Source organism: Streptomyces sp. NPDC031210 (assembly GCF_055570395.1).
This window is the reverse complement of the sequence record NZ_JBVIHH010000001.1, coordinates 622,759-678,272: the sequence shown is the minus strand read 5'-3', so window position 1 is coordinate 678,272 and position 55,514 is coordinate 622,759. Positions and strand designations below refer to the sequence as shown.

Sequence of the window (55,514 nt, the reverse complement as noted above, 5' to 3'; positions counted from 1 at the left end):
CGAGACGGCGCTCACCGTGCTCGCCCTGGAGCATCAGCTAGTGCCGCCGACCGCCAATCTCGACGTGCCGGATCCGCGGATCCCGATCGAGATCGTGCGGGAGGAGGCCCGGCCGGCGACGTTCGACTGCGCGGTCAAAACGTCGCTCGGCTTCGGGGGTCACAACGCCGCACTGGTCCTCACCCGCGGCTGACCGTCCCCCGCTCGCTGCCCGTCGCGCCGGTTTCGTTCCAGCCGTCCCACCGGATCCCGCGCGCAACCCCGCCGGCGAGGGTGACGGCCGGGGCCGGGCCCACCCCTCCGGCACAGCCCGTCCCCGCCGGTCTCCCCCGAGGAGCCGGTCTCCCGAGAAGGAAAACAGCCATGCCCGAGGAAACGATCCGCTCCTTGTCGGTGAGCGGGGTGCCCTATTCCTACCGGTTGCTGCGGCAGCGGGACCGGAGCACCGAACCCGTCATGATCCTTGGAGGCGCCCTGCAAGGAATGTACGGCTGGCCGCAGATGGAAGATCATGTGGGGCTGGTGGCGGACGTGGTGACCGCCGACCTGCCCGGCATGGGCAGCGCCGCCCCCCTGCCGCCCGGGCCGAGCATGGACGTCCTGTGCGGGGCCATCGCGGGCATCATCGACGATCTCGGTGTGGCAAGGATCAACCTCTTCGGCTTCTCCTACGGGGCGGGACTGGCCTACACCTTCGCCCGGCGCTTCCCCCGGCGCATCGCGCGCCTCGTGCTCGGCGGCGTCCCGGCGCACATCAGCGACAGGCAGTGGGAGTACTGGCGGCGGGCCGCCAACCGTCTGGCGCACGGTGACATGGAGACCTTCGCCACCCTCGTCGCCCAGGGCCTGATGTGCCTCGACGAGACCCGGCACGTCACGCGCCGCAAGCTGGCGTACCGCTACGTCAGGCGCTCGATGCTGCACGCGGCCCTGAATTCGCCGCACGCGGTGGACTCGTTGAGCCGCGCCATGTCGGACCGCCCGGACTTCTCCGGCGGTCTGAGCGGCGTACCGACCCTCGTCTTCAGCGGTGAGCACGACACCGTGACGTCACCGGCCCGGCAGCGCGACTTCGCGGCCGGCATCGGCGACAGCCGGTTCCTGACGATTCCCGACGCCGACCACTGGGTGGTGCTCGAACGCCCCGAGGCGGTCGCCGACCTCGCGGCCCGCTTCTTCACCGACGGGCCGCTGGGCTCGGCGCCCGGCCTCTGCCCCGTCGCCCGCGAGGAGGCGTCGGTCATCGGGCCGGCTCTTGTGTGAGGCCGAGGCGACGCAACCGAACACGCATATCCGCCCTCTATAGGGGCAGCCGCACGACAGCGAGGAATCAGCCTCTCCCCGGCGTGAGCCAGACCACTTCTCAGGCCCCGGGGAGGGGCTTCGCCGTGCCCGCGAGGTGATGCCGGGCACAGGACGTACGTCACGTACGAAGCCGCTTAGTGGAGGGCACTCGGGGCCCACACGCGAAACAAGCGTCTTATACCGGTCATTTCGCCCCATCTCACGAAGAGGGGTAGTACAGGGCACCTTTGCCTGCATCCAGGGCGCCCGTTAACCATGTTCCGGGTAGCACCGAGAACGAGCCTGCGACCTCAGCCAGAGAGGCGAGCGCGGCAATGACCCTCGGTTCACACGCGCCACCGAAGGCCGCCTCCCCGCCACGCCACCACCCTGGAAGAGGTCACTCCGCATGCCCAGCTTCACCCTGCTCCGCTCCGCCCGCTCCGCCCGCGTCACCCGCACGCACAAGATCTCCGCGGCGATGGTGGCCGCCGCGAGCTGCACGGCCGCCCTGGCCCTGACCGCCGCGCCGAGTGACGCCCCCACCACCGCGGCGCACGCGCCGTCGGCCGTCAAGCCCGTCAGCGCCAATGGCCTGCCCGTCACCGCGAAGGCCGCGCCCGAGGATGCGAAGACCGGCACGAGCGACAAGGTGACCGCGTCCGTCGCCGACCGCCTGAAGGTCACCGCCGTCGCCGAGCAGGGGCACACCGCCCAGCAGGCCGCCAACCGCTCCGTGGAGCGCAAGGCCCTCGCCGCCCCGAAGGCCGCGCCCAAGGCCGCTCAGCAGGCCGCTCCGAAGGCGGCGCCCAAGGCCGCCCCCAAGGCCCCGCGCTACGCGAACAACCTGGACGGCTGGATCCGCCAGTCCCTGGACATCATGAAGGCCAAGGGCATACCCGGCAGCTACGAGGGCCTCCACCGCAACATCATGCGCGAGTCCAGCGGCAACCCCAACGCCGTCAACGACTGGGACATCAACGCCATCAACGGCATCCCCTCCAAGGGCCTCCTCCAGGTGATCCAGCCCACCTTCGACACCTACCACGTCGCCGGCACCGCCGATAACCTCGTCGACCCCGTCGCCAACATCACCGCCGCCGCCAACTACGCGGCCCACCGCTACGGCTCCATCGACAACGTCAACTCCGCCTACTGACACCGACAGACGGAGAAATGCCGAGAGCCGCGGTGAATTCGCCCCGGTGACGCCGATGGCCCTGCCCGCATTCGCGGGCAGGGCCATCGGCGTTGGCGTGGGACGTCGCCGACCGGGCGTCAGGCGCCGCGGGTGAACACCAATCCGCCGAGGACTTCGTGAAGCACCTCGCCGGCGACGCGCAGCCCCGCCTTGTCCTTCGCGGTGAGCTTATCCGGGCTGTCGGCGGGCGCCGCGGCGGCGGCACCGGCGCCAAGGAATCCGGCGACGAGAAGGCCGGTGACAAGGACGGCGATACGACGGAACATGTGCGCTTCCTTACGGTGAGGGTTGACGGTTTGCGGTCCTCACACTCCGCGACGCGTCGGCGCGCGGCCATGCGACAGCCCCGATGCTGCTGCGAACGGGGCAGCGGCACCGCCGAATTGCGTAACGCGGACCACACCGGACCGCCTTCGCGCGTACGCGATCCGCGTTTCGATCCGGGTGTGAGCCAGGCAACTTGAGCGCGCCGCCGACGGGGGGTCGAAGCCGTCGCCGGGTGATGCCGCGCACAGGACGTACGTCACCTACGAGGCCGCTTAGTGGGCGCGCCGCGGGGGCCGACCCATGACAGAGCGGTCAACTCGGACATCTCGGGTCATTGCACGAAGAGCGGTAGTACAAGGGGTCTTTGCCACGAACCGGAACCACCGCTAACCATGGTCCAGGTAGCACCGAGCACGAGCCGGCGACCTCAGCCCAGACGGGCGAGCGCGGCCAGACCCTCGGTCCCCCCGCGCCGCCGAAGGCCGCTCCCCTCCCCCGCACCTGGAAGAGGTCACCCTGCATGCCCAGCTTCACCCTGCTCCGCTCCGCCCGCGTCACCCGCACCCACAAGGTCGCGACGGCCGTTCTGGCCGCCGCGGGCGCCACCACCGCCCTGGGCCTGACCGCGGGGCCCGCTGAGGCCCAGGCCGTCTCGGCGCACGCGCCGGCCGCGGTGCAGCCCGTCAGCGCCAATGGCCTGCCCGCGAAGGCCGTGGCCGAGGGTGCGCAGACCGGCACGAGCGACAAGGTGACCGCGTCCGTCGCCGACCGCCTGAAGGTCACCGCCGTCGCGAAGCAGGGCCACACCGCCCAGCAGGCCGCCAACCGCTCCACGGAGCGCGGGGCCCTCGCCCCCAAGGCCGTCACGGCCAAGAAGTACGCGAACAACCTGGACGGCTGGATCCGCCAGTCCCTGGACATCATGAAGGCCAAGGGCATACCCGGCAGCTACGAGGGCCTCCACCGCAACATCATGCGCGAGTCCAGCGGCAACCCCAACGCCGTCAACGACTGGGACATCAACGCCATCAACGGCATCCCCTCCAAGGGCCTCCTCCAGGTGATCCAGCCCACCTTCGACACCTACCACGTCGCCGGCACCGCCGATAACCTCGTCGACCCCGTCGCCAACATCACCGCCGCCGCCAACTACGCGGCCCACCGCTACGGCTCCATCGACAACGTCAACTCCGCCTACTGACACCGACAGACGGAGTGGCGCGCAGGCGCCGGCAGGAGCGCAGCGGCGCGTTCGCCGCGACGTGAGGAGAGCGGGTCCCGGAATGCCGGGGCCCGCTTTCGCGTGCGCGCGGGCCACTTGGGTGAGATGCCCCCGCCGGACGGAGGACTGACCGCCCACTGCCTATTGAAGCCAGGCATCTGAGCGTATAAGTCTCCTTATCGGCAGGATTCTGCTCAAAAGCTGCCGAATCTGACCCAACCGAGTCCTTCGGAGGCACGCGATGCCCTTGCGCAGATCCGGTCCGGCCCGCCGCACCCCTTCTCTTGCGGCCGGAACTCTCGTTTCTCTTCTCTCCGTGCTCGCACTGCCCCTCGGGCTGCCCGGAAGCGCTGGGGCGGCCGACGCGGGAAGGGGACCGGCCCACCCCGAACGGGACTGGATGGGTTCCACCATCGCCGCCCATGAAGGTGTCGACCGTGCCGCCGGTTCCGAGCCTCGGGCGACGTCGAAGACCGTGGCCGGGGTCGATGTCTCCAGCCACAACGGTCATGTCGAGTGGCCGTCCCTGCGCAAGAGCGGCGTCCGTTTCGCGTACGTGAAGGCCACGGAGGGCACCAACTACAAGAACCCGCACTTCTCCCGCCAGTACCGGGGGGCCTACGACGCCGGCATGATCCACGGCGCTTACCATTTCGCGCTGCCCGACCACTCCAGCGGGGCCGCGCAGGCCAGGTATTTCGCCGGCCACGGCGGCGGCTGGTCCAAGGACGGCAGGACGCTGCCCGGCGCGCTCGACATGGAGTACAACCCTTACGGCGCGACCTGCTACGGCAAGAGCCACGCGGCGATGGTCCGCTGGATCGCGGACTTCTTCCGGGCCTACCGGGCGGAGACCGGCCGGAACGCGGTCATCTACACGTCCGCCAACTGGTGGAAGCAGTGCACCGGCAACTCGGGCAGGTTCGGCCGGACGCACCCGCTGTGGATTCCGCGCTACGCCTCTTCCGTCGGCCCGCTGCCGGCCGGCTGGCGCTTCCACAGCATCTGGCAGCACACGTCCTCGGGCACGCCGGTCGGTGACCGCAACCGCTTCAACGGCCCGTACAGCCGGCTCAAGGCCCTCGCCCGGGGCTGACCCCCGGTCCACCCGCCACGGCCGGTCCCGGCGCCAGGAGCAGGCGCGGGACCGGCCGTTTTCCCGTGCCGCCGCCGCGCCCGGGGAATTCGTCCTGACGTGGGACAACTCCCTTTACGGGGGCCTTCTTCGCCAGGAAATCCGGTCGGGCGTCCGGGGGGTGGCACGGAAATTCCCCGGCTCGCGTACAACCATCCCCGGACCGCCCGTGTCTAACGCTTCGAAATGACCACGCGGCGCAGACCACCCAACGGGGGTATTCCCATGAAGCGTTCACGTGCCATCGTAGGATCCGCAGTGCTGGCCGTGGCCGGAATCGCCACAATGGCAACGGCCACGACCGCCTCGGCCGCTCCGTCGAGCGCCACCGCCACCTACAACGGGGCGTGCGGAAAAGGCTACAGCGTAGTGAATTCCGTGCCGGTCACCGGAAAAGGGACCGTGTATCTCACGTACAGCGCCACGACCGGAAAGAACTGTGTGGTGACGGTGCGGAACACTGTCGGTTCGCCGGTATACATGCACACCTATCTCGCGCCGACCGACGGAAGTTCCGACGCCGTTTGGGACAGCGGTCTTTACACCTCCTACGCCGGCCCGGTCTATCTGGCGGCGAAGGGAGTGTGCGTGGACTGGGGCGGCACCATCGGCACCGTCGGCGTCAGCGTCACCGGCTCCAACTGCGGCCGGATGGCGGCCGGAGTCGTCACGCACCACTGACACCGGCGGTGACGGCGCAACGGCGGGTCCCGGCAGCACGCCCGGGGCCCGCCGTTCGTCATGGCGACACCGCCCCCCACGCGCGGTCCACCCCCGCCCGACGCGAACACGCGAGCGAGAATCCGTCCCTCGCCGGCCGTAACGCACCCGCACGGGCGTCGTTTCCCCGAGCATCCGTCCGAGTGGGCGGGGCGAGGAGGACACATGGGCACGCGAACCGACACCGGTGCGGGGGACGACGCGGAGAGTGGAGCGGGTGACGGGCGGCCGGCTTCGGAGTCCGAGCGGTTACTGTTCGGCGGCCGGTTACGCGAGGACTTCGCCTGGTCACGGCACGCGGCGACGGTCGGCCAGGACTACTTCCGCTGGCCGTTCACGGCGCGTGCCGACATCGCCGTCGGACGGGCCGACGCACCGCTGACGGAGGCGCGGCTGGACGGCGCGGTGCGGTACGCCGATGCCCAGGACGTCGTCCGGGAGATGCCGCACGGCCTGGACACCCTGCTCGCCCGTGGCTACAAGGGCAGCCACAATCTCTCCGGCGGCCAGTGGCAGAAGCTGGCCATCGCCCGCGCCCGCTACCGGGCCGGGGAGATCTTGGTGGTCGACGAGCCGACGGCGGCGCTGGACGCGGAGGCCGAGCAGGAGGTGTTCACCAAGATCCGCGATCTGGCCGCCGAAGGGCAGACGATCGTTCTGATCACCCACCGCCTCCATTCGGTGCGCCACGCCGACCTGATCTACCTCCTGGAGCGCGGGCGCATCGCCGAACACGGCACGTTCGAGGGGCTGATGGCCCCTGCCGCGCCGGGCGGTTTCCGTGCGAGGTACGAACTTCAGCGCGGGCAGTTCCAGCCGGCGGAGGGTTCGCCGCCGGTCCCGCGCCAGAAGGGCGGCGCGGGACGGAGCGGCGGTTCCCGGTGGGAGCCGCCGCCCGGCGGGAGGGCGGGGAAGGAGCGGGAGGTCAGCCGTGGGCGGTGGACGGCTCCCGGCGGGCCGACTCCCGGCGGGCCGACTCGGGGGTTCCGTAGGGCTGCGTGATGAGTTCCATGGCATGGCCGGACGGGTCGAGGAAATACACGCCGCGGCCGCCGTGGTGATAGTTGATCTCGCCCGCCCGCTGCTGCCGCGGGTCGGCCCAGAACTCGATCCCGGCGTCCTTGATCTTGGTGAACGCCGCGTCGAATTCTTCCTCGGACACCAGGAAGGCGTAATGCTGCCGCGTGATGGAGGCCGGGTCGACGGTGGCGAAGTCCAGGGTGACGCCATTGCTCGTGGCGACCGGAATGAAGGGTCCCCATTCCTCGCCGACCGGCAAATCCAGGAGGTTCGCCAGAAACTCGGCGGAGGCCCGGTTGTCCCGGGCGGAAATGATGGTGTGGTTCAACTCTACTGACACTGTGGAATGCCTCCAACGGGCACCTCACGGGCACCTCCACGCTTCACCCGACCGGTGACCGACGCGCGATGCCGTGCCCTCATCGTAGGCATGATCCGCCGCGGCTGTCACGGCTTCGCCCGCCGGGCGCCCGCCCGCTCGGGCCGCGGCGCGGCGGTGCTCTCCCGCGCCTCCAGGTGCGGGAGTTCGCCCTGGACGGTGCGCGGCGGGCCGCCGTCGAGTACGGCGAGGAGTTCCTCGGCGGCGAGCCGGCCGAAGCCCGGGGTGTCGCGGACCAGGGCGGTCAGCCGGGGGTGGGTGACGCGGCAGAGCGGCGAGTCGTCCCAGGCGACGATCGACAGGGCGCCCGGTACGTCGATGCCCCGGCCGGCCGCCACCGAGGCGCCGGCCACGGCCATCACGTCGTTGTCGTAGATGATCGCCGTCGGCGGCCGGGGCGCGTCCAGGAGGCGGCGGGTGGCCTCCGCGCCCTCGGCGTCGGAGTAGTCGGTGGTCACCGAGCGGACCTGCCGCGCATCGAGGCCGCGCCGGTCCGCTTCGGTGCGCAGGGAGCGGATCCGGCGTTCGGTGTGGGCGAGTCCGGGCATTCCGGCGACGTGCGCGATCCGGCGGTGGCCGAGGCCGTGGAGGTGGTCGAGGACCCGGGCCATGGCTTTGGAGTCGTCGGCCCAGACGGTGGAGAGCGGGGGCTGCGCCGCGTCCGGGCCGGGGGTGGCGAGTCCGCCGATGGCGACGGCGGGCAGGCCGAGGGAGGCGAGGAGGGCGGGCCGGGGGTCCTCGGTGCGGGGGTCGACCACGAGGACGCCGTCGACCCGTCGTTCGGCCCACCAGCGGCGGTAGAGCGCGCACTCGGTGTCGAGGTCTTCGACCACCTGGAAGAGGAGCGCGACCTTCCGCGCGGAGAACACTTCCTGGATGCCGGAGACGAGTTGGAGGAAGAAGGACTCCACGCCCAGTGTCCGGGCGGGTCGGGCGAGCACCAGGCCGGCGCAGCCGGCGCGTTCGCCGGACAGGGCGCGGGCGGCGCTGTTGGCCTGCCAGCCGAGTTCCTCGGCGACGCCGCGTACCCGGGCACGGGTGTCGGCGGAGACGCCGGGCCGGTCGTTGAGCGCGAAGGAGACGGCACTTTCGGACACTCCGGCCCGGCGGGCGATGTCCTTGATCGTGGGCCGGCGCGCCGGCTTGCGGCGGGCGGCCTCACCGGGCGGTGTCATCGGCGGGGCTCTCCTCGGGGGTGGGGCGGGCGCGGGGGGGGCGCGGGGTGCGGGCGGAGTGCGAGGTGGGGGGCGCGGCACTCCCGGGGACCGTTGACTAAACCGCATTAGTGCGGCCAGTTTGATCAGCGTCCCGGCGCCTGTCAAACGGCCTTCGGGCGGTGTGCGGATCGTGTGCGGATGGCGCGCTGCGGCGGATTTTCGATGCCCGCTCCGGTACGAGGTGTTGACACTCACTAAAACGCATTAGTAGCGTCTGCAAAACCTCGCCACCAAGCGTTTTCGCCATGTTTCTGGTCCGAGCGAAGGAGCCTGCCAGTCATGCGTATATCCCGCCGAGCGGCAGCCGCCACCGCGGCCTTGGTCACGTCGGCACTCTCGCTCACCGCGTGCGGGGCCTCGGGTGGCTCCGGTGGTTCCGACAGCGCCTCGGGGAAGGTGGAGGGCGAGGTCAGATTCCAGACGTGGAACCTCAAGGCGAATTTCAAGGACTATTTCGAGGGCGTCATCGCGGACTTCGAGAAGAAGTATCCGGATGCCGAGGTCACATGGGTGGATCAGCCGGCTGAGGGCTATCCGGAAAAGCTCAGCGCCGATGCCGCGGGCGGCACCCTGCCCGATGTCGTCAACGTCTCCCCCGATCTCGCCTACCCGCTGGCGAAGGCCGGCATGGCACTTGACCTGGAAAAGGCGGCCGGCCAATACCGCGGCGAGTATCTGGACGGCGCCTGGAAGAGTCACCGGATGCCGGGAATGCGGGGCGTCTACGCCTTCCCCTGGTATCTGAACACCGGGCCGATGTTCTACAACAAGGCACTCTTCAGGAAGGCCGGGCTCGATCCGGAGAAACCGCCGAAGACGTACGACCAGCTCTTCGCGGACGCCGTGTCGATGGCGAAGAAGAGCGGCCGGAAGATAGCGATGCTGGCGAGCACGCCGTCGATCGAGGACTTCGGGCGTTATGGCGTGCGGCTGATGAACGCGCGGGGCACCGCGTTCACGTTCAACGAGCCGAAGGGCGTCGAACTTCTCCGGCACTACAAGGAGCTGTACGCGGCGGGCGCGCTGGACTCGCAGGCGCTGACGGCGAAGGCGGAGTCGGCCGGGCGCAAGTTCCAGCAGCAGTCGGTGGCCATGAACCCCGGCAGCGCCCTCGACCTGGAGAACTTCAAGAAGGAATCGCCGGGCCTGTACCGGAACATCGGCATCACGGACACGGTCAACAACACCGGCAAGGCCAACATGTACGTCCAGGGCCTGATGGTGAACGCCCGGAGCGCGGTCAAGCCGGCGGCCGTGGCGTTCGCGCATTTCGTCACCGACAAGAAGAACCAGATGGCCTTCGCCAAGGAGGTCACGATCTTCCCCAGCACCAAGGGCTCGCTGGACGATCCGTACTTCACCGAGGAGGACGGCACCGACGCGACCCGGGTGCGGGTCGCCTCGGCCAAGTCCCTGAAGGACGCCGTGAATTACACGCCGGTGCTGCTCAGCGACCAGATGAAGACCCTGCTGCGCAACGCCGTGGCCAGGGCCGTGCGGGGCGAGCAGTCGCCGAAGGCGGCGCTGGACGGCGCCGTCGCCGACTGCGACCGCCTGCTGCGGATGAGCTGAGGTCCGCGTGAGGACCGCTCGCAGGCAGCTCCCGTCCAGCCCGTGGCTGTTCCTGGCGCCCGGCCTGCTCGTCGTCGCCGGATTCGGCCTGTATCCGTTCCTGAGCACCGTGGCGCACTCCTTCACCGACGCCCGCACCCTCACCGCGGGACGGTTCGTCGGCGGGGCCAACTACCAGGAGCTGATCCACGACGCGATGTTCTGGACGGGGCTGCGCAACAGCCTGCTGTACGTCATCGGCGTCGTACCGCTGCTGGTCGTCCTGCCGCTGCTGCTGGCGCTGCTCGTCCAACGGCGGCTGCCCGGGATCACGTTCTTCCGGGCCGCGTTCTACACGCCGGTGGTCGCCTCCGTCGTCGTGGTGGGACTGATCTGGGTGTGGCTGCTGGACGATCGCGGGCTGATCAACGCGCTGCTGGAGACCGCCGGGTTCGGCACGGTCGGATTCCTCAGCGATCCCTGGCTGCTGCTGCTCAGCGCGATGGCGGTGACGGTCTGGAAGGGACTCGGCTACTACATGATCATTTATCTGGCGGCGCTGGCCGACGTCCCCCGGGAGCTGCACGAGGCGTGCGCGGTGGACGGCGCGGGGCCGGTGCGCCGCTTCCTGACCGTCACCGTTCCCGCGCTGCGCTCCACGATGGTGCTGGTGGCCGCGCTGTCCTCGGTCAGCGCCTTCAAGGTCTTCTCCGAGGTCTATCTGATGGCCGGTCCGACCGGCGGCCCCGGGGGCGAGGACACGACGCTGGTGATGCTGGTCCAGCAGGTCGGTACGGGTCTCAGCGGCCGGGTGGGCTATTCCTCGGCGCTGTCCGTCGTGGTCTTCGTGATCACGCTGGGGCTGATGCTGCTGGTGCTGCGCGCCAATCGCCGGGAGGACGGATGAGTGCCACGACCGAGCGGGAGCGGACCCGGCGGCGTACGGCCGGGCGGGGACGGACGGCGCGCGAGCGCTCGGGGCCCACAGGGCGCGGACCCGCCGGGCGGCGGCGCGGGCCGGGGAAGCGGCGCGGGCCCTGGTGGCGGGTGCTGGTCCGCTATCTGCTGCTGCTCGCCGTGCTGGCGCTGACCGTCGGGCCGTTCCTGTGGCAGCTTTCCACGTCCCTCAAGGGCGCCGGTGAGGACATCTACCGCTATCCGCCCGACCTGATCCCCCGGGAGGTCACCCTCGGCAACTACGCCGGCGTCGCGGAGATCATCCCGGTCTGGGACTTCGCGCTGAACTCCCTCAAGGTCGCCACCGCGAATGTGCTGACCAACTGCCTGGGCGCCGCGCTGGCGGGCTACGCCCTGGCCAGGCTGCGGTTCAGGGGCCGCAGGACGGCGCTGGTGGTCTTCGTCATGGCGATGCTGGTGCCCGTCGAGAGCATCATGATCGCCCAGTTCGTGACGATGCGGGAGCTCCAGCTCAACGACACCCTGATCGGGGTACTGCTGCCCGGCTGCATCGGGGCGATGAACGTGCTGCTGATGCGCAACGCCTTCGCCGGACTGCCGTACGAGGTGGAGGAGGCCGCGTTCGTCGACGGCGCCAACGCCTGGCAGCGGTTCGCGCGGATCGCGCTGCCCTCGGTCAAGGGCACCCTCGCCGTGGTCGCGATCTTCGCGTTCATGGGTGCCTGGGACGACTTCCTGTGGCCGCTGATCGTGCTGAGCGACCAGTCGAAGTTCACCCTGACCATCGGCCTGAACTTCCTGCACGGCACGTTCGCGGACAACCAGCGGCTGGTCGCGGCCGGCACCGTGATCGCCGTCCTCCCGCTGATCGTGCTGTTCGCCTGCCTCCAGCGCTCTTTCTTCCGCGGCGTCGGCGAGGGCGCCGTGAAGGGCTGAGCGGGCCGGCCCCGCGCCGCCGCCGGATGCCGTACGACCCGCTCGCCGCCGTCCCGTCCGCCCCCGTCCGCCCCCGTACCGACAGGAATCCGCATGCCCGTGCAGGAACCCGGCCCGACGCGCTCCGGTGACGAAGACGACCCCGGCAATAGGCGCCCGATGCGCTCCGGTGACGAAGACGACCCCGGCCACCGGCGCCCGACGCGCTCCGGTCCCGAGGACGGCCCCGGCCACCGGCGCCACCTACGCTTCGGCGCCAACTACACCCCCAGCCAAGGCTGGTTCCACCACTGGCTGGACTTCGACCTCGACGCCGTGCGCGCCGACCTGGACTCCCTCGCCGCCCTCGGCCTGGATCACGTCCGGGTCTTCCCGCTCTGGCCGCTCTTCCAGCCCAACAGGTCGTTGATCCGGCCGCGCGCCGTGGAGCAACTGGTGCTGCTGGCGGACGCCGCCGCCGAGCGCGGGCTGGACGTCAACGTCGACGGGTTGCAGGGTCATCTGTCGAGTTTCGACTTCCTGCCGGCCTGGACGCGGACCTGGCACCGCCGCAACATCTTCACCGACCCCGACGTGCTCTCCGGTCAGGAGGAGTACCTGCGGACGCTGGCGGCCGCGCTGGCCGACCGACCCAACTTCCTCGGCATGACGCTCGGCAACGAGATCAACCAGTTCTCCGACGGCCCGCACCCCGATCCGGACCACATCACCGGCGCCGAGGCGGCGGCATGGCTGGACCGGATGCTGGCGGCCTGTGAGCGCGGCGCCCCCGGGCGGACGCATCTGCACGCCGAGTACGACGCCACCTGGTATCGCGACGGCCACCCCTTCACGCCCGCCCAGGCCGCCCGGCGCGGTGCCATGACGGCCGTGCACTCCTGGGTGTTCAACGGCACCGCGCAGCGCCACGGTCCGGCCGGCACCGCGACCGAGCACCACGCCGCGTATCTGATCGAGCTGTCCAAAGCGTGGGCGGTGGACCCGCGCCGACCGGTGTGGCTCCAGGAGGTCGGCGCTCCCACCCCGCACATTCCGCCGGACCGGGCGGCGCACTTCACCGAGGCGACCGTGCTGAACGCGCTGGACTGCCCGGGCCTGTGGGGCGTCACCTGGTGGTGCTCGCACGACGTGTCGCGGTCGCTGGCGGACTTCCCCGAGCTGGAGTACGGCCTGGGGCTGCTCGGCAACGACCGTACGGTCAAGCCCGTCGGAAAGGTGATCGCCGCGCTGGTGGCGGAGTGGCGCGGGCGCGAGCACCGGCCGCCGGTACGCGGCACCGCGCTGGTCGTGGACGCCGGTGACGCCGAGAGCGCGCCGCGCCGGTCGGTGTGCGCGCCCGGCGGCCCCGTCTTCGAGGCGTGGGCGAAGCTCACCGCCCGGGGCGCCCGGCCGACTCTCGTCCTGGCCCAACGGGCGGCGGAAAAGGCGCACTTGACGTCACGCGGGATCGCCGAAGTCTGTAGACCTGAAGAGGTCCTCTAGCGCGCCGGACGTGGTCGCCGGTCCGCATCCCTCCCCGCCCCGTATCGCCGCCGGTCCGCGCCCCTCGGGAGGCCCGCCTCCCTCGCCCGCCCTGCCATCGCCCGCCGTAGGAGGAGTCCCATGCCCCAGCAGCCGGTCCCGTTGTCCCGCCGCCGGGTGGTGCTGGCCGGGGCGGGTGCCGCGGCCGCCCTGCTCAGCCCGGCCCCCACCGGCACGGCCGCCACCGGTCGCGCCGGGGACCGCGCCACGGACGCGTCGCAGCCGTACGCCGCGTACTGGTTCCCCGACTCCTTGCCCCCGGGCACGCCCGGAGACGGCGTCGTCTGGCGGAGCCTGGCGGCGTGGACCCCCGAGGGCGATCGTGACCTGGCGTTCAATACGGCCACCGTGCCGCTCGCCGAACGGTTCACGCCGGTCCCGGCCAACACCACGGCCCGGTCCGGCCAGGCCCGGATCAGCGCCCTCGCGGCCTTCGACCACACCGCGGGCAACCCCTCGCAGGGCTCGGCGACGGCCGACTACTACACCCCGACCCACTGGGCCTACCTGGACGAGCTGGTCTTCTGGGGCGGCTCCTCCGCGGAGGGCCTGGTGCTGGCGCCGAACGCCCCGGTCGTGGACGCCGCCCACCGCAACGGCGTACCCGTACTGGGCACGGTCTTCCTGCCGCCGGCCGCCTACGGCGGAGACCTGCGCTGGACCCGCGACCTGGTGCGCAAGGACGCCGCGGGGCGCTTCCCGCTCGCCTCGCAGCTCGTGCGGGTGGCGACCGCGTACGGCTTCGACGGCTGGTTCGTCAACGCCGAGACCGACGGCGGGGACGCCGCGCTGGCCGCCGACATGCGGGGCTTTCTGCGGGCGCTGCGCGCCGAGGGAGCGGGCCGGGGGCTGCGCGTCACGTGGTACGACGCGATGGATGTGAGCGGCCGGGTCGGCTGGCAGGGCGCGCTCAACGAGCGGAACCAGACGTTCTTCCAAGACGCCGAGGGGCCGGTCACCGATTCGGTGTTCGTGGACTTCCGCTGGACCGCGCGGCGGCTGGCCGACTCGGGCCGACTGGCGGGCCAACTGGGGCGCAGCCGCTACGAGTTGTGGGCCGGGGTCGATGTCGAGTCGGCGGGCTGGGACAGTGCCGCCGACTGGGACGCGATCATCCCCCGCGAGGGCCCGCATGTGGTGTCCTACGGCTTCTACCGGCCCGAGTGGACGCTGCATCACCTGCCCGAGGGCCGCTCACCGGGCCGGTTCCACGCCGCCGACGACCGGTTCTGGTGCGGTGCGGGCCTCGATCCGACCCGGCCGGGCGGCACCGGCGGCTGGCGGGCCCCGGCCACGGCGGTCGCGGACCGCTCGACGCTCACCGCGCTGCCCTTCGCCACGACCTTCAACACCGGTCACGGCCTGCGCTGGTACGAGCGGGGCCGGGTCACCTCCGAGGCGCCGTGGAACCATCTCGGCCTTCAGGACCGACTGCCGCCCCGGCGCTGGTCGGTCCGCACCACGGGCCGCCGCCCGGACGTCTCGGTGGACTTCGCCGCCGCCTGGCGTGGCGGCAGCAGCCTGCTGGTGCGCGGCGCCCTCGACGCACCCGCCCTCGTGGAGCTGTTCCCCGCCCGGCTGCCGTCCGGCGCGGGCACGGTGCTCGCTCTCACCCACCGCGCGGAGGCGGCGTCCGGTCCGGTGGCCGTGGAGGTGGCCGTGGCCCTGCGGGAGCCGCCGGCGCCGGGCGAGCCCGCCCCGTACGTCTTCCTGCCCGCCGGGACCGTCGAGCCGGGCGGCGGCTGGCGCACCGTCTCGGTGCGCCTGGGGCCCCTCGGCGCCGGCACCCTGCACGCGCTGGGCGTACGGCTGACCGGCCGCGACGGACGGGCGGTGGCGTGGCGGCTGGGGGCGCTGGCGGTCCATGAAGGCGCCGGGCGGCCGGCCGCTCCCGGTCGGCCGAGGATCACCGATGTGGTCACCGCCGACGGGTCGGCGTCGCTGCGGCTGAGGTGGCGGCGCGCCACCGGAGCGGTGCGCCACTACACCCTGCACCGCCGGCTGCCCGGCGGTGGCCGCCGCTTCCTGGGCGGGACCTGCGGCGCCGCTTTCCACGTGCCCGGGCTGCGCCGGGCGGGGAGCGAGCCGTACGCCGTCCTCGAAGTCCGCGCGGTGGACGAGCTGTTCAGCGCGTCGGACCCGGTCGAGGTCCGGCACCGCTGGTAGACCGCTGCCGTGTGCGGGCCGCCGCCGGCGGGCCGCCGCCACCACCGCCCCTCCCCCGAACTCCACGGAGCGAGCCCATGCATGACGATCGCGCACTGGTCGAAGCCCGTCTCCGGCGGGTGCTGGACGAACGCGTCCGGCCCGCCGTGTATCCGGAATCCGTCCCGCTGGAGGTCGCGGCCTGGGTCGCGCCGGGCGAGCCGGTGCCCGTCGCCGAGGGGCTGGCCGCCCCGCGCACGCCCGTAGCGGTCGGGGACATGTGGGGCGCGCCCTGGGCGACGACCTGGTTCACCGTCCGTGGCGAGGTGCCGCGGGCGTGGGCGGGCCGCACCGTCGAGGCGGTGCTCGACCTCGGGTTCGACGAGCGGATGCCGGGCTTCCAGTGCGAGGCGCTCGTCTACACGCCCGGCGGCGAGCCGGTGAAGGGCCTCAACCCGCGGAACCAGTGGGTGCGGGTGGGTGCGCCGGTCCGGGGCGGGGAGCGGGTCGAATGGCATCTGGAGGCCGCGTCCAACCCCGTCATCCTGGACGTCCCGCCGTTCCAGCCGACGCTTCTGGGGGACCGGGAGACGGCCGGTGACGAGCCGCGGTACCGGCTGGGGCGGATGGACCTTGCGGTGTTCGACACCACGGTGTGGGAGCTGATCCAGGATCTGGAGGTGCTCGGCGAGCTGATGGCGGAGCTCCCGGTGGACGGTCAGCGGCGCTGGGAGGTGCTGCGGGCGGTGGGCCGGGCCCTGGACGTCATCGATCTCCAGGACGTCAACGGTACGGCCGAGGCGGCGCGGGAGCGGCTGCGGGAGGTGCTGGCGGCGCCCGCCGGGGCGTCCGCGCACCGGATCAGCGCGGTGGGGCACGCGCACATCGACTCGGCGTGGCTGTGGCCGCTGCGCGAGACGGTCCGCAAGGTCGCCCGTACGACGTCGAACATGACGGCGCTGTTGGAGGACGAGCCGGAATTCGTGTACGCCATGTCGCAGGCGCAGCAGTACGCCTGGATCAAGGAGCACCGGCCCGAGGTGTACGCGAAGGTCAAGCGGGCGGTGGCGGAGGGCAGGTTCGTGCCGGCGGGCGGCATGTGGGTGGAGTCGGACACCAATATGCCCGGATCGGAGGCGATGGCCCGGCAGTTCGTGCACGGAAAGCGGTTCTTCCTGGAGGAATTCGGCGTCGAGAACGAGGAGGCGTGGCTGCCGGACACCTTCGGGTTCGCGGCGGGCCTTCCGCAGATCATCAAGGCGGCCGGTGCGAAATGGCTGCTGACGCAGAAGATCTCCTGGAGTCAGATCAACGCCTTCCCGCATCACACCTTCCGCTGGGAGGGCATCGACGGCACCCGCGTCTTCACCCATTTCCCGCCGGTGGACACCTACAACTGCCAGATGGCGGGCCGGGAGATCGCGCACGCGGCCAGGAACTTCCGGGACAAGGGCGTGGCCCGGCATTCGCTGGCCCCGACCGGCTGGGGTGACGGGGGCGGGGGCACGACCCGCGAAATGATCGCCAAGGCCCGCCGGCTGCGGAATCTCGACGGCTCACCGACGGTGGAATGGGAGAAGCCGGCGGATTTCTTCGCCAAGGCGGAGGCCGAATACCCGGACGCGCCGGTGTGGGTGGGCGAGCTGTATCTGGAGCTGCACCGCGCCACACTCACCAGCCAGGCGAAGACCAAACGCGGCAACCGGCGCAGCGAAGCGCTGCTGCGGGAGGCCGAACTGTGGTCCGCGACCGCGGCCGTGACGGCCCAACTCCCTTACCCCTACGCCGCTTTGGACCGCCTGTGGAAAACGGTGCTGCTGCATCAGTTCCATGACATCCTGCCCGGTTCGTCCATCGCGTGGGTGCACCGCGAGGCGGAGAAGACGTACGCCGCGGTCGCCGCCGAGCTGGAGGAGATCATCGCCGCCGCGCTGTCCGCGCTCGCCGGTGACGGCGAGGAGGAGCTGGTGGCGAACGCGGCGCCGCACCCCCGCGGCGGGGTCGCGGCCGGGGCCCTCGCGCCCGCGGTGCCCGAGGGCGCCGAGGTGCGGGTGGCGGACCGCGACGGCGGCGGATTCGTCCTGGCCAACGGCCTGCTGCGGGTCGAGATCGACCATCGCGGCCTGATCGTCTCCGCCCGCGACCTCGGCGCCGGACGCGAGGCCGTCGCACCGGGCGCCGCCGCGAACCTGCTGCAGATCCACCCCGACTTCCCGAACATGTGGGACGCCTGGGACGTGGACGCCTTCTACCGCAACGCCGTCACCGACCTGACGGACGTGGACGAGCTGACGCTCGGCGAGGTGTCCCCGGAGGCGGCGACGGTCCGCGTCACGCGTTCCTTCGGCGCTTCGCGCGTGGTGCAGTCGCTGACGCTGGCGCGCGGGCAGCGGCGCCTGGACATCGGCACGGAGGTCGACTGGCACGAGACGGAGAAGTTCCTCAAGGCGGCCTTCCCGCTGGACCTGCACGCCGAACGCTACGCGTCGGAGACGCAGTTCGGGCATCTGTACCGGCCCACCCACACCAACACCAGTTGGGAGGCCGCCAAGTTCGAGGCGTGCGCGCACCGGTTCGTGCACGTCGAGGAGCCCGGCTGGGGCGTCGCGCTCCTCAACGACGCGACCTACGGCCATGACGTCACGCGCACCGTCCGCGACCACGGCGACCGGGGCACCACCACCACGACCGTCCGGCTCTCCCTGCTGCGCGCCCCGCGCTTCCCCGACCCCGAGACGGACCAGGGAGTGCACCACTTCCGCCACGCGCTGGCGCCCGGCGCCACGATCGGCGACGCCGTACGCGAAGGGCACCGCATCAACCTCCCCGAGCGCCGCGTCGCCGGCGCCCGGACGGTGGCGCCGCTGATCACGGTCGACAACGACGCGAGTGTCGTCACCGCGGTCAAGCTCGCCGACGACGCGAGCGGCGATGTCGTCGTCCGCCTGCACGAGGCGCACGGCGGGCGGGCCAGGACCACCCTGACCACAGCCTTCGAGCTGGCCGGCGCCGTCGCCACCGACCTCCTGGAACGGCCGGACGAGGACGGCCCGGTGCTCGACCGCGACGGGAACACCCTGCGGATGGCGCTCCGGCCGTTCCAGATCGTCACGCTGCGGCTGCGGAGGGCGGAGGGTACTGGGGACGCCGGGTAGGGCCGTCAGCCGGGGCCGGTCGACCGGGACCGGGCGTCGCGGCAGGTGTCGCGCCGGGCCGCGCCTCTGCGTTCCCGGCCGCCACGGGCGGCGTCGAGGCCGCGCGCCACCTCATGGCAGGGGTCGCGGGCCGGGTCCAGATCCAGCATGTCGATCAGCAGCGTCAGGTCGGCCGCGTCCCGCGCGCGGTCGGCCAGCGCTCTCCTGGCGAGCCGCCGTTCCTCGTCACACGGCATGCGGCGAGGCGCGGTGTCGTCGGCACTGCGGTATTCATCGCTCACCGCTGCATTCTCGGCCGGACCGCGACGCCGTGCCTGTCGAGCGGGCCGGCCGGGCGCGCCGGAATGTCCCGGAGGCGCATTGGCCCGGGTGGGTGACCGGCGAGGTGATCCGGTCCGCGGCCACGGAACCCCCGGCGGTCGTTTGCCCTCTTTATGGGCACTTGGATCTGCTCACCCAGTCGCGGAGTCACCGTTGAAAACCCCCTGTGCCGTCGCTCTCGCGGCCACGCTCACCGCTTCCTGCGCCTTTCTCGCCGGCTGTTCGCAGACCGGGGAACCGGTCGACTTCAACGCGGGCGGCAAGGGCGGCGGGGCCGCGCGGGTCAAGCCCGTCGACGGCGACACCCTGATGCCGACGGGCCCCAAAAGCGACTTCCGGATCACCCGGACGCTCGATGACGGGACGCATATAGGCCGGGCCACGCTCAAGGGCGCGAAGTCGGGCGTCACGGGAAGTGTGTGGGTGTGGGCGCCCAAGGAATACACGGACCCTAAATACGCCCAGAGCGGATTTCCGGTGCTGATAGCCCTGCCGGGTGGCCTGGGCAGCCCGAAGGAGGAGGGCGGTGTCACGAATTACTGGGTCGGCGGCGACATCGAACTCCAGGAGAACCTGACGCGGTGGACGCGGGACGGCAAGAGCCTGCCGTTCATCGTGGTGATGCCGATGCTCAACCCGGACACCAGCTATCACGACGGCAGCGACATCCCCGGCCGGGAGAAGATGGGAACCTGGCTGACCGAGGACGTCGTCGGCCTGGCCAAGGCCAACTTCCGTACGTTCAGATCCCGCGACGGCTGGGCCTTCATGGGCTCGTCCTCGGGCGGGTTCGCCGGACTGAAGTCGGTGCTGAAGTACCCGGAGAAGTTCAAGGCGGTCATAGCCAGCGGCCCGGACCTCGTGCCGGACTCGCCGCTGTGGGCGGGCCACCCGGCGGAGAAGGACGCCAACGATCCCGCGCAACTGGCCCGGCGGCTGCTGGCCAAGGGCGGTCCGGACGTCTATCTCGCCTTCCAGGCCGGCACCAGGGAATCCGCCGGGGTCAGGTCGCGGATAGAGCGGTTCCGACAGACGTACGGCAAGGGCCCGATCCATACCGCCTTCCAGGTCATACCCGGCGGCCGGCACAACGCCTGGGACTACCAGAAGGGCATGGAGGCCGGCTCCCTCAAGTTCATCAGCGACCACCTGAAGGCACCGATCCCCGGCGGCTCCTGAGCGACCCCGACGGCTTACGCCCGATCGAGTGACGCCACCCGGCTCCTGGCCTGCCTCCGCAGACACGACGGCGCCCGCCCCCGGGACGGGAGCGGGCGCCGTGCGGGTGGCGACTAGGCCGGGCGGATCTGCTCCGCCTGCGGGCCCTTCTGGCCCTGGGTGACCTCGAAGGTCACCTTCTGGCCTTCCTGGAGCTCACGGAAGCCCTGGGCGTCGATGTTCGAGTAGTGCGCGAAGACGTCGGCGCCGCCGCCGTCCTGCGCGATGAAGCCGAAGCCCTTTTCCGCGTTGAACCACTTCACCGTGCCGGTAGCCATACCTGTCTCCTTCTTCAAGGGGCTCGAAATCGGACTCCGCGCCGTGCGGAACCCGGAGGTGATCGCCCTGGTCCGGAGAGGCATCGCACAGAAAGAACGCCCGTGAATGCGACACGGGCGTCCGGCACTTCGGAACCACGACAGCTTTCCAGGACGCTACACCGAGCAGTGCCCGGCAGTCACCACACCTCGGCAGACGCGTCCTGGTCACCGGGCGCGACTCCACCGTGTTCGTCCCGATACGCACGGTGGCTCCCCGCCTTCTCCGGCCGCTTCCGCGTGCCGGCCCGCTCACGCCGGCGTCGGCCCGGACCCGGCGCGCCGGGAGCGGCGGCGCCGCCACAGGCAGACGCCGCCGGCGGTGAGGCAGAACAGGGCGGCGACCGAGAACGACCAGACGTACCGCCCGGCGGGACGGCCGCTCGCCCCGGCGCCGACCTCGGCCCGCCCGGTGGGCCCGACGTCGCCGGCCTTCCCGTCCGTCATCGGCCCCGCGGCCTTCCCCGCCGTCTCCCGCAGCGGCATGGCCTGACGTGCCGTACGGACCGGGCCGCCGGACCCGCCGGGCGCCGGGACGGGCCCGGGGGCGGGCAGCAAGCCGACCGTCGAGGCGCGCGGGGCGGCGGCGAAACCCCAGTCCAGGAGGGCGCGGGACTCCTCGTACACGGCGTTGGCCGAGCCCGATCGCGGGTTCATGACGGTGACCAGCAGGGTGCGGCCGTCGCGGCGGGCGGCGGCGATCAGGGTGTTGCCGGCCTGGGTCGTGTAGCCGTTCTTCACGCCGATCAGCCCGGGGTACGGCGGCACGCCGTGGGTGCCGGCGAGCAGCCGGTTGGTGTTCTGGATCGCGAAGGCCCGCGGGCCCCCCTTCTCGGGCAGGCGCGCCGTCCTGGTGGCGGCGAAGCGGGCGAAGTCCCGGTTGGTCAGGCCGGCCTTGGCGAAGAGGGAGAGGTCGTAGGCGGACGAGTTCTGACCGGCGGTGTCGAACCCGTCCGCGGATTTCACGACGGTGTCGCGGGCCCCGAGGCGCCGGGCCGTCGCCCCCATCTCGGCGACGGTCTTCTCCCAGCCGCCGTTCATCGCGGCGAGGGTGCGTACGGCGTCGCTGCCCGAGCTGAGGAACACGCCGCGCCACAGGTCGGTGACGCTGTAGCGGGTCTTCTCCCGCAGACCGGCGAGCGCGCTGCCGGGTCGGATGCCGGCCACGTCCGCCGCGGTGACGGTGTGCGTGGCGTCCTGCGGGAACTTGGGGAGCACGGTTACGGCGAAGAGGGTCTTGAGGGTGCTGGCGGGCGGCAGCCGGCGGTGCGCGTCCTTGGCCGCGAGGACCTTGCCGCTGCGCGCGTCCGCCACGACCCAGGACAGCGCGGAGACGCCGGGTGGCCGGGGGACGCCGGGTCTGGGCTGGAACTGCACTCCGGGCCGGTCCAGCCGGCTCCCGGAGGAGGCCGGACGGGCCGGGGCGTCGTCGGTGCCGCGCGGACTCTCGGCGACGGCCGGACCGCACAGGACCAGCAGGCTCGCGGCACAGACAACCGTCGTGGTACCGACTCTGACGGGAAGCCAACTCGCTGACGACATGAGGCCACGCTAGGAACCGGTCCGGCCCGGTGCCTGGTTTGCCTACTCCATCCGGTTCACGGACGCGACCGCCGGGCCCGGCGCACGCACCGCCGGGCCCGGAACGCTCGCCGGTCAGGCCCCCTGTCTCCGTAGGGGAACTGACCACCGATCACTTACCAGATCTCGTTGACCCACTCGGGGTGGTCGATGAACGGGTTCCGGTTGTGCTGGTACTTGTCGAATATGACCTGGTTGCGGCGCTGCTCGAAGGTGTCCGGCGGATCCAGCCGGCTCCACTCCTTCAGGACCGAGAGCCGGCCCATCAGCGGCTGGGAGCCGTTGTTGACGCTGTCGTTGGGCTCCAGGTCGGCGAAGCCGTCCTCGCCGTCGTAGCGGACGGCCATGTAGAGGATCATGCGGGCGACGTCGCCCTTGACCGCGTCGCGGGGTTCGAAGGAGTCGCCGTCGGTGTAGTTGCCCGGCGCTTCGCCCACCTCCGTACCGCCCTTGTCGAAGTCCTTGTTGCCGCGTGTGCTGTTGACGGACACGTCCGCCGGACGCAGGTGGTGGATGTCGGTGCCGGGGCCGGTGGCGGTGCCGAAGTCGCCGTGCGACTTCGCCCAGACGTGTTCGCGGTTCCAATCGTCCGGCTCGCCGCCGTTCGCGGTCTTGCTCTGCGAGCGGCCGGTGTAGAGCAGGATGACGTTCGCGCTGTTGGCCGGGTCCTCGTCGGTGTCCTTGAGGGCGTCCCAGACCTGGGAGTAGTCGAGATTGCCGGTCTGCGTGCCGCTGATGATCTGGTGCAGCGCGTCCTTGAGGGCCTGGCCGGTCTTTCCTATGGCGTCTTTGTAGTAGGTGTCGTCGTAGGCGGTGCGGCCGAGGTGGGCGGCTTCGCGGGCGCCGGTGGGCCGGGTGGGCCGCTCGGCGGCCGGGTCGGTGTGGCCTGCCGGGGTGGCCGTGGCGGTGGCCGGAAGCTGCGCCGCCACCGCCAGCAGGATCGTTCCTGCGGTCATGGCCAGCGCACTGCGGCCGCGACGGTTCACGCGGATGTTGTCCACGGATGGTGTCCTCTCCCCCGAGAAATGGCGCCGCCCGCGAGTGTGGGGGACGGCCGGCGCCGGCCGCTGGATATACGGCCGTTAGGTAGCTTTCCACCGTGGTAATCACCGCAGTGTGAACTCCGGGAAAGGATTCTGTGTCCACCCGGTGGTGATGACCGCCAGATGACCGCCTCCCCGTGGTGAGCGGCGATCCCGGTTGCTGAGCGGCGACTCCGCACTCCCGCACGGCATCTGGCCCCGCGTCAGGGGCCCGGTACGGCACGCTCCCCCGCGAGGAACGTCGCGACGGTACGGGTGAACAGGCCGGCGTCGTCAAGCCACGGGAAGTGGCCGGCGCCCGGCTGGACGACCAGTTCGGCCCTCGGGAGCAGCTCCGCGATGCCGGCGGCGACACGGGGAAGCGGTCCGCTGTCCACTTCCCCCGCGAGGACCAGGACGCGTGCGTCCAGCGCGGCGAGGGCGGCACGGGTCGCGACGGGGTCGAAGGCACCGGCGGACGCGTACAGCTCCGCCGCCCCGTCATTGGTCTGGTCGACCTCGACCGCCGCGTGTGCCCGGGCGGCCGCGTCCCAACGGCCGTAGAAGAACGGGGCGGCCGTGTCCCAGTCCGCGTCGGTCGCGGTGCCGGCCCAGATCGCTTCGTACGCCTCGCGCGCGCCTTCGTACCACGGCTCGGCCGTGCGCAGGGCGGCCGCCTCCCGGCGGTGTTCCACGGTGAAGTCGATGCCGAGGGCGCGAGCATGGGAGGTGACGAGGGTGAGGGTGCGGACGCGGTGCGGGTGACGCGCCGCGTAGAGGAGGGCGAGATCGCCGGCCGCCGAGTGCGCGAGGAGGTCCACCCGGTCTTGACCGAGGTGGTCCCGGAGGGCCTCGACGTCGGCGACCTGCCGGTCGCAGCGGTAGGTGGCCGGGTCCGCCGGGGCGGCGGAGTCGCCGGTGCCCCGCAGGTCGAGCATGACCAGTTGGCGTCGCTTCGCCAGCCCGCCGAGGTCGCCGAGGTAGTCGGAGGCGCGCATCGGTCCGCCGGGCAGGCAGAGCAGCGGCTCTCCCTCGCCCACGACGTGGAAGGCGAGTTCGGTGGTGTCGGGGGCGGTGAACGTGGGCACGACGGTCATCCTCGTGTCGCGCGCGGAGCCACGGCAAGTTGGTTCCCGGGAGACCGGCCGACCACGGGAGCCGGTGCTGCCAGCCCAAGGCCGGGGGCCTCGGCCGCGAAACGGTCGCCCGGGGCCCGTCACCGGTCCTCCGGTGCCGTACCAGGCACGGCTCTCAGGCGTGCGGTTTGTCCCACACCACCGAGTAGCGCCACAGGAGATGGCGGCGGAAGCGGCAGCCCGGCAGCCGGCGGCGGACCGCGCGCCGGATCTGCCCCCAGCTCATCTCCGGGTCGCGTACGGGCATCCCGGCCGGGTCGGCCTTCCCGCCGTGCCGCCGGGCGAGGAAGCGGGCGGCGGGCACGCCGGCGCCGCTGACGAGCCAGTCCACAACGGTCCGGTTCCGCGCGAGACCGAGAAGGACGAGGCGGCCGCCGGGCGCGAGCAGGGCGGTCATCCGGTCGGTCGCGGCCGCGAAGTCCAGGTGGTGCAGGACGGCCACCGCGCTGACGAAGTCGTAGCCGCCCGGCGGCAGGGACGCGCCGTCCGCCATGAAGTCCGCCTCGAAGAAGGCGGCGTTGGGCACGTCGGCAGCGCGTTCGCGAGCGAGGCGGATCATCTCGGGCGAGCTGTCCACTCCGGTCACCTCGCGGGCCCGGCGGGCGAGTTGACGGGCCAGCAGGCCGTCGCCGCAGCCGATGTCCAGCGCCCGCCCGCAGCCGTCCGGGACCGCGTCGAGGAGCAGGCGGTGGTAGTGGACGTTGTGGTTCCAGTACGGGTGGTCCGGCCGTCGGGCGTACGACATCCGCTCACCGTACCGGCGCGTCGGCCACCCTCGCGGCGTCCCGACCCCGTCCCGGCACTGCTTCCTTCGGGTGAACCACGGCCGTCCGCGCAACCGATGGGGCGCGGACCGACTTGAGAAGGGTGACACCCACACCGTGACCCAGCGAGGCGGCCCTCGATGACGCTGTACTACGACCAGCCCCCGACCGGCCCACACCCCGGAGCGCGGGCGTATCCCACCGGCCCCGACACCATGGCGTACGGCGCCCCGACGGAGTACGAACTCGACTACGAACTCGCCCCGCCCCGGCCCGACGAGCGCCTGGCCACGGCGCAGTACCCGCCGGGCGCCCTCGTGCCGCCCATGCCCCCGGCGGACCACCTGCTCCCGCCGCCGCGCCCGCAGGACCGGGTCCAGCCGGCGCCCGGCCCGCAGGACGTGCGGTATCCCGGCCCCGGTGCCACCCCGCCGCCGGCCGGCCGGCACCGCGCCCACCCACAGCCCTACGGGCCCCGGCCCCCGCTCTCCCAGGACCCGCTGCCGGCTCCCCCGCGCACCGAGGCGCGCCCGCACGCCGCCGAGGGCCGCCGCCTCTACGCCCCCGTGACGACGCCCGACCTGCGGCGGCTGGACCTCCAGGCGGCGCTGACGGCGGCCGGGGTCCCCCCGATGGCCGGGGACTCCGCCGCCGTACGGCAGCTCGCCCACCTGGACGACGGGACCGTGGCCGCCGTCATCGGCTGGATCAACGCCGCCGCGCGGGCCGCCCGGCTCCCCACACACCTCGTCTGAAACGGTCGCCCTGCCGGGACCGCCCCCGGTTCAGCGTAGGCCGGGCAGGGTGCGCGCTTCCGCGATCTTCCAGGCGCGGGCGAGGGCGAGGAAGACCAGGGCCATGGTGGTTCCGCCGGCGGCCAGGGTGAGCAGCGGTGCCCAGCCCGCCGGGACGGGCACACCGGAGCAGGCGTCGGCGGCGAGCCGGCCGAGGGTCGCGGCGAGGGCGGCGACCGCGGCCAGTTGGCCGTAGGTGCGGCACAGCCGCTTGCCGTCGAGTCGTCCGGACAGGCGCCGGCGCAGCCGCAGCGCGGTGGCCAGGAGACCGGCCGCGTAGGCGACGGTGTAGGCGGCGGCCATCCCGGTGACCGCCCAGCGGGCCGGCAGCAGCAGATGGCAAGCGGTGGCCAGGACGATGTCGACGACGGCGATCCACAGGGCCATCCAGAACGGCGTACGGGTGTCCTCGAAGGCGTAGAAGCCGCGCAGCAGCAGGTATTGGGCGGAGAACGGGATCAGGCCGAGGCCGAACGCCTGGAGCATGTGCCCGGCGGGCCGGGCCGACGCGGCGTCCACCACCCCGTGGGCGAGGACGAGTTGCGCGATCTGCGGGCCGAAGACCAGGAAGAAGAACGCGGCCGGGACGATGAGGACGCCACTGACGCGCAGGGCGCGCGAGAGGTCGCCGCGCAGGTCGTCCAGGCGGTGTTCGGCGACCGCCCGGCTCATCCGGGGCAGCAGCGCCGTGACGAGCGAGACGGTGATGATCGACTGGGGCAGCATCCAGAGGGTCTGCGCGTAGGAGTAGGCGGTGTATCCGACGCCCGCGGTGGGCAGTTGCCGGTCCGCGGCGTTGGCGTAGTGCGTGACGACGGTCATCGCGGCGAGGTTGGCGAGGACGAACAGCAGGGTCCAGCGGGCGGCCGCGACGCTCTTGCGCAGGCCGGTCCCGCGCCAGTCGAAGCGCGGCCGGAAGCGGAAGCCGCTCGCGCGGACGAAGGGGATCAGAGCCAGGCCCTGGAGGGCAATCCCGGCGGTGGTGAGAAGTCCGAGGAGTTGGGTCTGGCCGGGGGTGATGTCCTCGATGCGGTCCGGGCCGGTCATCAGGCCGGCGTAGAGAGCGAACATCGCGAGGAGAACGACGTTGTTGAGGACGGGCGTCCACATCATCGCGCCGAACCTGCCGCGGGCGTTGAGGACCTGCCCGAGGATGAAGAACAGGCCGTAGAAGAAGATCTGCGGGAGCAGGAAGCGGGCGAAGACCACGGTGAGTTCGAAGGCGGCGTGGGTCGTGGGTGTGTCGGGCGTGTAGACGGCGACGATCTGCGGGGCGGCCCACACCGACAGGAGGGTGCCGACCGCGAGGACGCCGAGGACGAGGGTGACCAGGCGCTGTTCGTAGGCGCGTCCGCCGTCCTCGTCCCGGCCCCGCGCCCGGACGAGCTGCGGTACGAGCACCGAGTTCAGGGCGCCGCCGATGAGCAGGGTGTAGATGCTCATCGGAACCATGTTGGCGGTGTTGTACGTGCTGGCCAGCAGGCCGGTGCCGAGCGCGCCGGCCTGGAGCACCGTCCGGATGAGCCCGGTCGCCCGGGAGACGACCGTCCCGGCGGCCATCAGCATCGAGGAGCGCGCCAGGCCACCGCCCTTGGACGCCGTGTGCGGGCGCCGCCCGGTCGTGTCCTGCGGCCTCGTGTCGTGCGTTGTGTCGCGCGTTGTGTCGCGCGTCGTCCCCTCCACCATGCCGTCAACGTACGGTGCCGCCGCGGTCGGTGCGCTCAGGAAGGCGCGGTGGGGAGCGGGCGGGCCCGGTCGGGGTCGAGGAGCGGGGCGAGCAGGTCGCCGTGGCGCTCGCGACGAGGGGCGATGTCGCCGAAGAGGAAGGCGAGTTGCTCCGGCTTCGTGCAGGTGGCGACCTCGTCCCAGGTGACGGGGGTGGAGACGGTGGGTGTGGGGCGGGCGCGCAGGGTGTAGGCGAGGGCGGTGGTCTTGGCGGCGGCGTTCTGGGAGAAGTCGATGAAGACCTTGCCGGGGCGCAGGGCCTTGGTCATCTTGTGCACGACGAGGTCGGGGAGCGCGGCCCGGGCCTCGACGGCCAGCGCCCTGGCGTAGGCCGTGGTCTTCTCCGAGGGGGCGTGTTCGATCGGCACGATGAGGTGCAGGCCCTTGGAGCCGCTGGTCTTGGCGTAGGCGTGGAGGCCGTCGGCCGCCAGCCGGTCGCGCAGCCACCGGGCGGCGGCGCAGCACTCCACGATGGTGGCCGGTTCACCGGGGTCGAGGTCGAAGACGAGGCGGTCGGCGGAGCCCGGCGCGTCGCAGGTCCACTGGGGCGTGTGCAGTTCGACGACCAGGTTCGCGGCCCAGACCAGGGAGGAGAGGTCCTGGAGCAGCACCTGCTGGGTGGGTTCGCCACTCGTATGGGGGACTTCGCAGGTCTTGACCCAGGCGGGGGTGCCGGGCGGCGCGTTCTTGGTGAAGAAGCGGAGGCCGTCGGGGCCGTCGGGGAAGCGCAGGAACGACAGCGGCCGGTCCCGGAGGTGCGCGAGGAGCAGGTCCGCTGTGGTGGTGCAGTAGTGCACCACCTCGCCCTTGGTGGTGCCGGTCTCCGGATAGAGGACCTTGTCCAGGTTGGTCAGTGAGAGGCGCCGCCCCTCCACGACGGTGATCGGCGACATACGATGAGAATCCCACACAAGGGACGAACTATGCGATCTATATGGAATGGGTCCATATCGTTTGGCCTGGTCACCATCCCCGTGAAGACCTACAGCGCCACCGACCGCACCTCGTCGGTGCCATTCGTCCGCATTCACGAGAAGGACGGCGCGCAGGTCCAGTACCGCAAGATCTGCGAACTGGACGGCGAGGAGGTCCCGAACGAGGAGGTCGGCAAGGGCTACCAGGCCCCGGGGGACGACACCATCGTGCCGATCACCGATGAGGACCTCTCCCGGCTGCCGCTGCCGACGTCGAAGACGCTGACGATCCTGTCCTTCGTCGACCCGTCCGAGATCGACCCGCTCCAGATGGACAAGTCCTACTACCTGGGGCCCAACGGGGCGGCAGCGGCCAAGCCGTACACCCTGCTGCGGGAGGCGCTGGAGCACCACGGGAAGGTCGCGATCGGCAAGGTGGCGATGCGGGGGCGGGAGACGCTGGCGATGCTGCGGGCGCACGAGGGGGCGATCGTGATGCACGCGCTGCTGTGGCCCGACCAGATCCGGCCCGCGACCGGTGTGGTGCCCGAGAACGTGAAGGTCCGGGAGAACGAGCTGACGCTCGCCGAGACGCTGATGGACTCCCTGGGCGAGCTGGATCCCGCCGAACTCCACGACGAGTACCGCGAGGCCGTCGAGCAGTTGGTCGCCGCGAAGCTGGAGGGCGGGGAGCCGGTCGCTCCGGCCAGGCCGGACACCGGAGGCCAGGTCATCGACCTGATGGCGGCCCTGGAGAAGAGCGTCCGGGCGGTGCAGGGGGGGCAGGGGGACGACGAGGAGCGGGAGTCTGCCACCGTCACGCCGATACGGGGACGCAAGGCGGCCGACGCGAGCGAGCCGGCCGGGGCGAAGAAGAGCGGTGGCAAGAAGGGCGGCGGCAAGAAGACGGCCGCCACGCGCACGGCGGCGGGGTCGGGTCCGGCGCGCAAGAACACCGGCTCGACGGCGAAGAAGACGGCGTCCGCCCCGAAGGCGTCCGGCGGCAGGAAGACGACCGCCTCTTCGGGGTCGGGGACCTCGGCGGGGGCCTCCGCCGGGACCTCGTCGGGCAGGAAGGCCACCACCGCGAAGAGCGCGGGCAAGAGCACCGGGAAGGGCGGCTCGCGCGCGGGCGGGAGCGGGTCCGGCAGCGGTGCGTCCGGGGGCGGCGCGAAGGGGAACGCGGCCAAGAAGACGGGCCGGAATGCCTCGGCCCGGGCCCTGCCGCGCGGCATCGGGTTCTAGAGTCGTGGCATGGCTTCAGACCAGGGGACGACCCGCATCGATAGCTGGATCTGGTCCGTGCGGCTGACCAAGACGCGTTCGCAGGCCGCCACGGCCTGCCGGGCGGGCCACGTGCGCGTCAACGGTGAGCGGGCGAAGCCCGCGCAGGGCGTCCGCATCGGCGACGAGGTGCGGCTGCGCATCGCCGGGCGGGAACGGGTCGTGGTCGTCACCCGGCTCGTGCGCAAGCGGGTCGGCGCGCCGGTCGCCGCGGAGTGCTTCGTCGACAACAGCCCGCCGCCCCCGCCGCGCGAGGAGATCCCCGTCATCGCGCACCGCGATCGCGGCGCCGGGCGGCCCACCAAGCGGGACCGCCGGGAGATCGAGCAGCTACGCGGCAGGTAGCGGCCCGGGGATCGCGCCGGCCGGTGGGTGACGCCCGGCCGGGTGGCCGTCGACCACGCTCGTGATCAACTCGTGAGCGATACGGCTAGAGCGCGTCCACGTAGACCCACAGGCCGCCCTCACGGACGAAGCGGCTGTTCTCGTGCTGGCTGCCGGTGGCCCCGTCGAGGGTGAAGTGCGCGCGGAACTCCACGGTCCCCTCGGTGTGGAAGGCGCTGCCACCGGTCGTGCCCAGGATTTCCAGGCCGGTCCACCGCTGGGCCGGTTCGAAGTCGAGCGCGGCGGGCCGGGTGGTCGAGTGCCAGGTGCGCAGCAGATAGCCGGCGTCGGCGACGGCGAAGGCGCTGTAGCGCGAGCGCATCAGCCGTTCCGCGGTCGGGGCGGCGGCCCGCCCTTCGTGGAAGGCGGCGCAGCAGTCACGGTAGGTCTGAGCGCGCCCGCAGGGGCAGGGCAGGGTGGGGGCGGGGGCCGCCGGGCGGCGCGGTTCGTTCTTCGGCACCCCTTGATTGTGCCGGGTCGCCGGGCGGGGGCGCGCCGCGGCCGCGGGGCTTTCGGCGGTCGTCGCCGCGCCTCCCGCGCACGTCAACGGCGGGCCCGTTCCGGCCTGCGCCCAATAGGGGGGTTTCAACGATAAATCACCCATTCGCAGCTTTTGGGGGCTTGATACTTGCTGTGAGGCTGGAAGAACTCATGGTGACCGTCCCCACCACCACCCAGGAGAGAACCCCCCATGATTCTGTCCATTTCCGGCGTCATCCTGCTCGGCGTCATCGTCTTCCTCTTCTTCCGCAAAGACGGCCTCAAGCTGTCCCACGCCCTGGTCTGCGCGCTCTTCGGGTTCTATCTCGCGGGCTCCGCCATCGCGCCGAGCATCAAGGCCGGCGGCGCCAGCCTGGCGAGCCTCCTCGGCGGACTCAAGATCTAGCGCGGCCGCCCCCCTCCGGGCCGTCTCAGGGCCCCGTTCCGGGCCGTCCCAGGTCCCGTTCGAGCCGTCCCAGGTCCAGTCGGGGCCCCTCCCGGGCAGCACCTCCGGCTCGTCTCCCACACGAGCCCGTTCCGCTCACGACCACCGCACGAGCAACAGGAGACAGATGTGGCCCGGCGCCCCCTGCCCCGCATCCTGACCGCCACCGCCCCGATCGCGCGCGGTCGCGAGCTGGCCCGCAGCGCCGCGGACAGCGCGTCCGACGTGTTCCACCCGCTGATCATCGTCAGCCGTGGACTGCGCCGGCTGGCCGTCGCCGGAGGGCGCCGCTGGACCGCGACGCCCAAGGAAGGCCGGGGCCCGCTGCTCTTCGTGGTCGCCGCCTGCGTCCTGGTCGTGGCGCTGGTGCCCTACGGGCCGCTGCTCGCCCTCATCTCGGTGATGGGAGCGGCGGCCTGGGCGGGGCGGGACCGTACCCCGGCGGACACCGGCCCGAGCGAGGCGGAGCGGGAACGACTGCAGGCGCTGTACGAAGCGCTGGTGCCCTACTTCACCGTCGAGGAGGATCCCAGCCCGCTGTACGCCCACGACGGCGACTGGGAGCGGGTCTTCACCGAATTCGGCTTCGACGACAGCGGGCGGCTCGAACGCCTCCAGCTCAAGTACCCGGCGTACTTCACCGACGGGGAGGACCAGTCCCGGGCCCGCATCGAGCAGGTGCTGCACGCCAAATGCGGTCGCGGGAGGGAGTACCGCTTCGCCTGGGACGAGGAGGCCAACCAGTTGGTGCTCAGCGTCCTGGCCGCGCTGCCCACCGACATCGCCGCGCAGCGGTTCGTCACCGCGCCGGGCGAGACGGTGCTGGGGTTCACCGACCCCGACTCCGTACCGCGGACGCTGCCGGTCCACGACAGCGAGAAGACCCGGGACGCGCCGCCGGTCCTGTGGCGGACCGGCCGGCGGTCCACCGAGCCGCATCTGCTGGCCATGGGACAGCCCGGTACGGGCACGACGACGCTGCTGCGCTCGATCGCCCTGCAGGCGCTGCAGCACGGCGATGTCCTGGTCATCGACGGCGGCGGCACCGGGGAGTTCGAGTGTCTGGCCGGGCGGAGCGGCGTGCTGGGGGTGGAGAGCGGGCTGTCGGGGGCGCTGGCGACGCTGGAGTGGGCCGCGCACGAGACGGAGCGGCGGCTGATCGTGGCGAACCGGGCCCGGCAGTTGGGCCGGTCCGCGCCGGAGGACACCCGGCGGCCGCTGTGGATCCTCGCGGACCGTCCGACGGCGCTGACCCATCTGGCGGCCACGGAGGGCCGCGACGATCCGCAGCGGCTGCTCCAGGTGCCGCTGCGGCACGGCCGGGCGGCCCACGTCACGGTGGTCGTGGCCGACCAGTTCGACAGCGCCGAGTCGCTGAGCGAGCCGGTACGGGCGCACACCAAGGCGAGGGTGGTGCTCGGCCCCGCCACGGCGGCGGAGGTGCGCGCGGTGCTCGGGGCGCCGCCGCACACCACGCCGACGCCGGCGGTACCGCCCGGGCGGGGCTACGCACGGCTGGGAGCCGGCCCGGTGCTGCGGCTGCAGGTCCCGGCCACGCCCGATCCGTACGACGACGCCACGAGCGAGGCGCACCGGCAGGCCGTGGTGGCGCTGCTGCCGGAGCGCACCGTTCCGCTGTGCGAGGCGACGCCCGCCGCACCGGCCGCCCGCGCGAGCACGGTGAGCGTCACCAAGTCCACGGCCGCCGACACGGGCGGCGGCCGCGAGGCGGTCGGCTTCAACGGCGCCGTGGACGCCGCTCGCGCCGAGGGCTGACGCGCGCGGCGGCGGCTCGGCGTGCCGGTCTCTTCGCCGGCGGACCGCCGAAGACCCGTCAGGCGACGAACGCCGGCCGGTTCTCGGTGGAGAGCGGGGCGCCGGTCGCCACCAGGCGCGCGGCGCCGGCCAGCCGGACGGCGGCCTCGTCCGCGACCGCCCCGCTGACCGTGAAGGGCAGCCGCACAAAGCCCTCGAACGCACCGTCGACGCCGAACCGCGGCCCGGACGGCACGCGCACCCCCAGCCGCTCCCCCGCCTCGGCGATCCGCGAACCGGAGAGCCCGCCGGTACGGGCCCACAGGGTCAGGCCGCCGCGCGGCACGCTGAACTCCCAGTCGGGCAGGTGCCGGCGCAGGGCGGCGACGATCGCGTCGCGGTTCTCGCGGGCCTGGTCGCGGCGGATCTCGACGGCCCGCTCCCAGCCGCCGGTCTCCAGCAGCGAGGCGATGGCGAGCTGTTCGAGCACCGGCGAGCCGAGGTCGGAGTAGGCGCGGGCGGCGACCAGGCTGCGGATGATGTCGGGCGCCGCACGCACCCAGCCGATCCGCATCCCGGCCCAGAACGCCTTGCTGGCCGAGCCGACGGTGATGACGGCACTGCCCGCGGGGTCGAACGCGCAGACCGGACGCGGCGGTTCGCCGTCCGCGTCCAACTGGAGCTCGGTCATCGTCTCGTCGACGACGAGCAGCGTGCCGGCCGACCGCGCCGCGTCGACCAGGCGGCGGCGCTGGTCCTCGGTGGCGAGGGTGCCGGTGGGGTTGTGGAAGTCGGCGACGACGTACGCCATGCGGGGGGCCGCGTCGCGCATGACCTGGCGCCAGGCGGGGATGTCCCAGCCGGCCAGCCGCTCGCCCAGGGCGACGGGGACGAGCCGGGCGCCGGCGTCCCGCATCAACTGGAGGATGTTGGCGTAGGACGGGGAGTCGACGGCCACCCGCTCGCCGGGGCTCGTACACAGGCGGCAGATCGCGGCGACGGCGCCCATGGCGCCCGTCGTGACCATGATCTGCTCGGGCATGGTGGGGATGCCGCGGGCGGTGTAGCGGTCGGCGAGGGCCTGGCGCAGGACGGGCAGGCCGGCCGGGTAGTCGCCGTGGGTGTGGGCGTACAGCGGCAGGTCGGCCATGGCGCCCTGGACGGCGCGGGTCAGCCAGGGTTCGGGGGCCGGCAGCGCGGCGCAGCCGAGGTCGATCATGGAGCCGGCGGCCTCGGGCGGCAGCGGTTCCAGGCCGCGGGTGGGCAGCGGGTTTCCGGCCGGCACCGAGGTCCAGCTCCCCGATCCGCGCCGGGACTCCAGGAACCCCTCGGCGCGCAGCGCTTCGTAGGCGGCGGCGACGGTGGTGCGGCTGACTCCGAAGGCGGCGGCCAGTTCCCGCTCGGCGGGCAGTCTGGCCGCGACCGGCACCCGGCCCTCCAGGACGAGGAGGCGTACGCCGTCGGCGAGCGTGCGGTAGGCGGGCAACCGGCGGCCGCCGGCGGGGAGTTCGGCCTCCCGGGGGTCCTGCGACCGCAGTAGCCGGGCGAGTTGGGGCGCACCGACCGCCGATGTCCACTGAGCCATGAAGATCAGCCCACCTTCCCCGAATTGGCTCTACTTGGCGAGCTCGAACGTGCCACATGGTGTCATGCGTCAGTCCAATCGTGCCATGAGGGGGACGAGTCGTGTCCATCACCAGGGAATCCGGGCCGCCACGCGCGGCTCTGCCGCGTCGGCTGGTCCAGCTCTACACCGGACTGGTCCTGTACGGCGTGAGCATGGGCCTGATGCTGCGGGCCGAGCTGGGGCTCGAGCCGTGGAGCGTGCTGAACCAGGGCATCGCGGTCCATACGGGACTCTCGATCGGCACCGTGACCGTCGTTTCCGGGGCGCTGATCCTCCTGCTGTGGATTCCGCTGCGCCAGCGCCCCGGTCTGGGCACGGTGTCGAACGTGGTGATCCTCGGGGTGGTGATGGACGCGACCCTCGCGCTGGTCCCCGACCTCTCCTCGCTCGGCGTCCGCGTGCCGCTGCTGGCCTTCGCCGTGCTCCTCAACGGCGCCGCGACCGGCCTGTACATCTCCGCGCGGTTCGGCCCCGGCCCGCGCGACGGGCTGATGACCGGCCTGCACCTGCGGACCGGCCGGCCGGTCCGCCTGGTGCGCACCGGTATCGAGGTGACGGTGCTCGCGGTCGGTTTCCTGCTCGGCGGTTCGGTGGGCGTGGGCACGGTCGTCTACGCGCTGGCCATCGGGCCGCTGGCGCAGTTCTTCCTGCGCCGCTTCGCGATCAAGGGTCTGCCGGAGCGGCCGTCCGCGGTGGTGGCCCGAGGTGGCGCGCGTCAGGCGCAGGCGATACTTCCCGAGTGATCCGAGCGACGCGTATCCGCCACCCCTATCTCGACCATCCCGCCCCGCTCCCCTTCGCCCACCGGGGCGGGGCGGCGGACGGCCTGGAGAACACCGCGACCGCCTTCCGGCGCGCGGTGGACCTGGGCTACCGCTATCTGGAGACCGACGTGCACGCCACGTCGGACGACAAGCTCGTCGCCTTCCATGACGCGACGCTGGACCGCGTCACCGACGCGCGCGGCGCGATAGGCGCCCTTCCCTGGCGGGCGGTGCGCCGGGCCCGGGTCGGCGGCCACGAGCCGCTGCCCCTGTTCGAGGAGCTGCTGGAGGAGTTCCCCGACGCCCGCTGGAACGTCGATCTCAAGGCGGAGGCCGCGCTGGCGCCGTTGCTGAGCCTGCTGCGCCGGACCAGCGCCTGGGACCGGGTGTGCGTCGGGTCGTTCTCGGAGGCCCGGGTCGGGCGGGCGCAGCGCCTGGCGGGCCGGCGCATGGCGACCTCGCTCGGCACCGGCGGTGTGGCCGGTCTGCGGCTGCGGTCCTACGGGCGCGGGGCGCTGCCGCTGGACCGGCTGCTGGGGGCGGCGGTGCGGCGCAGCGCGGTGTGCGTCCAGGTCCCCGAGCGGCAGAGCGGCATTCCGGTCGTCGACGCGCTGTTCCTGCGGGCCGCGCACGCGCTCGGTATGCAGGTCCACGTCTGGACGGTCAACGACGCGGACCGGATGGCGGCCCTGCTGGACTTCGGGGTGGATGGCATCATGACCGACCACATCGAGACACTGCGCGCGGTGCTGACCGAGCGGGGCCGCTGGGCCTGAAAAGGGACCGGCGGTCGTCCGGCGCGGTGACGGGGGGGCGGGGGTGGGGCGGTGAGCGTGCGTGCCGTGGCCGGGGACGAGGCCGGAGGCAGAGCCGGGGACGAGGGCGGGGACGAGGCGGCCGCCCGGCGCCGCGAACAGCGCGGCTGGTATTGGTACGACTGGGCCAACAGCGTCTATTCGACGAGCGTGCTGACGGTCTTCCTCGGGCCGTATCTGACGTCGGTGGCGAAGGCCGCGGCGGACGTGGACGGCTTCGTCCATCCGCTGGGCGTTCCGGTGCGCGCGGGCTCGTTCTTCGCCTACGCGGTGTCGGCGTCGCTGCTGCTGTCGGTGCTGGTGATGCCGGTCGCCGGCGCGCTGGCGGATCGCGGTGGCCGGAAGAAGCCGCTGCTGGGCTGCTGCGCGTACGCGGGCGCCGCGGCGACGGCGGGGATGTTCTTCGTGGGCGGCGACCGCTATCTGCTGGGCGGCGGGCTGCTGGTGCTGGCGAATGCCTCGTTCGTGGTGTCGATGATGCTGTACAACGCCTTCCTGCCGCAGATAGCCGAGCCCGGCGAACGGGACGCGGTGTCCTCGCGGGGCTGGGCGTTCGGTTACGCGGCCGGGGGTCTGGTCCTGGTCGCGGACCTGGCGCTCTACGTCGGGCACGACTCCTTCGGCGTCACCGAGGGCACGGCAGTGCGCATCTGCCTGGCCTCGGCGGGCCTGTGGTGGGGCGCCTTCACACTGATACCGCTGCGCCGGTTGCGCGACCGGCGGACGGCGGGTGCCGGCGGGCCCAGGACCGGTGCGGCGCCGGACGCGGCGGGTGGCGCACGGCTGGGGCAGGGGTGGCGCCAACTGCGGCACACGCTGCGGGAGATGCGCCGCCACCCGCTCACCCTGTCCTTCCTGCTGGCGTATCTGGTCTACAACGACGGGGTGCAGACCGTCATCACGCAGGCGTCGGTATACGGCTCGGAGGAGCTGGGGCTGGACCAGACGACGCTGATCGTGGCGATCTTGCTGGTGCAGGTGCTGGCCGCGGCGGGCGCGCTGCTGATGGGCCGCCTCGCGCGGCGCCACGGCGCGCGGCGCGTGATCCTGGGCTCGCTGGTGGCGTGGTCGCTGACGATCGCGGTGGGGTGCTTCCTGCCGGCCCGGGAGCCGGTGTGGTTCTTCGGGCTGGCGGCCGGGATCGGCCTGGTCCTGGGCGGCAGCCAGGCGCTGTCGCGTTCGCTGTTCTCGCATCTGGTTCCGCGCGGGAAGGAGGCGGAGTATTTTTCCGCGTACGAGCTGAGCGATCGCGGGGTGAGCTGGCTGGGACCCCTGGTGTTCGGGGTGGCCTACCAACTGACGGGGAGCTACCGGGCGGCGATCGTGTCCCTGCTGGCGTTCTTCGTGGTCGGTTTCGTGCTGCTGGCGAGGGTGCCGGTGCGGCGGGCCATCGTGGCGGCCGGAAATCCGGTACCGGACCGAATTTAGGTTCGTGGCGCGCGGGGCGGTAGTGTACGCCTTTGGCTCACCAGGCGGACCGTTACTGCGTGCTTAACAAGACAAGGCGTTGGGTGACATCTGCTGCCAGATGTGACAAACCGGGCGCGGGTGGGTACAACAAGGGGCGGCACGAAGAAGACAGCGGCGCGCAGCGCCTCCGGCAAGGGCGGTGGTGGGCGACGGGTGGGATCCCTATTCCGGGAATCTTCACCGCCGACCGGACGTTGACCGGATGACGACGACAGCGACACCTGTCCTGTGGGCGACAAGCCCGGGAGGCACGATTCATGAGTGAGCGAGCTCTTCGCGGCACGCGACTCGTGGTGACCAGCTACGAGACCGACCGCGGCATCGACCTGGCTCCGCGCCAGGCGGTGGAGTACGCATGCCAGAACGGACATCGATTTGAGATGCCGTTCTCGGTTGAGGCCGAGATTCCGCCGGAGTGGGAGTGCAAGGTTTGCGGTGCACCCTCGCTTCTGGTGGATGGCGATGGCCCTGAGGAAAAGAAGGGTAAGCCCGCGCGTACGCACTGGGACATGCTCATGGAGCGGCGCACCCGCGAGGAGTTGGAGGAGGTGCTGGCCGAAAGGCTGGCCGTCCTGCGCTCCGGCACCATGAACATTGCCGTGCATCCGCGCGACAGCAACCGCAAGTCCGCCTGACGACCGGACTGCACGAGGCATTACAGCAAGCATGAGGGCCGGGGTCACCGCAGTGCGCGGTGGCCCCGGCCCTCGCGTGTGCGCGGCCACGTGTGCGCGGACCGCCTCAGTTGGTCAGCGGCGGGTCCTGGCGGCGGGGGCCGGCCGGGTCGTCGTCGCGGATGACCTCGCCCTGGACGACCTTGCCGTCCGGCCGGTGCCCGCGGCGCCAGCCGCTGATGTCACCGCGGGCCTGCTGGAAGGCGTCGCGGAACGAGCCGGGGGCGTAGGCCGCCCGCCGGCGGGTCAGGGCCTTCTCCGCCCGGCGGTGGATCAGTTCGGCGGTCGGCGGGAAGAGGCAGAGCAGCCCGGCGGCGTCGGAGACCAGCCCCGGCACCATCAGCAGCAGGCCGCCGGCCATCGGGAGGGTGTTGCCGCCCGCCGCCTCCGGGTCGCGGCCGGCCGTCGCGGGGCCGCCGCCTGCCTGGAGGGTCTCGGTGAGGTTCTGCCAGGCGCGCCGCCCCGCCCGCTTGATCACGTACCCGCCGGCGAGGACGCCCGCGAGCAGCAGCAGGAAAACCGTCAGACCGTTGGTGGCACCGGCCACCACGATCAGCAGCCAGACCTCCAGCACCACCCAGGCCGCCACGCCCAACGGGACGAACCTGCGGGCGCGCGAGCGCGGGCGGGAGCGGGGACCGGGCGAGGGCGGGGCGGAAAACGTCATGCCTCAAGTGTGCCTGGCCCGCGCCGGGCGCCGAACGCCGGTGTCAGCGTCCGCGGAGCTTGCCCACCCGGGAGCCGACGCCCCAGGCCGTGATCCGCCACAGCGCCTCGACGACGATGTCCCGGCTCATCTTGCTGTCGCCGAACTCCCGCTCGACGAAGGTGATCGGCACCTCGACGATGTGGTAGCCCGCCTCCACGGCCCGGCGCGCCAGGTCGACCTGGAAGCAGTAGCCCTGGGAGGCCACCTCGTCCAGGCCCAGGCCCTTGAGGGTCTCCGCGCGGAAGGCGCGGTAGCCGCCGGTGACGTCGCGGATGGGCACGTCGAGGAGGATGCGGGAGTACGTGCTGCCGCCACGGGAGAGCATCTCGCGGCTCTTGGGCCAGTTGACCACCCGGCCGCCGGGCACCCACCGCGAGCCGAGGACGAGATCGGCGCCCTTGAGGGCGGTCAGCAGCCGGGTCAGCTCCTCGGGCTGGTGGGAGCCGTCGGCGTCCATCTCGACCAGCACGCCGTAGCCGTGGTCGATGCCCCACCGGAAGCCCGCGAGGTAGGCGGCGCCGAGCCCCTCCTTGCCCTTGCGGTGCAGGACGTGGACCCGGTCGTCGGTGGCGGCCAGTTCGTCGGCGAGCTTTCCGGTGCCGTCGGGGCTGTTGTCGTCCGCGACGAGGACATGCGCCTCGGGGACGGCGGACCGCACCCGCGAGACGATCGGCTTGATGTTCTCCGCCTCGTTGTACGTCGGGATGATCACCAACGTGGTGCCGAGCGGACCGTACTGCCGCTGACCGCCGTCTGTCACTGCTGCCCCTTCTCGTCCTTCGAACGCCCGCGCCGGCCGATGACTGTGGCGGCGGCACAGGACAGAAGCCCCACGATAGCGAGCGCCCACTCCGGAGCGGCACCAACGCGGTCGGCGAGCGTCGTTCCGTCCCGCAGCGGGATCCGCGCGGACACCACGTCCTGGGTGAACTCGGGGATCTGCCGGGTGATGGTGCCGTCGGGGGCGACGACGGCGCTGATCCCGCTGGTCGCGGCGGTCACCACGGCCCGGCCGTGCTCGACGGCGCGCAGCTTCGACATCGCCAGTTGCTGTTCGGGCTGCCCGCTGCGCCCGTAGGTGGCGTTGTTGGTCTGGATCACCAGGGCGCGGGCGCCGGCGCCGACGGTCTCGTGCACGATCTGGTCGTAGGCCACCTCGAAGCAGATGACGTCGCCGAGCTGGGCGGGGCCGACCTTCAGCAGGCCGGTGTGGTCGCCGGGGTAGAAGTCGCGCGGCACCCGCTGGAAACGGGTGATGATCTTGCTGAGCTGCTCCCGGAAGGGGACGTACTCGCCGAACGGCACCGGGTGCTGCTTGGCGTAGGAGGCCCCGGGGCCCTTCTTCGGGTCCCAGACGATGCCCTCGTTGAAGACGTAGCCCTTCTTCGAGGGGTGGTCGACGAGCGCGCCGACGAGCACGGGGACGCCGACGGCCTTGACCGCCTCGTCGATCCGGTCGTAAGCCTGCGGGTACTGGTAGGGGTCGAGGTCGGAGGAGTTCTCCGGCCAGATCACCAGGTCGGGCTTCTTCGCCTTGCCGGCCTTGATGTCGGCGGCGAGCTTCTCGGTGGCCGTCGCGTGGTTGTCGAGGATCATCATCGGCCGGCCGAGGAAGTCCATGCCGGGCTTTTGGACGTTGCCCTGGACGACGGCGATGTCGACGGTGTCGTCGCCCTTGGTGGGCAGCGGCACGGCCGCGCCGACCACGGTCAGCGCGGCGGCCAGTCCGAACGCCTCGACGGCCGGTATGGCCCGCCGCACCGAACCGGAGCGCCGCAGCCCCCAGAGGGTGGCGGCGCACGCGGCGAGCAGCGCGCCGGCCAGCGCGACGGCGAACGTCACCAGGGGGGCGCCGCCGAGCGCGGCGAGCGGGGTGAAGGGCGAGTCGGTGTTCGCGAAGGCGAGCCGGCCCCAGGGGAAGCCGCCGAACGGGAGGCGGTCGCGGGCCCATTCCTGCGCGATCCACAGGCAGGCGGCCCACAGCGGCCGGCCCGGCAGCCGGGAGGTACCGGCCAGGGCGGCGCCCAGGGCCGCCATGAAGAGGGCCTGGATGACGGCGAGTCCGGCCACCGCGTCCCAGCCGACGACGTGCAGCCACTTCAGCAGGACGACGAAGAAGGGCACGCCGAAGGCGAAGCCGGTCCAAGCACCCTGCCGCACGCTCCGGCCGCCGGTGAGCAGCGACAGGCCCGCCACGGCCAGGAGGGACAGCGGCCACAGGTCGTACGGCGGGAAAGCGAGGCCGAGCGCGACGCCGCAGACGACGGCCAGGCCGGTCCGGGGCGCGCCACGGCGGACCCGCGCGGCGAGGCGCCGGGCGCGGCCGGGGCGGGGCGGCGCGGCGGTGGAGCCCGTCGCGGCGGACGGCACCGGGCCGTCGGGCGAGGTGCCGCTGACGGCTTCTTCGGTGGTGTCGTGACCCGATGGCACGGTCGCGGCCTTCCTGCAGGTCGTGTCGGTGGTGAGGTGACCGTACCTCGGGATGCCGCGCGCGCGGGTGCGGGGTGCGCGAGGCGGGGCTTCGGGAGGGGGCGGGCGGGTCGTGCGGTGCGGATCGGGGCCCGGCGCCCTTCGGGCCGACCTGGGACCCGCTGGCTGCGGGTCGACCGAAAGCCGTTGTCTACTGAGCATCCGGGCCCCACCCGGGTCGCACCCGCCGACCGGCCGAAACGTCTCCGTCGCCCCGTGCCGCTGGTGCTGGACCTGGCTCCCAGTGGCGGTCTGCCGGTTGGCGTACCGTCCCATGGCCCAGCGTTCGACGACTGCGCGGAGGTCTCCCGATCGGACGTCCTGTGGTGGACTCGGCCGAACCTACCGGCCGCCGACCGCCTGCTGTCAACAGGTGCGCGGCCTGCGTCGTTTTCGCGTCGTGCCAGGTCAGTGGCGCGGCTGCGCAGGTCGGGCGAGTAGCGGCAAGCGCACCCCGCTACGGCACGCGCGCGGCGGATGTCACTCGTTCGGCCGCCGGAAGACGGTGCGGCCGCCGACGACCGTGCGCAGGCACACCGGGAGGTCGTTGCCGGGGGTGAGGTCGGGCAGTCCGGGGGTGCCGGAACGGGGGTCGGTGGACCAGCGTTCGACGCGCTCGTCGGGGGCCTGGACGATCAGCTCTCCGGTGCGCCAGACCGCGTAGTCGGCGGGGGCGCCGGGGACCAGGACACCCGCGTCGTCCCGGCCGATGGCGCGCCACCCGCCGCGGGTGTGGGCGGTGAACACGGCGCGGGCGGAGATGCCGTGGCCGGGGGTGCGGTGGAAGACGGCGGCGCGCACGGTGCCCCACGGGTCGAGCGGGGTGACCGGGCTGTCGGAGCCGAGGGCGAGCGGGACGCCGGCCTTGAGGAGGGCGGCGTAGGGGTTGAGGGTGCGCGCCCGGTCGGCGCCCAGGCGGGTGACGTACATGCCCCTCTCGCCGCCCCAGGCCGCGTCGAAGGCGGGCTGGACGGAGGCGGTCAGGGCCAGGTCGGCGAAGGCGGCGATGGTCGTGCCGGTGAGCATTTCGGCGTGTTCGACGCGGTGCCGGGCGGCGCGGACGCGGCCGAGGCCGACGCGGTCGGCGGCGGCCCGTACGCCGTCGGTGACGGTGGTCAGGGCGGCGTCGCCGATGGCGTGGAAGCCGGCTTGGAGGCCCGCTTCGGTGCAGGCGGCGACGTGTGCGGCGACGGCGTCGGCGTCGAGGTGCGCGGTTCCGGTGTGGGCGGCGTCGGCGTACGGGGCGTGCAGGTGGGCGGTGTGCGAGCCGAGGGAGCCGTCGGCGAAGAGGTCGCCGGCGGCGCCGGTCGCGCCGAGGGCGCGGATGCGGTCCGCGTCCTTTGCGGATGCGATCAGTTCGGCCCAGTAGCCGACGACGCGGGGTCCGTGGCCTTCGGCGGCCAGGGCGAGCAGAGCGGTGAAGTCGTCCTCGCCGGAGATGTCCGGGCCCGCGCACTCGTGGAGGCTGCCGATGCCGAGGGAGGCGGCGCGGGCGAGCGCGGCGGCCTGGGCCTCGGCGCGCTGGGCGGGGGTGACGGTGGCGTACGCGGCCTGGCGCGCGGCGTGGTGCGCGTCGCCGGTCAGCGGGGCGTCCTGGTGGAATCCGGCCCGTTCGCGGATGCCGGGGACCAGGTCGAGGAGCGCGGTGGTGACGACGGCGGAGTGCACGTCGACGCGGGTGAGGTAGAGGGGACGGCCGCCGGTGGCCTCGTCCAGTTCGGCGCGCGCGGGCGGCCGGCCCTCGGGCCAGGCGCTGGCGTCCCAGCCGTGGCCGAGCAGGATCCGGTCGGCCGGGCGGGCCGTGGCGTGCGCGCGCACCCGCGCGAGGGCGTCGGGCAGCGTGCGGGCGCCGGCGAGGTCGAGGCCGGTGAGCGCGAGTCCGGTCGCCGTGGTGTGCACATGTGCGTCCGTGAACGCCGGGGTGACCAGTGCGCCGTCGAGGTGGACGATCTCGTCGACGCCGTCGGCGAAGGAGTCGGCGGCGCCCTCCTCGCCGACCCAGGCGATGCTGTCGCCCTCTACGACCATGGCGGTGGCGAACGGGTCGGCGGGGCTGTGCACCTCGCCGCCGCGCAGCAGGACGGTGCGGGGACGGTCCGGGCCGGGACGGTGCCGCCGGGCCGCTTCGGGGATGCGCTCGCTCATACCGGACAGTCTGGCCCCTGTGCGCGGGCGGGCCGCGCGCGGGGTCGGATGCCTGGTCAGATGCGGGGCGGGCGGGCTTCGTAGGGGGTGGAGAGCACGACCGTGGTGCGGGTGGAGACGCCGGCCAGGCCGCGGATGCGGGTGAGCAGGTGCTCCAGCTCCAAAGGAGTGGCGACCCGGACCTTGAGGATGTAGTTCTCGTCGCCCGCGACGCTGTGGCAGGCCTCCAGCTCGGGGACCTCGGCGAGCCGGTCGGCGATGTCGTCGGGGGCGCTGGGGTCGAAGGGTTTGACCGAGATGAAGGCGGTGAGCGGCAGGCCCACGGCTTCGGGGTCCACGATGGCGGCATAGCCCCGGATGACACCGCGCTGCTCCAGGCGGCGCACGCGCTGGTGCACCGCCGAGGTGGACAGGCCGGTGGCCTTGCCCAGGTCGGTGTAGCTCATCCGCCCGTCCTTGACGAGCAGATCCACGATTTGTCGGTCCAACTCCTCCACTCGCTCAACCTACTGCGCCCGGGCGGGTGCGCGCAGCGCACGCCGGATCGTGGACACCCCCGGGGGGTGTGAGCAATGCCACACACATGCGTCGGGCTCCGCGGGGCAGCGGCGATTATGCGTGCGGCATGAGGGGAATTGCTCGTGGTGGCCGGGACCGCCCGTCACACGAAGTCGGCGGTCCGACCGGCCCACCCGAGGGGGATGGACATCATGCGACGCCTGAAGCAGGAATCCGCTGCGGCGAACGTCGGCGCCCGGGAGGGCGGCGGTTTCGGCCCCGCCGCGGACGACGACGACACCCACGAAGCGTTCGAGACGTTCGAGATCTACCGTGTGACCTGCCCGGACTGCGCGCAGCCGATCGCGCTGCTCGCCGACGAGGAGACCCTGCCCGAGCACGCCCTGTGCCCCTCGCCGTGGAATCCGTTCGGACTGACCGTGTGCCAGGGCTCGGGCCGCCCGGCGGCCGAGGCACCCTCGACCGAGGACACCCTGGACGCCCAGGAGCAGGACGCGGCGATGCTGCTGACGCTGCCGGAGAGCCTGGACTGGCGCCGCCAGCCCTTCTCCCACATCGGCGGTCCGGCCACGCGCCCGGCGCGGAGGGTGCCCCGGCAGCGCCGCGGGGCCTGAGCGGGCCCGACGGGTGGTGCTGGTGAGGGTCGACCGGCCGGTGGCCCGGCCGACCCCGCGGCTCAGCGTGACTCGGGTCCGGCGAGCTGGCGCGCGATGACCATCCGCTGGATCTGGTTGGTGCCCTCGACGATCTGGAGGACCTTGGCCTCGCGCATATAGCGCTCGGCCGGGAAGTCGAGGGTGTAGCCGTAGCCGCCGAGGAGCTGTACGGCGTCGGTGGTCACCCGCATCGCGGTGTCGGTGCAGAAGAGTTTGGCCATCGCCGCTTCCTTGGAGAACGGCAGGCCGGCGTCGCGCAGGCGGGCCGCGCTGAGGTAGAGCGCCCGGCCGGCCTCCACCTGGGTGGCCATGTCGGCCAGCATGAAGCGCAGCCCCTGGAAGTCGGCGATCGGGCGGCCGAACTGGCGGCGTTCGGCGGTGTAGGCCAGTGCCTCGTCCAGCGCCGCCTGCGCGACGCCGATGGCGCAGGCCGCGATGCCCAGGCGGCCGGATTCCAGGGCCGCCAGGGCGATGGCGAAGCCCTGGCCCTCGTCGCCGATGCGGCGGGAGTCGGGGACGCGGACGCCTTCGAAGTGGAGCTGGGCCGTCGGGGAGCCCTTCATGCCCATCTTGCGTTCGGGCTTCGCGGCGCTCAGGCCCTCGGCGTCACCGGGGACGAGGAAGGCCGTGATGCCGCGGGCGCCGCTGCCGCCGGTGCGGGCCAGCACGGTGTAGAAGTCGGCCACGCCGCCGTGGGTAATCCACGCCTTGGTGCCGTTCAGCGTCCAGGTGTCGCCGCTGCGGGTGGCGCGGGTGGTCAGGGAGGCCGCGTCGGATCCGGAGGCGGGTTCGGAGAGGCAGTAGGCGCCGAGCAGTCCGCCGCCGAGCATGGCCGGAAGGTGTTCGGCGCGCTGCTGCTTGGTGCCGTATTCGGCGAGCGCGTGGCAGGCGAGGGTGTGCACGCTGACGCCGAGGCCGACGGTGAGCCGGGCGGCCGCCAGCTCTTCGAGGATCTGGAGGTACACCTCGTAGGGCTGCTCGCCGCCGCCGAACTCCTCGGCGTAGGGCAGGGACAGCAGGCCGGATTCCGACAGCAGGCGGAAGGTCTCGCGCGGGAAGCGGCCGGCGTCCTCCTCGTCGGCGGCGGCCGGCTTGATCTCGCGGTCGGCGAGCTCGCGTACGAGCGTCAGCAGATCACGGGCCTCCTCTGTGGGCAGCCTGCGGTCCACCGGCCGGGGGCCGTACTCGGTCATGCGGCGCTCTCCTCCCTGTCGGGCGCTGCGGCGACGCACGCGCGGGGTGAGGCGGCGCCGCCGGTGTTCAAGGTGCCGAGCCGATGATCGCGTTCCGGGTCGCGGATGGCGATGACCTGCGGCTGTGGCGCTAGGAGTATGCCCGATCGGAGGCCCCCCGTCACGGGTGATCACCACCGGCTCGGCACATTCGGCCGTCGTGCGGGCGGCAGTTGGCACAACGGACGGCAAATTGGTCCGAACCATTGACGCACTGGTCTAGTCCTTCTACCTTCTGCTTCAACGTTCAACGCGTTCATGCCAATTCGGAACGCAGGTCAGGCTCCACCCCTCGATCCCCCTCCGAGGAGACGACATGCTCAGACCGCCCCGGAAGCGATCACCGCGCAGGCTGATCGCCGCCACCGCCGCCCTGTGTACGGCGGCGCTGGCCGGCACACTGCTCGCCGGATCGGCATCCGCCCACCCGGCCGGCGCCCCCACCGCCACCCCTCCCACCGCCGCGACGGCCGCGGCACAACCCGCCGCCGCGGGCGGAAAGGTCGTCGGATACTTCACCAACTGGGGTGTCTACGACCGCAATTACCACGTCAAGAACATCGAGACCTCCGGCTCCGCCGCCAAGCTGACGCACATCAACTACGCCTTCGGCAACGTCCAGGGCGGCAGGTGCGCGATCGGTGACTCCTACGCCGACTACGACAAGGCGTACACCGCCGAGCAGAGCGTCGACGGCAAGGCCGACACCTGGGACAACGGCGCGCTGCGCGGTAACTTCAACCAACTGCGCAAGCTCAAGAAGCTGCACCCCGGCCTCAAGGTCATCTGGTCGTTCGGCGGCTGGACCTGGTCGGGCGGCTTCACCGAGGCCGCCAGGAATCCCGACGCGTTCGCGCAGTCCTGCCTCGACCTGGTCGAGGACAAGCGCTGGGCCGACGTCTTCGACGGCATCGACATCGACTGGGAGTACCCCAACTCCTGCGGTCTGACCTGCGACACCAGCGGCAGGGAAGCCTTCACCAAGGTCATGCGCTCGCTGCGCGCGAAGTTCGGGACGGGCAACCTGGTGACCGCGGCGATCACCGCGGACGCCTCGTCGGGCGGCAAGATCGAGGCGGCGGACTACGCGGGCGCGGCCCAGTACGTCGACTGGTACAACCCGATGACGTACGACTACTTCGGCGCGTGGGACGCCAAGGGCCCGACGGCGCCGCACTCACCGCTGACGTCCTACAGCGGCATCCCGAAGGCCGGGTTCAACGCCACCGACACCACCCGGAAGCTCAAGGGCCTCGGCATACCGGCGAACAAGCTGCTGCTGGGGATCGGCTTCTACGGGCGCGGCTGGCAGGGCGTGACGCAGAGCGCGCCGGGCGGTACGGCCACCGGCGCGGCACCGGGCAAGTACGAGGCCGGCATCGAGGACTACAAGGTCATCAAGGGCCGCTGCCCGGCCACCGGCAAGGTGGGCGGCACCGCGTACGCCAAGTGCGGTGACCAGTGGTGGAGTTACGACACTCCCGAGACCATCGCCTCGAAGATGGCCTTCAAGAACGCGCAGGGCATGGGCGGCACGTTCTTCTGGGAGCTCAGCGGTGACACCGCCAACGGTGAGCTGATCAAGTCGATCGACTGACCGCGCGGCGGGTGTGTGGTGAGGGCGGGAGGCTACGGCCTCCCGCCCTCGCGGCGTCTCACCGGGGCGGGCGGGGCGGCGCCGGGCAGCTCGGCTCGTACTCCTCGATCAGCCGGAGGGTGTCCCCCAGGCCGCGCACCAGCAGGGTCGCCACCGTCTCGCGGGGCAGCTCCCCCGCCTCGATCCAGTGGAGGGTCACGCCCTCGACGCTGGAGAGCCAGCCGGTGAGCGCCGTACGGGCGAACGCCGGGATGTCCTCACGGCCCCAGGCGCCGACCGCGAGGGTGGCCAGCAGGCGGGCGCGGACGGTCTCGCGGATCGCCAGCACCTCGGCGTCGAAGCCGACGCCGCCGGTGACGATGGCACGGTAGGCGGCCTGGTGGTGCTGGGCGTAGCGCAGGTAGCCGTCGATGGTGTGCCGGACACGTTCGACGGGCGGCAGGTCGTGGGTGCTGCCGGCGCGCTCGACGAGTTCGGCCACCGCGTCCTCGATGATGGCGAGGTAGTAGCCGCGCTTGTTGGTGAAGTAGTAGTAGATCAGGCCCTTGGCGACGCCGGCGTGCCGGGCGATGTCGTCCATGGACAGCGCGTCGTAGGACGTGTCGGCGAACAACTTCCGTCCGGTGGCTATGAGTTCGGCGCGTCGCGCCTGGGAGCGCGCGGTGGGGCGGGCGCCGTGCGCAGTGGCCCGTCCGCGCTGTTGACTCTTATTCAAAATCGGCCCTAGTCTCCCCACTGGATGTCTCCAACTGTCCTGATTTCAGGGCAGTATGACAGAGCGTCATGACATACGGAGGGGCCTGCATGAGCACTGTCCGTACATCGCCCGAGGGGCGGACCTCGTGGCAGAAGAGCGCCGTGGTGGCGGTGCCCGCCCTGCTGGCCGTCGGCGCTCTGGCGACGGTGATGGCCCAGGGCGCGCTGGCCGCGTCCTTCGCCGTCTCCGGCACCCACTTCCAGGTGGCGTCCGGGAAGCTGACCAGCAGCGGCCTGTCGTCGTACGTCCACACCGACCGTGACGCGGACGGCCGCGGCCATCCCGTGGCCCTGCTCGGCATCGGCAAGGCCACCCTCGCCGACATCTGCCAGTCGGCGCAGGTCAAGACGCCGGTGGGCACGGTCGTGTTCAAGCTGACGGCCGGCGGGAAGGCCGGCGCGGTGACCGCCGACAGCCTCGTCATCGACGGCGAGGACCTGGTGGGCGACGCCCGCTTCGGCACCGCCCAGATCGGCCGGGACGCTGCCTCGCTCGACGCCGTACCGGGCGTCTCGGGCCCGAAGGGCAAATTCGGCCTCCAGGCCGGGGATATCGAGGTCGCCGGCGTCAGATCACACGCCTGGTCGGCCACCGGCGGCAACTTCCGCCTCAAGGGGCTACGGGTGAGCGTCAGCCTGGACGGCACGAAGTGCTTCTGAGCGCGGCCCGGGCCCGGGCCTCCGCCTACGCCGAACGGAACCTGCCGTGGCCGAGTCGGCGCGCGGCACTGCGCCGGTGGCGCCGCACCCGGCCGTTCTGGGCCGGTTTGCTGCTCCTGCTGGGCGGGGCGGAACTGCTGCTGGTCCCGCTGTCCCCGCTGACCGTGCTGGTCAGCCTGGGCCTGGGCGGGCTGGCGGCACTGGGCATCGGCCTGGCGCTGATGGTGGCGGGCGTGTTCCTGTGGTGCGCGCCCGCCGCGCACCACTACGTGAGCGTCAACGCGCTGATCCTGTCGGTGCTGTCGTTCGCCGCGACGAACCTCGGCGGATTCCTCGTCGGCATGGGACTGGGGATCGCGGGCGGCGCGATGGGATTCGGGTGGACGCCGGCCCGGGACGACGCGGGCGCCGGTAGCCCGGCCGACGCCGATGCCAGTACCAGTGGCGGCACCGGCACCGGCACCAGTGGCGGTACCGGCACCGGCACGGGCAGCCGGGTGCTCGCCGCCGCGTTGCCGATCGCCCTGCTCGCGGCGGTCGGCGGCCCGGCACACAAGGCCGTAGCCACCGGCATTCCGGCGCCGCCCACCCCGCCCACGGTGACCACGACGCTGTTCGCGCCCAAGGGATTCCTGCTGGCCGGCGTCACCGAAGTGCCGACGGCCGACGGTCCGCTCAAGGCCATGGTGCTGAAGATGAAGGCCGCCTCCCTCACCGACTACCACCTGACCACCCGCGACGGCGGCCCCGAACTGACCCTGAGCGCCGACTCGCTGGACCTCAGCGGCGAGGTCACCCTCTACCTCACCAGGTTCAGCGGCTGCCTGGAGGGCTTGGTCTGCCTCACCTTCACCCCCGACACCCTCCCCGTCCCCCCGGTCGTCCCGCCCTTCGTCTTCATGACGGACGTGGACGCCGAACAGGCCCTGGTGACCTCGGACCTGATCGTCGCGGACGGGCTGCGGCTGCGGGCCGGCGGCCGGCCGGCACCCGCGGGTGCGGGTGCCGGCTGAGCCTTCATGGGAGCAGGGGGCGCGGCCGGTGGCCGCGGGGGGTTACGGAGCCATCTCGTAGGCGCCGGACAGCGCTTCGACGCGCTCCCAGACGCGCGCCGAGCGGGCCTCGTCGACGACCGGGCGCCGGACCGCGCCCAGCGCCCAGCTCTGCTGTTCGGCGGTGGCCGAGTCCTTGCCGTGCAGCTCGACGGCGTGTGCGGAGAAGTCGCGGACGAGCACGGCGAACAGCTCGTCCAGGACGTCCTCGTCGCAGCCGGTCAGGCGCGCCTGCTCCAGGATCAACTGGCCGTGCACGACGAGCGCGAAAAGCTGGCCGACGGCGAGCAGGAGATCGAGGTCGCGGCTCTGCTCCTCGCCGGGCGCGGCGGTGGTGACGAACTCGCACAGCGCGTCGGCCTGCTCCCGGAAGCGGCCGATGTTGGGCACGTCGGCGTACGCGTCGTAGGCGGTGCGCCAGTCGTGGAAGCGTACGGAGCCCAGGCCGCGGGCCGGGCCCTGCCGGAAGAGGAAGTCGTCGTCGGCCGCGTCGAGGCGGGTCGGCACGGGCGCGTACTCGGCCGGCGCCAGCAGGTGGTTGCGCATGAACTTGAGGATCAGGGCCAGGTTGACGTGGACCGTGCCCTCCAGCTTCGGCAGCCCGCGGATCTCGATGGCGGCCTGGGCGAAGTAGTTGTCCTTCTCGAAGCCCTTGGCGGCGATCACGTCCCACATCAGGTCGATGACCTTCTCGCCCTCGGTGGTCACCTTCATCTTCGTCATCGGGTTGAAGAGCAGGTAGCGGCGGTCGTCGGGGCCGGCGGAGCGGAAGTAGTCCACGGCCCGGTCGCTGAACAGCTTCATGCCGACGAGGCGGACGTAGGCGTCGGACAGCTCGCGGCGCACGTGCGGGAAGGCGGTGACGGGGCGGCCGTAGAGGATGCGGTTGTGGGCGTGGGTGACGGCCTCGTACATCGCGTGCTCGCAGATGCCGATGGAGGCGGTGCAGAGGTTGAACTTGCCGACGTTGACGGTGTTGAGGGCGGCGTCGAAGGCGGCGCGGCCGGTGTGCAGGACGTCGTCGGGGGCGACCGGGTAGTCGTCGAGGCGGAACTCGCTGACGTACTTGGAGGAGTCGACGACGTTCTTCACCAGGTGGTACGCCGGGTGGCGGCTGTCGGCGGCGAAGAAGACGTAGCCGTCGGGGCCCTCGACGTCGGTGCGGCGGCCGAAGACCGAGACGAGGCCGGCGGCGTTGCCGTTGCCGATGTAGTACTTGGAACCGCTGGCCCGGAAGCCGCCGTTGCCGTCGGGCTCCAGCAGCATGTCGGTGGAGTAGATGTCGGCGCCGTGGGTCTTCTCGGACAGGCCGAAGGCGAACACCTCGCCCTGGGAGAGGAGTTCGGCCGCGCGGGTGCGGGCGGCGGCGTTGTCGCTCTGCCAGACGGGGCCGAGGCCGAGGATGGTGACCTGCCACGCGTACCAGTAGTCGAGGCCGTAGAAACCGAAGATCTCGTTGAGGGCGGCGATCCGGGCGGTGTCCCAGCGCTTGTCCTGCTGCCCGTCGGCGGCGGAGGCGGGGGTGAGGAAGGTCGCGAACAGCCCCTCCTTGGCGGAGAACGCGAGGAAGTCCGCCAGCCAGGCGCGGGAGCGGTAGTCCTCGATCAGCTTGCGCTTGCCGCGGTCCTCGAACCAGTCGACGGTGGCGCGCAGCAGCCTGCGGGTCTCGGGGTCGAAGTGCGCCGGGTCGTAGGTGCGCGGGTTGAACAGCAGGGTGTCGGCCATGGCGGGTCGCCTTTCGGGACGGAGGGTCGGGGGTGGTGGGGCGAGCAGCGGGTGCCCGCCCCCGTCGGTTCAGCGCTCGGGGTGGAGCCGGTGGAGGGTGGCCAGCACGTCGTCGAGCCAGGCGAGCATCATGCGTTCGTACGCGATGCCGCCGCGCAGCACGACGTGCTGGAGTTCGCGCCCGGCGTCGGGCGCCGCGGGTGCCTCGGGCCCGGTGAAGTCGCGCCGCTCCCCCGCGAGATAGTGCGCGAGGCGGTCGCTGTGGGCCTGCTGGTGCCGCTCGACCTCGCGGATCAGTGCGGTCGGGTCGTCGAACGCGGCGCCGCGGATCTTCACCGCGAGGTCGTGCCGGACGCTTTCGGGCTGGATCGGCTCGTGCAGCCACTGGGAGAGGGCGATCCGGCCGGGCGCGGCGACGGAGTACTCCCGCTTGTCCGGCCGGGCCTGCTGCGGCACCTCGCGGACGTCGATCCAGCCGTCGCTCTCCATGCGCTTGAGGACGCGGTAGATCTGCTGGTGGGTGGCGGTCCAGAAGTATCCGATGGACCGCTCGAAGCGCCGGGACAGCTCATAGCCGGAGCCCGGCTTCTCCAGCAGAGAGACGAGGATCGCGTGTTCGAGCGCCATGCCCCGATCCTTCTATGCAACTCGTTGCATAGACAAGTGGCATCGGCAGGGTGAGACACGGCTCACGGTGGCGGAGGAGGGCCCCCGGGCGCCCTTGAGGGAGACATTCGGCCGGGCCGGAAAAGCCGGAGAACAAAGGTGAGAAAGTAGGCTAAATTACATCTTCGACCGACCGGCCGAACGAGCGAATCGATCGAACCGAGCGAATCGACTGAATCGACCGAACGAACCGATCGGTCAACCGAAGCGGAGGACGCGTGACGCGCCGACCCGGCTGCCCCTTCTGCCTCATCGTGCGGGGTCAGGCACCGGCGACGGTCCTGCGGGAGTGGCCGGATACCCTCGCGATCCGGCCTCGCCACGGTGGGGTGACCGCCGGGCATCTGCTGGTCCTCCCCCGGGTCCACGTCGCCGATGTCGCCGAGGACCCGCGCGTCTCCGCGACGACGATGCTGCGCGCGGCCGAACTCGCGGCGGAGATCGGCGACTGCAATGTGATCACGTCCCGTGGCGCCTCGGCGACCCAGACCGTCCGCCATCTCCACCTCCACCTCATTCCCCGCGCCGACGGCGACGGCCTGCTCCTGCCGTGGACCGCCGCCCGGCCCGCGGAGAGGTGATCCGCCGCCCGCGCCGGGGTGGTCAGGCGAGGAAGATGACGGTCATGCTGTCGAGGGCGACCAGGACTCCGTAGGAGAGCAGCATCGTCCTGGACAACGCGACGCCACGCCAGGGCACGGGTTCTCCGTGCCGCTCGGCGTCCATGGCGAAGGGCGGCACCTGCGCGGCGCGGCGGTCGGCGACCTTCTCGTAGAGGGTGCGGAACAGCCGCTCCTGGCGCAGGTAGTAGCTGTCCAGGAGCCAGAACCCCGCCGCCAGCCCCACGGCGACCGCGGCCGTCTTCCAGCTCGGCCCTCGGGTGGCGACGGCGATGAAGGCGCCGCTGACGGTCATGGCCCAACTCTTGACGAGGAACGAGGTGTTGGCGTGCCGGGCGATCACGGTCTGGAGGAACTCCAGATGTTTGACCTCGTCCGGACGGAACCTCGGGGGCACGGTCGTGGTCATGGTGCCGTACCGCCTTCGGACGCGGGAGGCGCGTCGGCCTCGCCGGACGCCGCAGCCGCGTCAGCCTCGCCGGACGAGGAGGGCGCTTCAGGCTCCGCGGACCCTTGGGGCTCGTCTTTGGACGTGTCTGGGGGCGCGTCTGGGGGCGCGCCTTGGGAGGCGCCTTGGGACGCATCTTGGGATGCGTCCGCCTCTCGTGTCTCTTCGCCCGCCCCAGCCTCATCCGCCTCCGGCACCCGGAACTGGACGTTCAGGTCACCGGCGACGGCGTTGAGGCGGTCTTCGAGCTTCTCCGGCGCGTAGCGGTCGAGCAACGCGTAGAGGCGGTCGAGGAGTTCGAGCCGGGCCCGGGGCGGTGTGGGGTGGGCGGGTATCCGGTCGTCGGCCCGGGGGGCGGGGGTGCCGTCGCGCGCGGGCTTGGGGTAGGGCCAGGCGGGCGTGGTCAGGGGGAAGTGGTAGCTGCCGGCGACGCCGGTGCGGGCGCGTTCCTCGACGATGCGGATGCACGCGTCCTCAAGCGTGCGGTGGGCGTCGCCGGCCGCCGACTCGACCGTGGACCGCAGGCGCCACCAGCTCTCGGTGTGGCCCACCAGGCTGCGGCGGGCCTCGGTCAGCAGCCCCCGGCCGCGCGTCTCGGCGGACGCGATGGAGCGCTCGGCCTCCTGGTCGCGGTCGGCGCAGGGGTTGTGGGCGAGGATCTTGACCACGATCGCGGCGGTGCTCAGCACCAGGGTGAGGATGATGACGGCGCCCTGGTCCGGTGCCAGGTCCACGTGCTCGCGCACCGCGCCGGCCGCGCGCATCCGGGCCCAGACGCCGACCATCGTGAGGATGGCCACGGTGAAGAGCACCGGGCCGGCCGCGTTGGGCCAGGGCAGTTCGCCGGCCTTCCGCCGTTCCGTGCGCGGGGCCTGGGGCCATACGGCCTCGCGCAGGGCCGCGATCGGGCCGCGGCGGGTGCGCTCCAGTGTGCGGGCGGCCCGGGTCCGCCGCCGGAAGACGGACTCGGCCAGCAGGCTGCCCGCCGCGAGCAGGCAGACGGCGACGCCGAAGCCGGGCAGGTAGGCCAGGTAATAGCCGGCCTGCCGCTGGCCCAGTCCGAAGAACCGCTGCATGAGGGTGCCGATGAACAGCGTGTCGAAGGCCACGCAGGCGACCAGGGTGGGCCACAGCAGGCGCCGCCAGAGCACCGGTGGCCGGCGCAGGCTTTCGGGTCCGTCGTCGGCATGGCGGGCGCGCACTTCCCCGGCCCGCACCTGTGCCCGCCGGGCGCTTCGCGCGAGGGTGAACCGCTCGGCCTCCTCGATGGCGGTCTGGGCCTTGTGGAAGGTGCGCGCGGCCGCGGTCGCCGCCGCGCCGAGCCCCGCCTGCGCGGCGGTCAGCGCGGTGTTGGCGTCGGCGAAGGCCCGCATGAGGGCGGCCTGTTCGCCGTTGTCGGTCCGGTCCGCCGGCCGGGAGACCGGTCGCTTGGTGGCGTCCAGGGCGACGAGGGCGGAGTCGTCGAGGGGACAGTCGACCGCCGCCTGGTAGCGGGCGGCGGGCCCTGCCCGGTTCTTTCCGTTGGTGGTGTTCATGCTGCCCGCGTTCCTCACTTTCTGATGATGCGGATGTCGACGCGCCGGTCGCACTGGAGCCTGTCCTCGGTGGTCATCCGGCCGCCCGCGCTCCGGCCCTGCTTCGCACACCCCGAGGGCAGGCCCCGGCCGTACGCCGTCACGCGCGTCAGCCCGAGTCGGGTCAGGACCTTCTTCACGGCGTCCGCGCGTGCCTGTGACAGCCGCTGGTTGTTGTCCGGCCGGCCGCGCGGGTCGACGTAGCCGAAGACGGTGACGCGGCTGCCGGGGGTGGTGCGGGCGCTGACCGCGACGTCGCTCAGCAGCGGGAGCGCCTGGGCGCGTACGACGGAGGACTCGGTGTCGAAGAGGGCCGCGCCGGGGAGTTCGTAGGTCTCGGGGCGGTCGTTGCCGTAAGTGATCGCGGGGTCCGGGGGTGGTTCGCGCCGCGCGCCTTGGTGTCTCGCCGTGCCGATGGCCGTCGGTGCGAGGGTGCAGGAGGTGCCGGGGGCGGTGGCGCGGCCGGCGCCGCACAGGGTGCGCCACAGCCTGGTCAGCCAACTGCGCTGGGCCGAGGTGGGCGCG

Annotated in this window: 53 protein-coding genes (2 of these 53 only partly in view); 28 read left to right on the top strand and 25 right to left on the bottom strand. The window is 72.3% G+C overall.

Translation table 11 applies throughout. The features are described from left to right. The 3 genes from ACZ45Z_RS03140 to ACZ45Z_RS03130 all read left to right on the top strand — a co-directional run. Window positions 1-193, top strand: the 3' portion of a protein-coding gene (locus ACZ45Z_RS03140; RefSeq protein ID WP_468355115.1) for a beta-ketoacyl-[acyl-carrier-protein] synthase family protein. 1,049 nt of this gene lie to the left of the window's left edge; the window shows 193 of its 1,242 coding nt (coding positions 1,050-1,242); its start codon lies beyond the left edge, outside the window; it ends in the stop codon at window positions 191-193. 170 nt (window positions 194-363) lie between these two features. Continuing rightward, on the top strand, window positions 364-1,263 hold the full coding sequence (locus tag ACZ45Z_RS03135) for an alpha/beta fold hydrolase (protein WP_468355112.1): 900 nt from the start codon (window positions 364-366) through the stop codon (window positions 1,261-1,263). A 430-nt stretch (window positions 1,264-1,693) separates the two neighbouring features. Continuing rightward, window positions 1,694-2,443, top strand: a complete 750-nt coding sequence (locus tag ACZ45Z_RS03130; protein WP_468355109.1) for a transglycosylase SLT domain-containing protein — start codon at window positions 1,694-1,696, stop codon at window positions 2,441-2,443. 119 nt (window positions 2,444-2,562) lie between these two features. Here ACZ45Z_RS03130 and ACZ45Z_RS03125 read toward each other — a convergent pair whose 3' ends face one another. After that, window positions 2,563-2,751, bottom strand: a complete 189-nt coding sequence (locus tag ACZ45Z_RS03125; protein WP_468355107.1) for a hypothetical protein — start codon at window positions 2,749-2,751, stop codon at window positions 2,563-2,565. A gap of 521 nt (window positions 2,752-3,272) precedes the next feature. On the opposite strand from ACZ45Z_RS03125, the gene ACZ45Z_RS03120 reads away from it, so the two are divergent. The 4 genes from ACZ45Z_RS03120 (at window position 3,273) to ACZ45Z_RS03105 (ending at window position 6,831) form a co-directional block, all read left to right on the top strand. Then, window positions 3,273-3,953 carry a transglycosylase SLT domain-containing protein gene (locus ACZ45Z_RS03120; RefSeq protein ID WP_468355104.1) on the top strand — a complete coding sequence of 227 codons (681 nt, stop codon included), beginning with the start codon at window positions 3,273-3,275 and terminating at the stop codon, window positions 3,951-3,953. Window positions 3,954-4,215: 262 nt separating this feature from the next. After that, complete coding sequence (locus ACZ45Z_RS03115) at window positions 4,216-5,070, top strand: lysozyme (RefSeq protein WP_468355101.1); 855 nt, start codon at window positions 4,216-4,218, stop codon at window positions 5,068-5,070. A 264-nt stretch (window positions 5,071-5,334) separates the two neighbouring features. Beyond that, a complete protein-coding gene (locus tag ACZ45Z_RS03110; RefSeq protein ID WP_468355099.1) occupies window positions 5,335-5,790 on the top strand; it encodes a spore-associated protein A in 456 nt (151 codons plus the stop codon). 204 nt (window positions 5,791-5,994) lie between these two features. Beyond that, window positions 5,995-6,831: an ATP-binding cassette domain-containing protein gene (locus ACZ45Z_RS03105; RefSeq protein ID WP_468355096.1), complete on the top strand. Its 837-nt coding sequence runs from the start codon at window positions 5,995-5,997 to the stop codon at window positions 6,829-6,831. Here ACZ45Z_RS03105 and ACZ45Z_RS03100 read toward each other — a convergent pair. Next, complete coding sequence (locus tag ACZ45Z_RS03100; protein ID WP_468355093.1) at window positions 6,755-7,189, bottom strand: VOC family protein; 435 nt, start codon at window positions 7,187-7,189, stop codon at window positions 6,755-6,757. The two genes, ACZ45Z_RS03105 and ACZ45Z_RS03100, sit on opposite strands and share 77 nt — an antisense overlap. 107 nt (window positions 7,190-7,296) lie before the next feature. Next, window positions 7,297-8,403, bottom strand: a complete 1,107-nt coding sequence (locus ACZ45Z_RS03095; protein WP_468355090.1) for a LacI family DNA-binding transcriptional regulator — start codon at window positions 8,401-8,403, stop codon at window positions 7,297-7,299. Window positions 8,404-8,724: 321 nt separating this feature from the next. On the opposite strand from ACZ45Z_RS03095, the gene ACZ45Z_RS03090 reads away from it, so the two are divergent. The 6 genes from ACZ45Z_RS03090 (at window position 8,725) to ACZ45Z_RS03065 (ending at window position 18,671) form a co-directional block, all read left to right on the top strand. Further along, window positions 8,725-10,017 (top strand): ABC transporter substrate-binding protein, encoded by a 1,293-nt coding sequence (locus tag ACZ45Z_RS03090; protein ID WP_468355087.1) that lies wholly within the window; start codon window positions 8,725-8,727, stop codon window positions 10,015-10,017. Window positions 10,018-10,024: 7 nt separating this feature from the next. After that, a complete protein-coding gene (locus ACZ45Z_RS03085; protein WP_468355084.1) occupies window positions 10,025-10,903 on the top strand; it encodes a carbohydrate ABC transporter permease in 879 nt (292 codons plus the stop codon). Continuing rightward, window positions 10,900-11,850 carry a carbohydrate ABC transporter permease gene (locus ACZ45Z_RS03080; protein ID WP_468355081.1) on the top strand — a complete coding sequence of 317 codons (951 nt, stop codon included), beginning with the start codon at window positions 10,900-10,902 and terminating at the stop codon, window positions 11,848-11,850. The genes ACZ45Z_RS03085 and ACZ45Z_RS03080 overlap by 4 nt, the downstream gene beginning before the upstream one ends. Before the next feature lie 93 nt (window positions 11,851-11,943). Next, on the top strand, window positions 11,944-13,332 hold the full coding sequence (locus ACZ45Z_RS03075) for a glycoside hydrolase 5 family protein (protein WP_468355078.1): 1,389 nt from the start codon (window positions 11,944-11,946) through the stop codon (window positions 13,330-13,332). A 120-nt stretch (window positions 13,333-13,452) separates the two neighbouring features. Beyond that, on the top strand, window positions 13,453-15,537 hold the full coding sequence (locus ACZ45Z_RS03070) for an endo-beta-N-acetylglucosaminidase (RefSeq protein ID WP_468355074.1): 2,085 nt from the start codon (window positions 13,453-13,455) through the stop codon (window positions 15,535-15,537). Between the two features lie 77 nt (window positions 15,538-15,614). Further along, window positions 15,615-18,671 (top strand): alpha-mannosidase, encoded by a 3,057-nt coding sequence (locus tag ACZ45Z_RS03065; RefSeq protein ID WP_468355071.1) that lies wholly within the window; start codon window positions 15,615-15,617, stop codon window positions 18,669-18,671. 5 nt (window positions 18,672-18,676) lie between these two features. On the opposite strand, the gene ACZ45Z_RS03060 is transcribed toward ACZ45Z_RS03065, so the two are convergent. Next, the gene (locus tag ACZ45Z_RS03060) at window positions 18,677-18,952 is read right to left on the bottom strand and encodes a hypothetical protein (RefSeq protein ID WP_468355068.1); all 276 of its coding nucleotides are present in this window, start codon (window positions 18,950-18,952) and stop codon (window positions 18,677-18,679) included. 193 nt (window positions 18,953-19,145) lie between these two features. On the opposite strand from ACZ45Z_RS03060, the gene ACZ45Z_RS03055 reads away from it, so the two are divergent. Then, window positions 19,146-20,171 carry an alpha/beta hydrolase gene (locus ACZ45Z_RS03055; RefSeq protein WP_468355065.1) on the top strand — a complete coding sequence of 342 codons (1,026 nt, stop codon included), beginning with the start codon at window positions 19,146-19,148 and terminating at the stop codon, window positions 20,169-20,171. 113 nt (window positions 20,172-20,284) lie between these two features. On the opposite strand, the gene ACZ45Z_RS03050 is transcribed toward ACZ45Z_RS03055, so the two are convergent. The 5 genes from ACZ45Z_RS03050 to ACZ45Z_RS03030 form a co-directional block, all read right to left on the bottom strand. Next, entirely contained in the window at window positions 20,285-20,488 is a 204-nt protein-coding gene (locus tag ACZ45Z_RS03050; RefSeq protein ID WP_468355062.1) for a cold-shock protein, read from the bottom strand. 291 nt (window positions 20,489-20,779) lie between these two features. Beyond that, complete coding sequence (locus ACZ45Z_RS03045) at window positions 20,780-22,069, bottom strand: D-alanyl-D-alanine carboxypeptidase family protein (protein WP_468355059.1); 1,290 nt, start codon at window positions 22,067-22,069, stop codon at window positions 20,780-20,782. A 155-nt stretch (window positions 22,070-22,224) separates the two neighbouring features. Continuing rightward, window positions 22,225-23,064 carry an endonuclease I family protein gene (locus tag ACZ45Z_RS03040; RefSeq protein WP_468355564.1) on the bottom strand — a complete coding sequence of 280 codons (840 nt, stop codon included), beginning with the start codon at window positions 23,062-23,064 and terminating at the stop codon, window positions 22,225-22,227. A gap of 290 nt (window positions 23,065-23,354) precedes the next feature. Then, window positions 23,355-24,218, bottom strand: a complete 864-nt coding sequence (locus tag ACZ45Z_RS03035) for an alpha/beta fold hydrolase (protein ID WP_468355056.1) — start codon at window positions 24,216-24,218, stop codon at window positions 23,355-23,357. Between the two features lie 163 nt (window positions 24,219-24,381). Further along, complete coding sequence (locus tag ACZ45Z_RS03030) at window positions 24,382-25,011, bottom strand: class I SAM-dependent methyltransferase (RefSeq protein WP_468355053.1); 630 nt, start codon at window positions 25,009-25,011, stop codon at window positions 24,382-24,384. Window positions 25,012-25,170: 159 nt separating this feature from the next. Here ACZ45Z_RS03030 and ACZ45Z_RS03025 point away from each other — a divergent pair, with 159 nt between their 5' ends. Next, window positions 25,171-25,785 (top strand): hypothetical protein, encoded by a 615-nt coding sequence (locus ACZ45Z_RS03025; protein ID WP_468355050.1) that lies wholly within the window; start codon window positions 25,171-25,173, stop codon window positions 25,783-25,785. Window positions 25,786-25,815: 30 nt separating this feature from the next. Here the strand turns inward: ACZ45Z_RS03025 and murJ are convergent, their stop codons facing one another. Then, the gene (gene murJ / locus ACZ45Z_RS03020) at window positions 25,816-27,510 is read right to left on the bottom strand and encodes a murein biosynthesis integral membrane protein MurJ (protein WP_468355047.1); all 1,695 of its coding nucleotides are present in this window, start codon (window positions 27,508-27,510) and stop codon (window positions 25,816-25,818) included. Window positions 27,511-27,545: 35 nt separating this feature from the next. Further along, window positions 27,546-28,442 (bottom strand): non-homologous end-joining DNA ligase, encoded by an 897-nt coding sequence (ligD, locus tag ACZ45Z_RS03015; RefSeq protein ID WP_468355044.1) that lies wholly within the window; start codon window positions 28,440-28,442, stop codon window positions 27,546-27,548. A 30-nt stretch (window positions 28,443-28,472) separates the two neighbouring features. Here ligD and ku point away from each other — a divergent pair, with 30 nt between their 5' ends. Next, window positions 28,473-29,708, top strand: coding sequence for a non-homologous end joining protein Ku (gene ku, locus ACZ45Z_RS03010; protein ID WP_468355041.1), 1,236 nt, complete (start codon window positions 28,473-28,475; stop codon window positions 29,706-29,708). A 9-nt stretch (window positions 29,709-29,717) separates the two neighbouring features. Next, window positions 29,718-30,092, top strand: coding sequence for an RNA-binding S4 domain-containing protein (locus ACZ45Z_RS03005; RefSeq protein ID WP_468355038.1), 375 nt, complete (start codon window positions 29,718-29,720; stop codon window positions 30,090-30,092). 85 nt (window positions 30,093-30,177) lie between these two features. Here ACZ45Z_RS03005 and ACZ45Z_RS03000 read toward each other — a convergent pair whose 3' ends face one another. Continuing rightward, the gene (locus ACZ45Z_RS03000) at window positions 30,178-30,591 is read right to left on the bottom strand and encodes a YchJ family protein (protein ID WP_468355035.1); all 414 of its coding nucleotides are present in this window, start codon (window positions 30,589-30,591) and stop codon (window positions 30,178-30,180) included. Between the two features lie 231 nt (window positions 30,592-30,822). Between ACZ45Z_RS03000 and ACZ45Z_RS02995 the strand changes: the two genes are divergently transcribed. Together ACZ45Z_RS02995 and ACZ45Z_RS02990 are read left to right on the top strand one after the other, a co-directional pair. Continuing rightward, a complete protein-coding gene (locus tag ACZ45Z_RS02995; RefSeq protein WP_400059771.1) occupies window positions 30,823-31,017 on the top strand; it encodes a hypothetical protein in 195 nt (64 codons plus the stop codon). 168 nt (window positions 31,018-31,185) lie between these two features. After that, window positions 31,186-32,832: a hypothetical protein gene (locus ACZ45Z_RS02990; RefSeq protein WP_468355031.1), complete on the top strand. Its 1,647-nt coding sequence runs from the start codon at window positions 31,186-31,188 to the stop codon at window positions 32,830-32,832. 58 nt (window positions 32,833-32,890) lie between these two features. On the opposite strand, the gene ACZ45Z_RS02985 is transcribed toward ACZ45Z_RS02990, so the two are convergent. Beyond that, entirely contained in the window at window positions 32,891-34,396 is a 1,506-nt protein-coding gene (locus ACZ45Z_RS02985) for an SCO1417 family PLP biosynthesis transcription factor (RefSeq protein WP_468355028.1), read from the bottom strand. A 194-nt stretch (window positions 34,397-34,590) separates the two neighbouring features. On the opposite strand from ACZ45Z_RS02985, the gene yczE reads away from it, so the two are divergent. The 4 genes from yczE to ACZ45Z_RS02965 all read left to right on the top strand — a co-directional run bounded on the left by yczE (window position 34,591) and on the right by ACZ45Z_RS02965 (window position 38,122). Further along, a complete protein-coding gene (gene yczE / locus ACZ45Z_RS02980; RefSeq protein WP_468355561.1) occupies window positions 34,591-35,181 on the top strand; it encodes a membrane protein YczE in 591 nt (196 codons plus the stop codon). After that, on the top strand, window positions 35,178-35,978 hold the full coding sequence (locus tag ACZ45Z_RS02975) for a glycerophosphodiester phosphodiesterase family protein (RefSeq protein ID WP_468355025.1): 801 nt from the start codon (window positions 35,178-35,180) through the stop codon (window positions 35,976-35,978). The genes yczE and ACZ45Z_RS02975 overlap by 4 nt, the downstream gene beginning before the upstream one ends. Before the next feature lie 66 nt (window positions 35,979-36,044). Continuing rightward, window positions 36,045-37,445 (top strand): MFS transporter, encoded by a 1,401-nt coding sequence (locus tag ACZ45Z_RS02970; RefSeq protein WP_468355558.1) that lies wholly within the window; start codon window positions 36,045-36,047, stop codon window positions 37,443-37,445. Window positions 37,446-37,744: 299 nt separating this feature from the next. Further along, the gene (locus ACZ45Z_RS02965) at window positions 37,745-38,122 is read left to right on the top strand and encodes an RNA polymerase-binding protein RbpA (RefSeq protein ID WP_026170122.1); all 378 of its coding nucleotides are present in this window, start codon (window positions 37,745-37,747) and stop codon (window positions 38,120-38,122) included. 106 nt (window positions 38,123-38,228) lie between these two features. On the opposite strand, the gene fxsA is transcribed toward ACZ45Z_RS02965, so the two are convergent. From fxsA to ACZ45Z_RS02940, 5 genes are all read right to left on the bottom strand, one after another. Next, complete coding sequence (gene fxsA, locus ACZ45Z_RS02960) at window positions 38,229-38,828, bottom strand: FxsA family membrane protein (RefSeq protein WP_468355021.1); 600 nt, start codon at window positions 38,826-38,828, stop codon at window positions 38,229-38,231. A 43-nt stretch (window positions 38,829-38,871) separates the two neighbouring features. After that, on the bottom strand, window positions 38,872-39,630 hold the full coding sequence (locus ACZ45Z_RS02955; RefSeq protein ID WP_468355018.1) for a polyprenol monophosphomannose synthase: 759 nt from the start codon (window positions 39,628-39,630) through the stop codon (window positions 38,872-38,874). Further along, entirely contained in the window at window positions 39,627-41,300 is a 1,674-nt protein-coding gene (gene lnt, locus ACZ45Z_RS02950) for an apolipoprotein N-acyltransferase (protein ID WP_468355015.1), read from the bottom strand. Before lnt ends, ACZ45Z_RS02955 begins: the two co-directional genes overlap by 4 nt. A 519-nt stretch (window positions 41,301-41,819) precedes the next feature. After that, window positions 41,820-43,484 carry an amidohydrolase gene (locus ACZ45Z_RS02945; protein WP_468355012.1) on the bottom strand — a complete coding sequence of 555 codons (1,665 nt, stop codon included), beginning with the start codon at window positions 43,482-43,484 and terminating at the stop codon, window positions 41,820-41,822. A gap of 56 nt (window positions 43,485-43,540) precedes the next feature. Next, window positions 43,541-43,981 carry an Lrp/AsnC family transcriptional regulator gene (locus ACZ45Z_RS02940; protein ID WP_468355009.1) on the bottom strand — a complete coding sequence of 147 codons (441 nt, stop codon included), beginning with the start codon at window positions 43,979-43,981 and terminating at the stop codon, window positions 43,541-43,543. Between the two features lie 204 nt (window positions 43,982-44,185). On the opposite strand from ACZ45Z_RS02940, the gene ACZ45Z_RS02935 reads away from it, so the two are divergent. Further along, on the top strand, window positions 44,186-44,617 hold the full coding sequence (locus ACZ45Z_RS02935) for a hypothetical protein (RefSeq protein ID WP_468355006.1): 432 nt from the start codon (window positions 44,186-44,188) through the stop codon (window positions 44,615-44,617). Window positions 44,618-44,679: 62 nt separating this feature from the next. Here ACZ45Z_RS02935 and ACZ45Z_RS02930 read toward each other — a convergent pair whose 3' ends face one another. After that, a complete protein-coding gene (locus ACZ45Z_RS02930; protein WP_468355003.1) occupies window positions 44,680-45,852 on the bottom strand; it encodes an acyl-CoA dehydrogenase family protein in 1,173 nt (390 codons plus the stop codon). 355 nt (window positions 45,853-46,207) lie between these two features. On the opposite strand from ACZ45Z_RS02930, the gene ACZ45Z_RS02925 reads away from it, so the two are divergent. Further along, window positions 46,208-47,488 (top strand): glycoside hydrolase family 18 protein, encoded by a 1,281-nt coding sequence (locus ACZ45Z_RS02925; RefSeq protein WP_468355000.1) that lies wholly within the window; start codon window positions 46,208-46,210, stop codon window positions 47,486-47,488. Window positions 47,489-47,546: 58 nt separating this feature from the next. On the opposite strand, the gene ACZ45Z_RS02920 is transcribed toward ACZ45Z_RS02925, so the two are convergent. Continuing rightward, entirely contained in the window at window positions 47,547-48,203 is a 657-nt protein-coding gene (locus ACZ45Z_RS02920) for a TetR/AcrR family transcriptional regulator (protein ID WP_468354997.1), read from the bottom strand. A gap of 89 nt (window positions 48,204-48,292) precedes the next feature. Between ACZ45Z_RS02920 and ACZ45Z_RS02915 the strand changes: the two genes are divergently transcribed. Next, window positions 48,293-48,904, top strand: coding sequence for a DUF6230 family protein (locus ACZ45Z_RS02915; RefSeq protein ID WP_468354994.1), 612 nt, complete (start codon window positions 48,293-48,295; stop codon window positions 48,902-48,904). Continuing rightward, window positions 48,895-49,917 carry a DUF6114 domain-containing protein gene (locus tag ACZ45Z_RS02910; protein WP_468354991.1) on the top strand — a complete coding sequence of 341 codons (1,023 nt, stop codon included), beginning with the start codon at window positions 48,895-48,897 and terminating at the stop codon, window positions 49,915-49,917. The genes ACZ45Z_RS02915 and ACZ45Z_RS02910 overlap by 10 nt, the downstream gene beginning before the upstream one ends. Window positions 49,918-49,959: 42 nt before the next feature. On the opposite strand, the gene ACZ45Z_RS02905 is transcribed toward ACZ45Z_RS02910, so the two are convergent. Both ACZ45Z_RS02905 and ACZ45Z_RS02900 read right to left on the bottom strand, forming a co-directional pair. Further along, on the bottom strand, window positions 49,960-51,681 hold the full coding sequence (locus ACZ45Z_RS02905) for an acyl-CoA dehydrogenase family protein (RefSeq protein ID WP_468354988.1): 1,722 nt from the start codon (window positions 51,679-51,681) through the stop codon (window positions 49,960-49,962). Window positions 51,682-51,750: 69 nt separating this feature from the next. Further along, a complete protein-coding gene (locus ACZ45Z_RS02900; protein ID WP_468354985.1) occupies window positions 51,751-52,308 on the bottom strand; it encodes a PadR family transcriptional regulator in 558 nt (185 codons plus the stop codon). A 257-nt stretch (window positions 52,309-52,565) separates the two neighbouring features. Between ACZ45Z_RS02900 and ACZ45Z_RS02895 the strand changes: the two genes are divergently transcribed. Then, entirely contained in the window at window positions 52,566-52,928 is a 363-nt protein-coding gene (locus ACZ45Z_RS02895) for an HIT family protein (RefSeq protein ID WP_468354982.1), read from the top strand. A gap of 22 nt (window positions 52,929-52,950) precedes the next feature. Here the strand turns inward: ACZ45Z_RS02895 and ACZ45Z_RS02890 are convergent, their stop codons facing one another. The 3 genes in view from ACZ45Z_RS02890 to ACZ45Z_RS02880 are tightly spaced (at most 14 nt apart) and all read right to left on the bottom strand, a layout consistent with a single transcriptional unit that may run on beyond the window. Next, window positions 52,951-53,376 carry a hypothetical protein gene (locus ACZ45Z_RS02890; RefSeq protein WP_468354979.1) on the bottom strand — a complete coding sequence of 142 codons (426 nt, stop codon included), beginning with the start codon at window positions 53,374-53,376 and terminating at the stop codon, window positions 52,951-52,953. Next, window positions 53,373-54,950, bottom strand: coding sequence for a hypothetical protein (locus tag ACZ45Z_RS02885; protein WP_468354976.1), 1,578 nt, complete (start codon window positions 54,948-54,950; stop codon window positions 53,373-53,375). The genes ACZ45Z_RS02890 and ACZ45Z_RS02885 overlap by 4 nt, the downstream gene beginning before the upstream one ends. 14 nt (window positions 54,951-54,964) lie before the next feature. Continuing rightward, window positions 54,965-55,514: the 3' portion of an OmpA family protein gene (locus ACZ45Z_RS02880; protein ID WP_468354973.1), read on the bottom strand. 731 nt of this gene lie beyond the right edge of the window; the window shows 550 of its 1,281 coding nt (coding positions 732-1,281); its start codon lies off the right edge, out of view; its stop codon occupies window positions 54,965-54,967.

Excerpts from the sequence above, each read along its gene's own strand:
- ACZ45Z_RS03135 (WP_468355112.1), top strand. The coding sequence starts at position 364 with ATGCCCGAGGAAACGATCCGCTCCTTGTCGGTGAGCGGGGTGCCCTAT.
- ACZ45Z_RS03130 (WP_468355109.1), top strand. The coding sequence starts at position 1,694 with ATGCCCAGCTTCACCCTGCTCCGCTCCGCCCGCTCCGCCCGCGTCACC.
- ACZ45Z_RS03125 (WP_468355107.1), bottom strand. The coding sequence starts at position 2,751 with ATGTTCCGTCGTATCGCCGTCCTTGTCACCGGCCTTCTCGTCGCCGGA.
- ACZ45Z_RS03120 (WP_468355104.1), top strand. The coding sequence starts at position 3,273 with ATGCCCAGCTTCACCCTGCTCCGCTCCGCCCGCGTCACCCGCACCCAC.
- ACZ45Z_RS03115 (WP_468355101.1), top strand. The coding sequence starts at position 4,216 with ATGCCCTTGCGCAGATCCGGTCCGGCCCGCCGCACCCCTTCTCTTGCG.
- ACZ45Z_RS03110 (WP_468355099.1), top strand. The coding sequence starts at position 5,335 with ATGAAGCGTTCACGTGCCATCGTAGGATCCGCAGTGCTGGCCGTGGCC.
- ACZ45Z_RS03105 (WP_468355096.1), top strand. The coding sequence starts at position 5,995 with ATGGGCACGCGAACCGACACCGGTGCGGGGGACGACGCGGAGAGTGGA.
- ACZ45Z_RS03095 (WP_468355090.1), bottom strand. The coding sequence starts at position 8,403 with ATGACACCGCCCGGTGAGGCCGCCCGCCGCAAGCCGGCGCGCCGGCCC.
- ACZ45Z_RS03090 (WP_468355087.1), top strand. The coding sequence starts at position 8,725 with ATGCGTATATCCCGCCGAGCGGCAGCCGCCACCGCGGCCTTGGTCACG.
- ACZ45Z_RS03080 (WP_468355081.1), top strand. The coding sequence starts at position 10,900 with ATGAGTGCCACGACCGAGCGGGAGCGGACCCGGCGGCGTACGGCCGGG.
- ACZ45Z_RS03075 (WP_468355078.1), top strand. The coding sequence starts at position 11,944 with ATGCCCGTGCAGGAACCCGGCCCGACGCGCTCCGGTGACGAAGACGAC.
- ACZ45Z_RS03070 (WP_468355074.1), top strand. The coding sequence starts at position 13,453 with ATGCCCCAGCAGCCGGTCCCGTTGTCCCGCCGCCGGGTGGTGCTGGCC.
- ACZ45Z_RS03065 (WP_468355071.1), top strand. The coding sequence starts at position 15,615 with ATGCATGACGATCGCGCACTGGTCGAAGCCCGTCTCCGGCGGGTGCTG.
- ACZ45Z_RS03050 (WP_468355062.1), bottom strand. The coding sequence starts at position 20,488 with ATGGCTACCGGCACGGTGAAGTGGTTCAACGCGGAAAAGGGCTTCGGC.
- ACZ45Z_RS03045 (WP_468355059.1), bottom strand. The coding sequence starts at position 22,069 with ATGTCGTCAGCGAGTTGGCTTCCCGTCAGAGTCGGTACCACGACGGTT.
- ACZ45Z_RS03040 (WP_468355564.1), bottom strand. The coding sequence starts at position 23,064 with ATGACCGCAGGAACGATCCTGCTGGCGGTGGCGGCGCAGCTTCCGGCC.
- ACZ45Z_RS03030 (WP_468355053.1), bottom strand. The coding sequence starts at position 25,011 with ATGTCGTACGCCCGACGGCCGGACCACCCGTACTGGAACCACAACGTC.
- ACZ45Z_RS03025 (WP_468355050.1), top strand. The coding sequence starts at position 25,171 with ATGACGCTGTACTACGACCAGCCCCCGACCGGCCCACACCCCGGAGCG.
- murJ (WP_468355047.1), bottom strand. The coding sequence starts at position 27,510 with ATGGTGGAGGGGACGACGCGCGACACAACGCGCGACACAACGCACGAC.
- ligD (WP_468355044.1), bottom strand. The coding sequence starts at position 28,442 with ATGTCGCCGATCACCGTCGTGGAGGGGCGGCGCCTCTCACTGACCAAC.
- ku (WP_468355041.1), top strand. The coding sequence starts at position 28,473 with ATGCGATCTATATGGAATGGGTCCATATCGTTTGGCCTGGTCACCATC.
- ACZ45Z_RS03005 (WP_468355038.1), top strand. The coding sequence starts at position 29,718 with ATGGCTTCAGACCAGGGGACGACCCGCATCGATAGCTGGATCTGGTCC.
- ACZ45Z_RS02995 (WP_400059771.1), top strand. The coding sequence starts at position 30,823 with ATGATTCTGTCCATTTCCGGCGTCATCCTGCTCGGCGTCATCGTCTTC.
- ACZ45Z_RS02985 (WP_468355028.1), bottom strand. The coding sequence starts at position 34,396 with ATGGCTCAGTGGACATCGGCGGTCGGTGCGCCCCAACTCGCCCGGCTA.
- yczE (WP_468355561.1), top strand. The coding sequence starts at position 34,591 with ATGGGCCTGATGCTGCGGGCCGAGCTGGGGCTCGAGCCGTGGAGCGTG.
- ACZ45Z_RS02965 (WP_026170122.1), top strand. The coding sequence starts at position 37,745 with ATGAGTGAGCGAGCTCTTCGCGGCACGCGACTCGTGGTGACCAGCTAC.
- fxsA (WP_468355021.1), bottom strand. The coding sequence starts at position 38,828 with ATGACGTTTTCCGCCCCGCCCTCGCCCGGTCCCCGCTCCCGCCCGCGC.
- ACZ45Z_RS02945 (WP_468355012.1), bottom strand. The coding sequence starts at position 43,484 with ATGAGCGAGCGCATCCCCGAAGCGGCCCGGCGGCACCGTCCCGGCCCG.
- ACZ45Z_RS02935 (WP_468355006.1), top strand. The coding sequence starts at position 44,186 with ATGGACATCATGCGACGCCTGAAGCAGGAATCCGCTGCGGCGAACGTC.
- ACZ45Z_RS02930 (WP_468355003.1), bottom strand. The coding sequence starts at position 45,852 with ATGACCGAGTACGGCCCCCGGCCGGTGGACCGCAGGCTGCCCACAGAG.
- ACZ45Z_RS02925 (WP_468355000.1), top strand. The coding sequence starts at position 46,208 with ATGCTCAGACCGCCCCGGAAGCGATCACCGCGCAGGCTGATCGCCGCC.
- ACZ45Z_RS02915 (WP_468354994.1), top strand. The coding sequence starts at position 48,293 with ATGAGCACTGTCCGTACATCGCCCGAGGGGCGGACCTCGTGGCAGAAG.
- ACZ45Z_RS02905 (WP_468354988.1), bottom strand. The coding sequence starts at position 51,681 with ATGGCCGACACCCTGCTGTTCAACCCGCGCACCTACGACCCGGCGCAC.
- ACZ45Z_RS02900 (WP_468354985.1), bottom strand. The coding sequence starts at position 52,308 with ATGGCGCTCGAACACGCGATCCTCGTCTCTCTGCTGGAGAAGCCGGGC.
- ACZ45Z_RS02890 (WP_468354979.1), bottom strand. The coding sequence starts at position 53,376 with ATGACCACGACCGTGCCCCCGAGGTTCCGTCCGGACGAGGTCAAACAT.
- ACZ45Z_RS02885 (WP_468354976.1), bottom strand. The coding sequence starts at position 54,950 with ATGAACACCACCAACGGAAAGAACCGGGCAGGGCCCGCCGCCCGCTAC.